The organism is Planktothrix paucivesiculata PCC 9631 (genome assembly GCF_900009265.2).
In the GTDB taxonomy this organism is placed as follows: Bacteria; Cyanobacteriota; Cyanobacteriia; order Cyanobacteriales; family Microcoleaceae; genus Planktothrix; species Planktothrix paucivesiculata.
This window is the reverse complement of record NZ_LR735018.1, coordinates 302,225-359,895: the sequence shown is the minus strand read 5'-3', so window position 1 is coordinate 359,895 and position 57,671 is coordinate 302,225. Positions and strand designations below refer to the sequence as shown.

General features: G+C 39.2%; 51 protein-coding genes, 2 tRNA genes and 1 pseudogene (1 of these 54 cut by a window edge). 23 read left to right on the top strand and 31 right to left on the bottom strand.

All coding sequences use genetic code 11. The features are described 5' to 3' along the window. From PL9631_RS15775 to PL9631_RS15765, 3 genes are all read right to left on the bottom strand, one after another. Positions 1 to 919: the start of a helicase domain-containing protein gene (locus PL9631_RS15775; protein WP_083621738.1), read on the bottom strand. The gene continues 3,392 nt to the left of window position 1, outside the view; 919 of the gene's 4,311 nt are visible here — the first part of the coding sequence; the start codon lies at positions 917 to 919; its stop codon lies beyond the left edge, outside the window. 74 nt (positions 920 to 993) lie between these two features. Next, a complete protein-coding gene (locus tag PL9631_RS15770) occupies positions 994 to 3,270 on the bottom strand; it encodes a WD40/YVTN/BNR-like repeat-containing protein (protein WP_083621736.1) in 2,277 nt (758 codons plus the stop codon). A gap of 240 nt (positions 3,271 to 3,510) precedes the next feature. After that, positions 3,511 to 4,584, bottom strand: a complete 1,074-nt coding sequence (locus tag PL9631_RS15765; protein WP_083621734.1) for a glycosyltransferase family 2 protein — start codon at positions 4,582 to 4,584, stop codon at positions 3,511 to 3,513. 567 nt (positions 4,585 to 5,151) lie between these two features. Between PL9631_RS15765 and PL9631_RS15760 the strand changes: the two genes are divergently transcribed. The 3 genes from PL9631_RS15760 (at position 5,152) to PL9631_RS15750 (ending at position 8,371) form a co-directional block, all read left to right on the top strand. Beyond that, positions 5,152 to 6,300: a DegT/DnrJ/EryC1/StrS family aminotransferase gene (locus PL9631_RS15760; protein WP_083621732.1), complete on the top strand. Its 1,149-nt coding sequence runs from the start codon at positions 5,152 to 5,154 to the stop codon at positions 6,298 to 6,300. A gap of 165 nt (positions 6,301 to 6,465) precedes the next feature. Continuing rightward, positions 6,466 to 7,434, top strand: a complete 969-nt coding sequence (locus PL9631_RS15755; RefSeq protein ID WP_083621731.1) for a glycosyltransferase family 2 protein — start codon at positions 6,466 to 6,468, stop codon at positions 7,432 to 7,434. A 220-nt stretch (positions 7,435 to 7,654) separates the two neighbouring features. After that, entirely contained in the window at positions 7,655 to 8,371 is a 717-nt protein-coding gene (locus PL9631_RS15750; protein WP_083621729.1) for a hypothetical protein, read from the top strand. A gap of 31 nt (positions 8,372 to 8,402) precedes the next feature. On the opposite strand, the gene PL9631_RS15745 is transcribed toward PL9631_RS15750, so the two are convergent. The 11 genes from PL9631_RS15745 to crtD form a co-directional block, all read right to left on the bottom strand. Then, a complete protein-coding gene (locus PL9631_RS15745; protein WP_083621728.1) occupies positions 8,403 to 8,996 on the bottom strand; it encodes a serine O-acetyltransferase in 594 nt (197 codons plus the stop codon). A gap of 30 nt (positions 8,997 to 9,026) precedes the next feature. Next, entirely contained in the window at positions 9,027 to 9,809 is a 783-nt protein-coding gene (locus tag PL9631_RS15740; protein WP_083621726.1) for a glycosyltransferase family A protein, read from the bottom strand. 26 nt (positions 9,810 to 9,835) lie between these two features. Then, positions 9,836 to 10,633 (bottom strand): glycosyltransferase family A protein, encoded by a 798-nt coding sequence (locus tag PL9631_RS15735; RefSeq protein WP_083621725.1) that lies wholly within the window; start codon positions 10,631 to 10,633, stop codon positions 9,836 to 9,838. 145 nt (positions 10,634 to 10,778) lie between these two features. Then, complete coding sequence (locus tag PL9631_RS15730) at positions 10,779 to 11,873, bottom strand: glycosyltransferase (protein WP_083621723.1); 1,095 nt, start codon at positions 11,871 to 11,873, stop codon at positions 10,779 to 10,781. Positions 11,874 to 11,970: 97 nt separating this feature from the next. Next, positions 11,971 to 13,266, bottom strand: a complete 1,296-nt coding sequence (locus tag PL9631_RS15725; RefSeq protein ID WP_083622130.1) for an O-antigen ligase family protein — start codon at positions 13,264 to 13,266, stop codon at positions 11,971 to 11,973. A 294-nt stretch (positions 13,267 to 13,560) separates the two neighbouring features. Beyond that, entirely contained in the window at positions 13,561 to 14,856 is a 1,296-nt protein-coding gene (locus PL9631_RS15720) for an O-antigen ligase family protein (RefSeq protein ID WP_083621721.1), read from the bottom strand. Further along, positions 14,853 to 15,758, bottom strand: a complete 906-nt coding sequence (locus tag PL9631_RS15715; protein ID WP_083621720.1) for a glycosyltransferase family 2 protein — start codon at positions 15,756 to 15,758, stop codon at positions 14,853 to 14,855. Before PL9631_RS15715 ends, PL9631_RS15720 begins: the two co-directional genes overlap by 4 nt. Positions 15,759 to 15,884: 126 nt before the next feature. Further along, the gene (locus tag PL9631_RS15710; RefSeq protein ID WP_083621718.1) at positions 15,885 to 17,210 is read right to left on the bottom strand and encodes a flippase; all 1,326 of its coding nucleotides are present in this window, start codon (positions 17,208 to 17,210) and stop codon (positions 15,885 to 15,887) included. 7 nt (positions 17,211 to 17,217) lie between these two features. Continuing rightward, a complete protein-coding gene (locus tag PL9631_RS15705) occupies positions 17,218 to 19,440 on the bottom strand; it encodes a GumC family protein (RefSeq protein ID WP_083621716.1) in 2,223 nt (740 codons plus the stop codon). 167 nt (positions 19,441 to 19,607) lie between these two features. Beyond that, complete coding sequence (locus PL9631_RS15700; RefSeq protein WP_083621714.1) at positions 19,608 to 20,756, bottom strand: glycosyltransferase family 4 protein; 1,149 nt, start codon at positions 20,754 to 20,756, stop codon at positions 19,608 to 19,610. Between the two features lie 223 nt (positions 20,757 to 20,979). Continuing rightward, positions 20,980 to 22,503, bottom strand: coding sequence for a C-3',4' desaturase CrtD (crtD, locus tag PL9631_RS15695; RefSeq protein ID WP_083621712.1), 1,524 nt, complete (start codon positions 22,501 to 22,503; stop codon positions 20,980 to 20,982). A 117-nt stretch (positions 22,504 to 22,620) separates the two neighbouring features. Between crtD and PL9631_RS15690 the strand changes: the two genes are divergently transcribed. Further along, on the top strand, positions 22,621 to 22,986 hold the full coding sequence (locus PL9631_RS15690; protein ID WP_083621710.1) for a Uma2 family endonuclease: 366 nt from the start codon (positions 22,621 to 22,623) through the stop codon (positions 22,984 to 22,986). Positions 22,987 to 22,995: 9 nt separating this feature from the next. Here PL9631_RS15690 and PL9631_RS15685 read toward each other — a convergent pair whose 3' ends face one another. Beyond that, positions 22,996 to 24,498 (bottom strand): CPBP family glutamic-type intramembrane protease, encoded by a 1,503-nt coding sequence (locus tag PL9631_RS15685; RefSeq protein WP_083621708.1) that lies wholly within the window; start codon positions 24,496 to 24,498, stop codon positions 22,996 to 22,998. Between the two features lie 146 nt (positions 24,499 to 24,644). Here PL9631_RS15685 and PL9631_RS15680 point away from each other — a divergent pair, with 146 nt between their 5' ends. The 10 genes from PL9631_RS15680 to PL9631_RS15635 all read left to right on the top strand — a co-directional run bounded on the left by PL9631_RS15680 (position 24,645) and on the right by PL9631_RS15635 (position 35,007). Continuing rightward, a complete protein-coding gene (locus PL9631_RS15680; RefSeq protein ID WP_083621706.1) occupies positions 24,645 to 26,003 on the top strand; it encodes a histidine phosphatase family protein in 1,359 nt (452 codons plus the stop codon). Between the two features lie 80 nt (positions 26,004 to 26,083). Next, positions 26,084 to 27,430 (top strand): dihydroorotase, encoded by a 1,347-nt coding sequence (locus PL9631_RS15675; protein ID WP_083621704.1) that lies wholly within the window; start codon positions 26,084 to 26,086, stop codon positions 27,428 to 27,430. A 67-nt stretch (positions 27,431 to 27,497) separates the two neighbouring features. After that, positions 27,498 to 28,796, top strand: coding sequence for a DNA cytosine methyltransferase (locus tag PL9631_RS15670; protein ID WP_083621702.1), 1,299 nt, complete (start codon positions 27,498 to 27,500; stop codon positions 28,794 to 28,796). A gap of 178 nt (positions 28,797 to 28,974) precedes the next feature. Beyond that, the gene (gene deoC, locus PL9631_RS15665) at positions 28,975 to 29,655 is read left to right on the top strand and encodes a deoxyribose-phosphate aldolase (protein ID WP_083621700.1); all 681 of its coding nucleotides are present in this window, start codon (positions 28,975 to 28,977) and stop codon (positions 29,653 to 29,655) included. A 13-nt stretch (positions 29,656 to 29,668) separates the two neighbouring features. Next, the gene (gene recO, locus PL9631_RS15660; RefSeq protein WP_083621698.1) at positions 29,669 to 30,601 is read left to right on the top strand and encodes a DNA repair protein RecO; all 933 of its coding nucleotides are present in this window, start codon (positions 29,669 to 29,671) and stop codon (positions 30,599 to 30,601) included. Positions 30,602 to 30,706: 105 nt separating this feature from the next. Beyond that, on the top strand, positions 30,707 to 32,176 hold the full coding sequence (locus tag PL9631_RS15655; RefSeq protein ID WP_083621696.1) for an MFS transporter: 1,470 nt from the start codon (positions 30,707 to 30,709) through the stop codon (positions 32,174 to 32,176). 58 nt (positions 32,177 to 32,234) lie between these two features. Next, the gene (locus PL9631_RS15650; protein WP_083621694.1) at positions 32,235 to 32,849 is read left to right on the top strand and encodes a hypothetical protein; all 615 of its coding nucleotides are present in this window, start codon (positions 32,235 to 32,237) and stop codon (positions 32,847 to 32,849) included. A gap of 89 nt (positions 32,850 to 32,938) precedes the next feature. Continuing rightward, positions 32,939 to 34,174, top strand: coding sequence for an LL-diaminopimelate aminotransferase (locus PL9631_RS15645; protein WP_083621693.1), 1,236 nt, complete (start codon positions 32,939 to 32,941; stop codon positions 34,172 to 34,174). A gap of 148 nt (positions 34,175 to 34,322) precedes the next feature. Next, entirely contained in the window at positions 34,323 to 34,601 is a 279-nt protein-coding gene (locus PL9631_RS15640) for a ribbon-helix-helix domain-containing protein (RefSeq protein WP_197046384.1), read from the top strand. Further along, complete coding sequence (locus tag PL9631_RS15635) at positions 34,588 to 35,007, top strand: type II toxin-antitoxin system VapC family toxin (RefSeq protein ID WP_027249567.1); 420 nt, start codon at positions 34,588 to 34,590, stop codon at positions 35,005 to 35,007. Before PL9631_RS15640 ends, PL9631_RS15635 begins: the two co-directional genes overlap by 14 nt. 178 nt (positions 35,008 to 35,185) lie before the next feature. Here PL9631_RS15635 and PL9631_RS15630 read toward each other — a convergent pair whose 3' ends face one another. Together PL9631_RS15630 and PL9631_RS15625 are read right to left on the bottom strand one after the other, a co-directional pair. Further along, positions 35,186 to 36,424, bottom strand: coding sequence for a restriction endonuclease (locus PL9631_RS15630; RefSeq protein ID WP_083621691.1), 1,239 nt, complete (start codon positions 36,422 to 36,424; stop codon positions 35,186 to 35,188). A 210-nt stretch (positions 36,425 to 36,634) separates the two neighbouring features. Then, the gene (locus tag PL9631_RS15625; RefSeq protein ID WP_156090586.1) at positions 36,635 to 36,871 is read right to left on the bottom strand and encodes a hypothetical protein; all 237 of its coding nucleotides are present in this window, start codon (positions 36,869 to 36,871) and stop codon (positions 36,635 to 36,637) included. A 102-nt stretch (positions 36,872 to 36,973) separates the two neighbouring features. Between PL9631_RS15625 and PL9631_RS15620 the strand changes: the two genes are divergently transcribed. Continuing rightward, positions 36,974 to 37,183, top strand: coding sequence for a hypothetical protein (locus PL9631_RS15620; RefSeq protein WP_083621690.1), 210 nt, complete (start codon positions 36,974 to 36,976; stop codon positions 37,181 to 37,183). A 229-nt stretch (positions 37,184 to 37,412) separates the two neighbouring features. On the opposite strand, the gene PL9631_RS15615 is transcribed toward PL9631_RS15620, so the two are convergent. Further along, positions 37,413 to 39,533 carry a PAS domain S-box protein gene (locus tag PL9631_RS15615; protein WP_231516750.1) on the bottom strand — a complete coding sequence of 707 codons (2,121 nt, stop codon included), beginning with the start codon at positions 39,531 to 39,533 and terminating at the stop codon, positions 37,413 to 37,415. A 301-nt stretch (positions 39,534 to 39,834) separates the two neighbouring features. After that, complete coding sequence (locus PL9631_RS15610) at positions 39,835 to 41,676, bottom strand: ShlB/FhaC/HecB family hemolysin secretion/activation protein (RefSeq protein ID WP_083621688.1); 1,842 nt, start codon at positions 41,674 to 41,676, stop codon at positions 39,835 to 39,837. A 176-nt stretch (positions 41,677 to 41,852) separates the two neighbouring features. On the opposite strand from PL9631_RS15610, the gene PL9631_RS15605 reads away from it, so the two are divergent. Further along, a complete protein-coding gene (locus PL9631_RS15605; RefSeq protein ID WP_407947587.1) occupies positions 41,853 to 42,188 on the top strand; it encodes a 2Fe-2S iron-sulfur cluster-binding protein in 336 nt (111 codons plus the stop codon). A gap of 53 nt (positions 42,189 to 42,241) precedes the next feature. Beyond that, complete coding sequence (locus PL9631_RS15600) at positions 42,242 to 42,676, top strand: hypothetical protein (RefSeq protein WP_083621687.1); 435 nt, start codon at positions 42,242 to 42,244, stop codon at positions 42,674 to 42,676. Between the two features lie 25 nt (positions 42,677 to 42,701). Here PL9631_RS15600 and PL9631_RS15595 read toward each other — a convergent pair whose 3' ends face one another. The 7 genes from PL9631_RS15595 to PL9631_RS27055 form a co-directional block, all read right to left on the bottom strand. Continuing rightward, the gene (locus tag PL9631_RS15595) at positions 42,702 to 43,244 is read right to left on the bottom strand and encodes a Uma2 family endonuclease (protein WP_083621685.1); all 543 of its coding nucleotides are present in this window, start codon (positions 43,242 to 43,244) and stop codon (positions 42,702 to 42,704) included. A 68-nt stretch (positions 43,245 to 43,312) separates the two neighbouring features. Beyond that, positions 43,313 to 43,384, bottom strand: a tRNA-Thr gene (locus PL9631_RS15590). Between the two features lie 65 nt (positions 43,385 to 43,449). Continuing rightward, positions 43,450 to 43,531, bottom strand: a tRNA-Tyr gene (locus tag PL9631_RS15585). Between the two features lie 74 nt (positions 43,532 to 43,605). Then, positions 43,606 to 44,769 carry a hemolysin family protein gene (locus tag PL9631_RS15580; RefSeq protein WP_083622123.1) on the bottom strand — a complete coding sequence of 388 codons (1,164 nt, stop codon included), beginning with the start codon at positions 44,767 to 44,769 and terminating at the stop codon, positions 43,606 to 43,608. 179 nt (positions 44,770 to 44,948) lie between these two features. After that, complete coding sequence (locus PL9631_RS15575; RefSeq protein ID WP_083621684.1) at positions 44,949 to 46,238, bottom strand: glucose-1-phosphate adenylyltransferase; 1,290 nt, start codon at positions 46,236 to 46,238, stop codon at positions 44,949 to 44,951. 209 nt (positions 46,239 to 46,447) lie between these two features. Then, a complete protein-coding gene (locus PL9631_RS15570; protein WP_156090585.1) occupies positions 46,448 to 46,900 on the bottom strand; it encodes a hypothetical protein in 453 nt (150 codons plus the stop codon). 81 nt (positions 46,901 to 46,981) lie between these two features. Beyond that, positions 46,982 to 50,563 (bottom strand): nSTAND1 domain-containing NTPase, encoded by a 3,582-nt coding sequence (locus PL9631_RS27055; RefSeq protein WP_083621681.1) that lies wholly within the window; start codon positions 50,561 to 50,563, stop codon positions 46,982 to 46,984. A 145-nt stretch (positions 50,564 to 50,708) separates the two neighbouring features. Between PL9631_RS27055 and PL9631_RS15560 the strand changes: the two genes are divergently transcribed. The 5 genes from PL9631_RS15560 to PL9631_RS15540 all read left to right on the top strand — a co-directional run bounded on the left by PL9631_RS15560 (position 50,709) and on the right by PL9631_RS15540 (position 54,637). Beyond that, positions 50,709 to 51,059: a CU044_2847 family protein gene (locus PL9631_RS15560; protein ID WP_083621679.1), complete on the top strand. Its 351-nt coding sequence runs from the start codon at positions 50,709 to 50,711 to the stop codon at positions 51,057 to 51,059. 8 nt (positions 51,060 to 51,067) lie between these two features. After that, on the top strand, positions 51,068 to 52,531 hold the full coding sequence (locus PL9631_RS15555; RefSeq protein ID WP_083621678.1) for a glycoside hydrolase family 13 protein: 1,464 nt from the start codon (positions 51,068 to 51,070) through the stop codon (positions 52,529 to 52,531). A 139-nt stretch (positions 52,532 to 52,670) separates the two neighbouring features. Beyond that, a complete protein-coding gene (locus tag PL9631_RS15550) occupies positions 52,671 to 53,867 on the top strand; it encodes a M20 family metallopeptidase (protein WP_083621676.1) in 1,197 nt (398 codons plus the stop codon). 75 nt (positions 53,868 to 53,942) lie between these two features. Beyond that, positions 53,943 to 54,227: a hypothetical protein gene (locus PL9631_RS15545; protein ID WP_083621675.1), complete on the top strand. Its 285-nt coding sequence runs from the start codon at positions 53,943 to 53,945 to the stop codon at positions 54,225 to 54,227. After that, positions 54,224 to 54,637, top strand: a complete 414-nt coding sequence (locus tag PL9631_RS15540; RefSeq protein ID WP_083621673.1) for a putative toxin-antitoxin system toxin component, PIN family — start codon at positions 54,224 to 54,226, stop codon at positions 54,635 to 54,637. The genes PL9631_RS15545 and PL9631_RS15540 overlap by 4 nt, the downstream gene beginning before the upstream one ends. Before the next feature lie 52 nt (positions 54,638 to 54,689). Here PL9631_RS15540 and PL9631_RS15535 read toward each other — a convergent pair. The 5 genes and pseudogenes from PL9631_RS15535 to PL9631_RS15515 form a co-directional block, all read right to left on the bottom strand. Then, positions 54,690 to 55,388, bottom strand: a pseudogene (locus PL9631_RS15535) (transposase); the annotation flags it as partial. Between the two features lie 7 nt (positions 55,389 to 55,395). Next, positions 55,396 to 56,013, bottom strand: coding sequence for a type ISP restriction/modification enzyme (locus tag PL9631_RS15530; RefSeq protein ID WP_083621671.1), 618 nt, complete (start codon positions 56,011 to 56,013; stop codon positions 55,396 to 55,398). An 8-nt stretch (positions 56,014 to 56,021) separates the two neighbouring features. Continuing rightward, the gene (locus PL9631_RS15525) at positions 56,022 to 56,246 is read right to left on the bottom strand and encodes a type II toxin-antitoxin system HicA family toxin (protein ID WP_083621670.1); all 225 of its coding nucleotides are present in this window, start codon (positions 56,244 to 56,246) and stop codon (positions 56,022 to 56,024) included. Continuing rightward, complete coding sequence (locus PL9631_RS15520) at positions 56,243 to 56,446, bottom strand: type II toxin-antitoxin system HicB family antitoxin (RefSeq protein WP_083621668.1); 204 nt, start codon at positions 56,444 to 56,446, stop codon at positions 56,243 to 56,245. Before PL9631_RS15520 ends, PL9631_RS15525 begins: the two co-directional genes overlap by 4 nt. Next, the gene (locus PL9631_RS15515; protein ID WP_231516749.1) at positions 56,443 to 56,616 is read right to left on the bottom strand and encodes a hypothetical protein; all 174 of its coding nucleotides are present in this window, start codon (positions 56,614 to 56,616) and stop codon (positions 56,443 to 56,445) included. The genes PL9631_RS15520 and PL9631_RS15515 overlap by 4 nt, the downstream gene beginning before the upstream one ends. Positions 56,617 to 56,737: 121 nt before the next feature. On the opposite strand from PL9631_RS15515, the gene PL9631_RS15510 reads away from it, so the two are divergent. Next, entirely contained in the window at positions 56,738 to 57,517 is a 780-nt protein-coding gene (locus tag PL9631_RS15510) for a transposase family protein (protein WP_331281244.1), read from the top strand. The last annotated feature ends 154 nt before the right edge of the window (positions 57,518 to 57,671 follow it).

Here is a 57,671-nt window from a genome sequence, read left to right as displayed (position 1 = left end):
CAAATTCCTGCTCAATTTCTAACCAAATTTCCGAATCCCCTAATAAATAATCGGGATAGGAGCGTCGGGTATAGCGGGCTAAATCTTCTAAGGTTAATTCCTGGGCTAAAATATTACTTTGACTAGGGTTTTCTGAGGATTCTTCCCCTTCGGTTTCTCCAGAGGCGGAATTAAACAGACGAGTGATTTGACCCACTTCCAGAATATCCTGGGAATTAGGATAATGATCAAAGGTAGAAAGTAAAAATAAAACGCTGCGGTTAGGAGTGTCGGAGGTAAGAATCCAACTATAAATAATATAGCGATTATGCTCCGGTTGTCCGGCAATTTCAATTCCTAAAAAGTCAGTGGGTGTAATTTCAATTCCTGACTTTTTCTCCACCAAACTATCCACAATATCATAATAAGTTCGCCATTGTAGTTGAGTGTCGGGTTGTTTAAATTGTGTAACCCAAATTTCACTTTCACAAATCACCGCATCGGTGGTATTCTTAATCCAATCGGGCCCTTTTAACCAAATTTGACGTAAATCTTCAGGCAAACTGGGGCGACGGCGAAAGGATTTTTGTTCTTCCCGTTGAGCATTAATACTATTTTCTAATTCTTTGGGATCAATTAACGAATCCAGATGATTGATTCCATATTCATCGGGATTTCTCAGAAATGCCTCATACTCGTTCCCTCCCCGGGGAAAAACCGCCAATAAACATAAAATCGGGTCATTATTCACCCAGAGAATTTTTCCTAGCAAACGCAAATTCCGCACGGGTCGCTTTAAGTAGGGATAGTTCCACTCAAACAGCGCCTGCACAGCCACTGTCCCTTGAGTCTTGAGGGTGACGAGTAATTCCGCCACTTGACTCTGGATGCCTTGCTGTTTCGCTTGTGCGTCGAATGTCGGGGTCGTGTAGATTAGCATGACTTCGATTTTGACACAATTTAATCGGTGTCACCATAAAGTCATTGTGCGTTATTCAAGGCAGAAATATCAAATTAGGGTGATTGTTGGCCATAAATAAATCCATTTCCCGAAGTTCCCACAAACACCCGGCCAAAAGTATTCATATCCCCAACAATCACCATCGGGTCAGCAAAAGAACCCATGGGATATTCGGCAATTCTGACCCAATTTTGACCCAAATCAATGGAGCGGAAAATACCGCCTTCACCGTTGATGCGTCCATGAATAAACACGGTCGGATAGTTCGCGCCGGGGGCGGCTTTACCAAAGGTTAATACCCGGGCTTCCTCAACCGTAGCCAGGGAACTAAAATTTTGCCCAAAGTCACTGGAGCGATAGAGTCCTTTTTCGTTGAGACTCACCCACACTTCCCCCGCGATTCCGGGAGCGGTTTTGAGGTTAGCTCCATTCCAGATACCACCAGGTAAGTTTTGATTGACAATTTCCCAGGTTTCTCCCCCATTTTGGCTGCGGAGAAAATACCCCTGACGGTGATGATACAGATAGAATGTATCTGCTTGTACGGAGTCCGCAGCTAATATTTGTTGTCGGTTCCATAAATGGGTATGAGCACCCCCTCCGATGGTTTCTTGTGCAAAAAAATCAATTTTATTCCAGGTTTTTCCTCGATCTTTTGTGTAGTAAGGAGGCTGATCATTGGTGGGTTGCCAAACAATATGATCGGGATTTGTGGCAGAAACAGCTACATTGCCAAAGACTAATTCAGCCGGATGGGTTTTATTTTTAATTGAGTCAAATTGCTGCCAAGTTTTTCCATAGTCTTGAGAAAATCCAGCCCTGATTTTGTCGGGTTCGTGATGATTTGCCCCTACGGAAACCACAAAATTAGGATGGTTAAAACTATAGGCTAATTGGGTGGTGGTATTGAATACTCCTTGACTATGGGAGGTTTTGGGAATCTCACAAAAAGACTCATGGCGAAATCCATCAAAATCCGCGATCGCTGTAATTACAGCATGATCTCCTGGAAGACTCACCGCATCAAAAGCGACGGTTTCCTCTAATCCATTGACCATTCCTGACCAAGTAATTTGATCTTTTGATCCGTCTTCTGTTTTCCAAATTCCGATGCCATTGGTTAACCAAACTTGATCGGAATTTTGCGGAGAAATGGCGATCGCCCCAATTAAATTATAAAAACTCCAATCAGGCCACCAAGAAATTTTATTTAACTTATTTTTTAAGGTTGTCCACTGTTTTCCCCCATCAGTTGAACGATAGATGGTATCGGGGGTCATGGGATAACTACTGACAAAAATAGTATCGGGTTTTTGGGGATCGACCGCTACGGGAGCATAGTTTATTTCTGCTTCTGGAGTAATATCTTCCCAGGTATTATTCGTATATTTAAGTACCTTGCCCTGGGGTTGTTTTTGACTATGGTAGAAAGTGACAATAAGTTCCCCTTGACTATTGACCACGCCCTGTTGAGGGACTAATTTAACATCAAAATTATGCTTTAATAATTCCCAGGTTTGACCGGAATTTTGGCTGCAATAAATTCCTTTTCCTGAGACTCCCACATAAATCGTTTGAGTTTTTCCCCCGAGGGTTTCAGATGTTGGGTCAAAAGTCACAAAACTCACCCCAGCTTTTTGATTGGTTTCCGGGTGTGATTCACCCAGGGGAACTTGTTTAGGGTTAATTTGATTCCAAGATTCTCCCCCATTTTGACTCAACCACAGTCCATTTAAACGGGAGCCAAAATAAACAATATTACTGTTATTCGGATCAACTGCTAAACGTTCTCCCGTCCAGCGCCAAAATTCATTCCCTCCCATGGGTAAAGCTAGGTTAAGAATCTTCCAAGATTGTCCTTGATTTTCGGATTTTAAAAGCATACCCGGTTTGGGTTTTTGTTCAGATTGGGTATAGGCTCCTATAGCGGTATAAATAATATTAGGATTTTGAGGATCAATGGCAACACTTTCAATATTTAAGGGTACTTTTTTCGGTACAGTATCAGATTGAATCAGTTGTAGCCAAGTTTGTTTTTCCGGTTGCCAACGATATAAACCCCCAACATCAGTTCTCGCATAAATTAAATTAGAATGGGTCGGGTGAATCACGATTCCGGTCACAAACCCGCCTCCCCCCATTCTCAGGTTAGTCCATTGATAATTTTCCCCTGTAGATGTTTTAAAGGTTGAGAAATTAGGCGCGGGTGAACATTGTTGCTGTTCTCCAGAAAAGGTTAAAATATTTTGGATAAAAATAATACTCAAAAAAGTAATAACGCCTAAAATTAATTGTTTATATTTGGGTCGCCAATTTTTAATAATATTCATCAATATAGCAATCCTATTTGATTTGTGTTCAAAATTGTTGATCAACAGGGAACAGGGAACAGGGAACAGAAATAATACTTCTGGCTCTTTCATGTCAGTTTTGAAATATTACAACCTATTTAGGATTGCTATATATAGCCAGTCTAAATCATTTTTATAAATTGTTGGAAGGTCGGGGTAAGGTTTCCTCACCCCCCTCGGAGAATGTTATTGAAGATTGATAAAATTTCCCATTCCCTACTATGTACTTTTCTTCCAATGACCCAAGGCATCTCCGTTGTGAAGTGCCGAATTTACTTGAAATGCGACCCATAAATCAACCGCAAAAGCAACACAAGCTAGGGGAAAAAATAATAGTGCCTTGAGAAAAGATTTATGGGTTAAACTTTCAAACCGTCGCAGGAGGATCACATTAGGAATTAACCACCACCCTTTATCAGCAATCATCGTTTGCACCATTTCATCAAGCCACAAAGGATTTTCTGCATTTTTATTTTTAATCATTATTCCAATATCCTCTTGATCTGCATGATTTAAGAAGAACTTAGAAACCAATTGACCGACGATTTGTCCGATCATTAACCATTTTTGATGGCGGAGTAAACTGGGAATACTGGTATAGGCTTCAAAGATATGGGAAGCTGATGGGGCTTGAATTACCCGCTCTGGATTTTCTGCTTCTTGAAAGCCATTTGTGACAATCATACTATATAAAAAACTATCTTGAGTGGGCAGGGTTGTGGGTAGCCAAATCCGACGGAGAATATGAGCCCGGGCTAGGTAAAGTTGACCACACAACCAGGAAGGTTTACCTTCACTTGCTTTATTTCCAGATAGACTAGATACCTTTTCTGAAAGAAATTCTAATGGATTTTTATTGGTTTTTAAGCTAACATCTTTGATGGGTTGATCCATGGCTATCCAGGTTTCTGAAGTGGTTTCTAAGAGTTGAATCATGGATGTCAAGGTTTGGGGATTGAGAATAATAATATCAGCATCCATCATAAATAAATAGTCCGCATTGGGATTAGAAACATCATGGACAAATTTATTCCAAGCATTAGATTTTCCAGGGCGTTCTATTTCATAAATATGCCATTGGATATGGGTGTGAAGATCGGGCTTAACTAGATTTTTTAAGGTTGTGGCAGTAATACTAGCTGTTTGATCAGTACAGGCATTCGGAATAACACAAATTTCAATATTCAGATCCGGATGGGGCTGAGTGAATAAACTTTGCTCAAATAAAGAATTGAGCATTTTAGGAATAGCATCAGCTTCATTATAAGCTAAGATCCCAATATTGATATTCATATTTTTACTTCCTATAGAAATGGGTTTCAAGTTAAAAAAGTAGATGCAACTGTTAAGATAGGCGATCGGTTAATGGAATAATTTCATTTGCATCATCATCCTTAATGTTCCCTATTTACCCCTAATTATTTCGCCTTATTGTAAAATTTACACCCTTAATACCAATTTTTTCATGGAAAACAGTATATCGTAATCCTAATTAGATTGATACTAAGAATTTTCTCATAATAGGGAATAGGTAACAGGGATAATATTTTGGGTTGTTTCATATCCCGGTTAAAGAATGACCACCCATGGGGGGTTGCCATTGTATCATTTTCTAAACAGCAATTGACAAGCTCAGGAAAATGTACTATGTTTGAACAGATGAATTTAACTTTTTCTTAACCTATCAATATTAAAATCAACCAAGTCATAATAGCCATTTTCAAGAATTGCTATCTGGACTACGATTAAAACCAAAAGTTGCGGTGCTAGATTTCAGGGTGTTCATAGCTAACTTAGGTTCTTCGTTAAGAAAAACAAGCCTTCGCTATTTTTGATAATGTACTACTAAACTGAAAAAAAATGAGAGAAACATTTTTAGTTTTTGCCTCTCCTCAAATCCATCAAGCTGAAATTGATGAAGTTGTCGATAGTTTGAAGTCCGGTTGGCTAGGAACAGGCCCTAAAGTTAAGCGATTTCAGGAGAATTTTGCGGCGTATAAGGGAGTTCCCTATGCTGCGGCTCTTAATTCCTGTACGGCGGGATTACATCTTTCCTGTGTTGCCTTAAAGTTACAACCTGGGGATGAAATCATCACCACATCCATGACATTTTGTGCCACGGTTAATGCCATTATTCATAGTGGGGCAACTCCGGTAATTGTCGATATTAACCCCGATACTTTTAATCTTGATCCGGAAGCCATAGAATCAAAAATTACTCCCCGGACTAAGGCGATTTTACCTGTTCATTTTGCCGGTCGCGCCTGTAATATGGAGGCAATTATGGACATTGCCCATCGGCATAATTTAGCCGTAATTGAAGACTGCGCCCATGCCATTGAAACCGAATATAAAGGGAAAAAAGCGGGAACCTTTGGAGACTTTGGAGTGTTCAGTTTTTATGTCACTAAAAATGTGATTACTGGGGAAGGAGGAATGGTAATTTCTTCTGATAAAGATCGCATTGAACGCATTGAAGTCTTAGGGTTACATGGGATGACTCGCCATGCTTGGCAACGCTTTTCTGATGCGGGATTTAAGCATTATTTCGTGGATGAGTGCGGGTTTAAATATAACATGACAGATGTTCAAGCTGCTATCGGTATTCATCAATTAGCCCGAGTAGAAGAAAGTTGGTTACGTCGCCAAGAAATCTGGCAGAAATATAATGAAGCGTTTGCCAATTTACCGTTAAAATTACCCGCAGATATTGAACCGGAAACTCGTCACGCCTATCACTTATATACAATTATGATTGATCAGGAAAAAACCGGGATTAAACGGGATGAATTTTTGGATGCGATGACGGCTGAAAAAATTGGGGTTGGAGTACATTATCTAAGCATTGCTGAACATCCCTACTATCAACGTACCTTTGGTTGGAAACCCGAAGATTATCCTAGTGCGATGAAAGTAGGACGGGAGACTGTGAGTTTACCCATTTCTCCTAAATTAACAGATCAAGATGTTGCGGATGTGATTGAGGCGGTTTACAAAATTATTAAATAACCCTGAAAATTTTCGAGAAATTAGAGGAGAATTAGCCATTTTGTTCTCCTCTTTAATAGATTTTGAGCTAAGTTGATAAGGCAGTTAGGACATAAACTGATACTAAAACTTAGACGTTAAAATCTTTTCCCCATTCCCTGTTCCCTGTTCCCCCTATATAAATTTATGCCGAAAGTTTCTGTAATTATTCCAGCTTATAATGCGGAAAATACCATTGTAGAAACCCTCGAATCGATTCAGAAACAAACACTTTCAGACTTTGAAGTGCTAGTGATTGATGATGGTTCAAAAGACAAAACCGTAGAGCTAGTTAAACAAATGACTGACCCACGAGTACAGGTATTTGCCTATCCTAATGGTGGGGTTTCTGTAGCTCGAAATCGCGGTATTGAACAGGCAAAGGGTGAATTTATTGCCTTTATTGATAACGATGATTTATGGACAGAAGATAAATTAGAGTTACAAATTGCTGCATTAGAAAAAAATCCCCAAGCCAGTGCCGTCTATAGTTGGACGGTGAATATGATGGATGATGGAGCATCTATTTCATTTGTCCAGGGCACTGAATCAACGGTAGAGGGAAATATTTATCCCGATTTATTATTAGGTAATTTTATTGGCAGTGGTTCTAATATTTTGGTGCGTCGGGAAGTGATTGATGTCGTCGGGGGATATGAACCGAATCTTGTATTTTCCGACTGGGATTTTTGTTTGCGAGTAGCGGCTAAATTTCAGTTTGCCGTTGTTCCTAAACCTCAAATTTTGTATCGAAAAGTGGCGGGTTCCATGAGTTCTAAAGTAGACTCCATGGAAAAAGAAGGGTTACGGGCATTGGAACGAGCCTATCAGGTGGCCCCCCCAGAATTACAACCACTTAAAAATCGTAGTTTGGCTTTTCTGTACCGATACCTAGCGGATTTATGTTTAGCCTATGATACGGATGCCAAGGGACTTGATTATGCTCAGGCAAAATTATGGCAGGCTGTCACACTCTATCCGGCAATTCTTAGGGAAAGTTATGTTCAAAAGTTAATCATTAAATTGCTCATCAAACGAGTATTGCCCACAGAGCTTTCCAATTCAGTGATTCAAAGCTTGAAAAAGAAATTAGCCCGTCGTGACCCGCGAGTTTAACTGAACAATTATTGAGGGTTTGAAAAAAAAATATTAAGATATTTCCCTTAAAAGTTAACTTTATATTAAGGGTTCTTAACCTGGGCTTAAAGTTGGGTTAAAATAAGTCCGATTACTGACCTCGAGAACAATAAGTAGAAACAGTTTGATTTTAAGGTGGGTGCAGATATTACGGAGGTAGGAATTCAGTAATTGGCAAAATCAAGAGGAGGATTTGACCATGGAACTTAATTTAGCGAACTTCGTTTTGAACCTGCGTCAGCAGGCAAAATCCGCATGGCCAAGTATGGTCAAGATTTATATTGTTGCTACTTTTGTGATCATTCTTGCCGAAATTATCGGTAAGATGGCGGGTCTTACCTCTTATATCTTGGTTTCCGACGCCACTGAAGTTGCCCATTTATCGCCCTATACCGGATTAATTTCTAATTTATGTGTTTTAGGTTGGGCTGCTAGTGCAGGGATTTGCTTTTTTACCGCCTTTGTGGCTCGATTAAACGAAAGTTTCTATCAGCGATGGTTCCAATTTTTTGTGATTTCCGGTATTTTTAGTACCTGGTTAGGTTTAGATGATTTATTGCAAATCCATGAGTCTATCGGTGAATTTATGGAGGGGTTGGTCGTTTCTGCTCATCACCCCACACTATCTAACCTCTTAGAAGGTGTTGTTTTTATCATCTATTTTGGCTTATTTGTTGTTTATACACTCTACTTAAGAAAGCATATTCAACGAACAGAGTATCTGTTTCTAGTTTTGGCATTTGGCTTGTTTGCCAGTTCTATTGTTATTGATACGCTGATCTCGGATACCGCATTTTCAGGAAAATATCTCCTGGAAAAAATCCCTAAGTTTCTAGGAATTGTCAGTTGGTTAGTCTATTTTTCCCGAACCGGGATATCAACCATTCAACATTATCTGTTTACTCCCAATAATTAGGAATTGTAGGGTTTTATCTGAACAGATTTGTCTAAACCTCTGGGCCGTCGGCTATATTGACAGCATCTCTGTAGAGAATAAACTCTTTTGAGCCTTGATAACTGGCAATTCTAGCAGGGATTCCCACGGCTACAGCATTATCAGGTAAATCTTTGGTGACGACGGCGTTAGCTCCTATTGCCACATCATTCCCAATCTTAATTTTACCAAAAATTTTAGCTCCAGGCCCAATAAAAACGCGATCGCCAATCACAGGACAACCAGACTTTTCTCCTCGACCTCCAACCCCAATTGTTACCCCCTGACTAATATTACAGTTCTCCCCAATTTTCACATCCTGGTTAATAATAATCCCACCAAAATGACCAATATAAAACCCTTTGCCAATTTGGGTTTTATATGGAATATCAATCCCCGCTATAATCTCAATAATTTTGTGCCAAATAAAGCCCAAAGTTTTGAGAATTTGTTTAATAATAGGAATCTGAACTTCTGTTTTCACCCAATGACTAAAGCGATATTCCGCTAAAGCCCATAATCCTTGTTTCGTCAATACAAGATAGATCCAAGATCCACCTTGAGTAATCACATATCGATCAATATCTGCTTTGTAATCTTCTAACATTATTTCTAGGATTGAATCATCTTGATGACTTTAATACAAGTAAAACTCCTGTTGAATCTCGGGAGTTAAAGGACGAGTAATCAATTTTTGATACAGTTTTTTCAGATAGGATTGTACCTGATTTTTTAAGTCAAACCCTTTTTGAGATTCGGAAATTTGAGCTTGACTCCACCACATATTTTCCCCATTATCCGTAATATAAACCATCCCGGGAAAGGGTAATTCTGCCAGGGGAGTGCCACGACGTTTTAAGATATCCGCCGTATCTCGATGGTACAAAATAAAATTATCCCGTCTAACTTCCTCTAAAGGAATAGTTAAATCCGGTTTGAGTAAATCCATTCTAATAATATGGCTAGTATTGGTTCTCAAATGTAAATCTTTTTTTCTATATTTAAGTTGGCGAATATCTTCTCGATATTCATACCCTTTGCCAATAAACCAACCATTTTGATCAATATTTTGATCGACAAATTCAACTAAACGGTTACTCACACAATCATCCGCATCTACAAACATAAGATGGGAAGGATTTCTCTTGGCTGCTTCAATCATTCCCAGCAGCATTTTACACATTTTATCTTTTTCTTTACTAATATAATCATCCCCCGGAAGGGGTAAATCCACACTTAAACAACTAATTCTTGGGTCAGAAAAAGATAATTCCGGTTTTTCATTACAAACAATAATCACTTCAAAATTAGATGAAGTTTGATTACAAACCGATTTGAGAGTTCGTTCTAGTAACTGACAAACCCGTTCCCAAGAACTAGAAAGTTTTGAACTTTTTAAAGGAATGATAAACACTAACATGATGGATTCCTAAAATAAATCAAAGGTTAACGATTCAAAGTATATAATCCAAATTCTTCTCGAATACTATCAGTTAAAACCTGTTCATTAAAAGGTGCCATCAGTCTTTTTTTCACCCCTCTTAATGTTTCCTTGGGGTTGCGTTTCCACTTCTCCAAAAAGGATTCCTGCATCGATACACTTTCCCCGGCTTGATCTCGGACAAACACAACCCCAGGAAAAGGCAAGGCTTCCAGAGGAGTTCCCCTGTCTGCCAAATCTCCCTTCGCTAAAGGATGTCCCCCCAAAAATCGATCATACCCGGTTAATTGCTCATATTGCATCATTTCTGGAGGCAATGTAAACAAACGATAATTAACAATATTACAAGTCCCACAAATGCGATAAAACCCTTCTTTTTTAACCGCTATTTTAGAACTACCTTCATCATATTCATAGCCCTGGTCAACATACCAACCATTTTTTTCGGGATTTTTATTGACAAATTCAGCAATACTTTTACTAATACAATCATCCGCATCCACAGACATTACATGGGAGGGTTGGAGGTGTTTAACTGCAAATAGTCCGGCCACAACTCTTTTGGCTCGGTCATCAACTTTTACGCCATATCCTTCCCCTGGGGGCGGAAAATCCACGCACAAATATTCAACGTTGGGATGCTCAAAAGAAGTGGTGGGTTTTTCATTACAAACCACAATTACTTTAAAATCCGGTGAAGTTTGGTTACAAACCGCACGCAAAGACCGATCAAACAGTTTACACAAATCGGGCCAAGAGGTAGCAACTTTTCTACTCTTGACAGGAATAATGAACACGATCATCTTAAATTGTCCTAACAGAACTGGAGTGCAATTTTAGCGAAGCCGATGAACCCATTTTAAGTTCATCTGTTGTGGATACACCTAGAGGATTTAATATTAACAATATATTATCATGGTTTCCACAGATGTTAAATCATTTAAAAACTTAATCCATCCGTAAAATCCGCAGGTATTGGTTAACAGAATTTTCCAGAGAAAACTCCATCGCCCGTTGTTTTAGGGATTCAGGATTTGCAGGTTCTGTGAGGGTGGCAAGAATAGCCTCAGCCATCGCCTGACTATCGCCAACCGGAACTAACTTACCATATTGTCCCTGGGCTAAAATCTCCGCCGGGCCACTTTCACAATCCGTAGACACCACGGGAGTCCCGGCTGCCATGGATTCCACTAAAACATTCCCAAACCCTTCCCAAGCGGAGGACAAGACCAGCACCCCAGCACGCGCCATATAGGAATAGGGATTATCGACAAACCCGGGAAAGGCAACATCTTCTGTTAAGTTGAAGTCTTGGACTAAACCTTTTAAATAATCCAGTTTAGTCCCTTCTCCTAAAACCATGAGTCGGGCTTGATGGTGTTTTCGGACTTCAGAAAAAGCTCGAATTAAAGTGGCAAAATCCTTTTGAGGAGTCAGCCTTCCTACTCCTAAAATAACAGGCGGTTGACCAGGAGCAAACCAAGGATGGTTAACGGGTTCTTGGAGTTTTTCTAATAATTCTGCACTCACAATTGGGTTATAAATGGAGTGGGTTTTTTCTGGGGTAGATCCCAAGGTAATTAAGTTATCGGTCACTCCATTTGAAACTCCAATCACATAGTCCGCCGATGGATAAAACCAACCCACAAAAGTCGGAGTTAAACGTCGTTTGAGTTGGGGGGCATTTAGGGATTCCCGGGAAAGATTATTATGTACTGTTACCGCTACTTTTGTTGAATTTCCTGCAATTTTTCCGGCTAAAATAGCGATAAAATTAGTATCATCTAAGGCGGAAAGTAAAAATTTAGGTTGCTTTTCTTTGAGATACTTAACTAACTTAGGAAGGCTGGAAAGTAATCGAGGACTGTTTAGGGTAATGACGTTAATTCCGGCAGGAAGTTGGGAAAGATAAGGGCCTTTGGCTTGCACTAAAACTAGATCAACACTAAGTTGGTGTTCAACAAAACCCTGGGCTAAGTTGATCATCACTCGTTCAGCGCCACCGCCTCCTAAATCCATTAAAAAAATTGCAATATCTGTCATGGCTGAGAATAAGTTATTTTGATTGATTTGTTCATATTGATTCTGGGGAATATTGCCTATTGCCCACTGTCTATAAATACCAAAAATCCCAGACCCATTATTCCGAATTTTGTTTAACTTTTGTATCTGAGTATAAATCCGGTGCTATGGGTAAATTCCTGGTGGGTTTAACTCGTTTCATGGATAGGGAAATTGAGACTAATAAAGCCCAGAATATCGAGTTATGCTCAATAATTGTACTTTCAGTATGATTGTACATGAAGAAGAAGGTAACATACAAAATCGGCCAAAGTTCGGCGGATGTTTTTCCAGCCCGTAACCAAATGATGCCACGACCATAGGTAACAATCAGAATGATCAGAAATAGGATTAAACCCAAAACCCCAAAATCAAGAGCCATATTCACAAAGCCATTATGGGCATGGGGCGGTTTATAACCTTCATGTCTCCAGATGATTTCAGCGCCCCCCCCTTCGAGCCAAAACGCTTGATATCCATAGCCTAACCAGTAGCGTTGTGTAATTTTTTCGATCGCTATTTCCCACAAGGTGGTGCGACCACTCAAGGTGGGATCTCGACCGAGGGAGGCTAAAATATTTAACCAATTCTCTGTAATAAAAATCAAAGAACTCCCACCAATTAAAATCACCGAAACTAGGACTGGAATCAGGATTGTATCTTTTTTTCGTAAGAGTTTATACAGAGGCACCAGCATCAGGATCGTTAAGAGTAATAATAGGGCCGTTTTTGATCCTGTTAATAAAATCATCAGGACAGAATTACCAAACAATCCCCAGGCTAGTTTAGGATATTTGGGATTATCTAGGGCGATTAAAATAAAAATAATGGTGGCTAAAACCATCAGTCGAGCTAACAGGTTTTTCTGGGTAAATGGGCCCCGCCAAGACCCGGCATTCGCACCGGATTCAACCGCCACACCCCGAAAAGCCAAGGAGAATAAAAATGAAAAAACCGTAATCATCCCAAAAGCCCAACACAACATTTGTAACTGTTGTTTTAGGGTAAAACGGGAGGCAATATAAAGTCCAAAATAGCTGGTTTGGAAAGTTGTAATTCCCCTTCTTCTGGAAATAGCGGGATAGTCTGACCAGAGAAAAGAAAACATGGACATTAAGATTAATAGCCAGAGCCAAGGATCTCGAATTGCAGCCCGAACTGAACTTTTAGGTCGGGCAAGTAGTAAAAAGAATGAGGTTAAATAAACAAATTGTTGAAATAATGAGGAGAGTTTATCAAAGGGATTATAACTAGGGACTGCATCATTGGTGGCATCGGGACTGGTAAAAAAACTGGCTAGTCGAAATACACCCGTCAAAAACATGAAGGAAAAAATAGCAAATCGCTTTTCAAAAAAATTTAAGTAGGGATTCATTGTTTGATCCGGTAATAGGTCGATCGGAGATAGATTTCTATTAATGAAAAAATTGAGGTTGCTCCAATATAATTCTGCTTGAGTTGACAATTTTTTTCAGTGATGCTGCCCTCATTTCAATCTAAACCCATTCCTAAAGCTAACATATTGTTTAATAAATTTAGGTAAGATAGAAAATCTTTAATCAATTACTCATAATAGAAAACTAGAATGATAATTTATATGATTAGAACACCCGAAAAATAAATTACCACTACCAATTCCCCATCAAAAATCCCGAAAACCTAAAGAATATTATCCTGAGTTTTTATGAACTTTTGTATCTAAGTATAAATCCGGTAGTATGGGTAGATTTCTCACGGGTTTAACTTGTTTCATTGACAGGGAAACGGATACGAATAAAGCCCAAAATAGGGAGTTATGTTCGATTATCGTATTCTCGGTGTGATTATACATAAAGAAGAAGGTGACATAGAAAATCGGCCAGAGTTCTATTGTTGTTTTTCCGCGACGTAACCAGATAATCCCGCGAACATAAGTCACCAACAGCATCAGGACAAATATAATTAAACCCAAGACACCAAAATCAAGACCCATATTCACAAACCCATTATGGGCATGGGGAGGTTTATAGCCTTCATGTTTCCAAATAACTTCGCAGGCTCCTCCTGGTAGCCAAAAAGCTTGATATCCATAGCCTAACCAATATCGTTGTCTAATTTTTTCGATCGCAATTTCCCATAATGTGGTTCGACCACTTAGGGTCGGATCTCGACCTAGGGCGGCTAAAAGATCTACCCAATTCTCAGTAATAAAAATCAGGGAACTTCCACCTACTAAGATAATGATAACTAGCATAGGAATAATAACTGTATCTCTTTCGCGTATGAGTTTATAGAGAGGGAGAAGAATCAGGATAGTTAAGAGTAATAATAGGGCTGTTTTCGATCCAGTTAACAGAATCATCAGGATGGAGTGAGCAAACAAACCCCAAGAAACTTTAGGATATTTGGGATGATCTAGTGCTAATAAAATGAAAACAATAGCCGATAAAACCATCAGCCGAGCCAACAAATTTTTCTGGGTAAATGGCCCCCGCCAAGCCCCAGCATTTGCACCCGATTCGATGGCAACACTGGAAAATGCCAGGGTAAAGAAAAATGAAAAAATGGCAATAATCCCCAAAGCCCAAGACAGCATTTCTAATTGTTGTTTGAGGGTAAAACGGGAAGCAATATAAAGACCAAAATAGCTGGTTTGGATGGTTGTAATCCCTTTGCGTAAAGAAATATCGGGATAATCTGACCAGAGAAAAGAGAAAATGGACATGAAGGTTAACATCCAAACCCAAGGATCTCGAATTACAGCACGGACTGAACCTTTAGTCCGAGAAACCAATAAAAATAGCGAGGTTAAATAAACAAATTGTTGAAATAATGAAGAAACTTTATCAAAAGGATTATAGGTAGGTAGTAAATCCGCTTTGGCATCGGGACTGGTAAAAAAACTAGCTAACCGAAACAGTCCCGTCAAAAACATGAAGGAAAAAATCGCAAATCGCTTTTCAAAAAAATTTAAGTATGGATTCATGGTTTGATCCGGTAATAGGTCGCTCGAAGATAGATTTCTATTAAGGAAAAAATTGAAGTTGATGCGATATAATCCTGGATGAGTTGACTATTTTCTTGAGTTCTGCTACCGTAGCGCCAATCTAAACCTATGGCTAAAGCTAACATATTATTGGAGAATTTTTTAAACTGGGGAAAATTTGTTTTTATCCAGTAAGCCGTCAAACAAAAAATTTTAATTCTCAAGTCGATTTTCTCCGGTTTAAACGTGTAAGCATTATTGCCATGAATTCGCTGAATAGCTAGTTTTTTAAACAGGATAAATCCTGGAGTTAGGCCTAAAGCTAAATATTTAATATAATCATCACTGGTAATTCTAATAGCTTCGGGCATGGGGAGAAGTTTTTCCAGAAGCTCTCGTTTAAAACAAATGGCAGAAGTTGCGGTTCCAAAGGGAAGTTTACCCTTGAGTTTTCCCTGTTGAATCGCATCGCGCAAATCATAGATTCCCTCTGTACCGATAGCCGTCTCTAAGGTTTGACTATCAATTTTATCTCCGACATAGGTTAAGGGATGAAAACACCAACTCACTTGAGAATAATTTTGAAAAATTTGCACAATTTCTGCGATTTTTTGGGGTTCAAATAAATCATCAGAATCTAAAAAACAGATAATCTCTCCTCGACTGGCTGCAAACCCCATATTAAAAGCGGTTGCTTGACCGCCATTTTCTTTTAAAATCGGAATAATTTTTTGCTGATAACGTTCAATAATAGACCGAGAATTATCAGTTGAACCATCATCAACCACAATTACTTCAATATTAGAGTAGGTCTGATTTAAGGCACTATCAATGGATTCAGCAAGAAAATGACCATAGTTATAGTTATTAATCAGAATGCTGACTAAGGGGGTATGGGACACAAAACTTTCCTCAATTGTTATAGGTTAGATAGATGGTCACGGCTGATGGCGTTCCTATTATAGCTGAAATAAATTTTTCAGTCTCATGCCGATTGAATTAATTATTATCCCAGATGTCCAGAATGATTAAGGGCGATATTTGATCAGATTTAGGGTCATAGCTTGAGTCATAATCCAACCAAACTTCCGAGCGGGTTTATAGAAAAAACAGGCAAGATAATCCGCGCATCCATAGGAAACTACCGTGGCGATCGCAGCCCCCATAGCTTGGTATTTGGGAATCAATAAGAAGTTTAAAATTACATTGGTTACGGCTCCTACGACACTGAAGAAAAAGGCAAATACGGTTAATTCTTCGGTGGTAATCCAAATTTCTTTCACATAGCCTAAAAACAGAAACATGGAAGACCAAATATGAATCGCCAGCACCCCACCCGCCGCCGCATATTCTTTACCAAATACTAAAATTACAAACGGGGTGGATAAAAATGTCATGGGGATGGCAATACAATACACTAATAAAGCCTGGGAAGTTGCCAACCGTTGTAATTTTTTATAGTAGAGTTCTTCACTCTCATTTTTAGCTGCGATAATTGAAGGAGCAATGGATTTAATAATCGCGGTTGAAGCAAAAGGCCAGACTTCAGAAAGGCGGACGGCGGCGGAATAAAGCCCTACTTGTTCAGCATCCGCTAACTGCCCTAACATGACTTGATCAATGCGTAAATAAATGGTAATCGCTAAACTCGATAAAATCAGAGGCCAACTGACTTTCATTAACTTTTTAGCTCGCTTCCAATTGCCTCGCCAGGCTAAAATATTTTTTCCTGTTAGCCGATAAATCACAATAAATCCGATGGCATTGGCAGCATTTTCAATCACAACCAGCCAAGCAAAAGCCATGAGCGAGGCTTGATTTTGTAATAAGAAAATTCTAATTAAGGTAACGAGAGCAAAAACAATATTTCTTGACCAGATTGTATACTTTAATTCAACCTGGGATTGAAACCAGGCTTCAATAATTGATATGCCTCCGAATAGGGAGGGAATCGAGATAATAATAACTAAATTAATGGTTAAGGGTTCATTCGGTTGTAAGAAAATAATTGATACCGATGCTAGGATAAAAACGATAATTCCCAGCACCAATTTGAGGAGAAAACCAGTCCCGAGAATGTTTTCTTTGAGATTGGGGGTTCTGACTAAATCTCTAAAAATAATTTGATCGGAAGCCAGTTGAAACAGAGGAAGAAAGATTGCCCCAAATGCGATCGCATAATTTAATTCTCCAAACTGATTAGCACCCAGATAACGAGCCGTCCAAGCCAAGAGGAAAAACCCCATGATCATGCGGAATACTCTTTCACTGAGTAACCAACCAATATTAATGAGAACCTTAAGCTGTTCGGGTTTAATTCTCTTTTGAATAGCTTTAGTAATTTTATTTAGCATTGAGTATCTACTTCATGGCTTTTAATCTTTTATTCTTTAAAGCTAGACGTTTTTGGCTGCTTTTATCCTGACTAGAGTATACCTTGGCATGATGGAAATAACTATCAGGTTCATTGTTACTTTCCAGATCATTAACGACAATCCCGAGAACGGTTTGACTGGATTTGACTAACTGTTCCCGGGCGGCGGTGGCACTGACCGTATCAATGGTTCCAGGTCGAATCACTAATAAAATCCCATCGGTGAATTTGCTCAAGGTTAACGCATCGGCAACCAACAATAAAGAAGGGGTATCGCAAATCACAAAATCATAGTTTTTCCGAAACTCCTCGATTAAAAAATTCATCCGTTTGGAACCTAAAAGGGCTAGGGAGTTGGGGGGAATTGCCCCGGAGGGTAAAACGTCCAAATTGGGCATCACCGTCCGCACAGCCCATTCCCATTCGGCTTGATTGACAATCACATCACTTAATCCTTTGGGATTTAACTCATAGGTTAAGTCCCAAATATGGTGCTGTCGAGGCTGACGTAAATCCGCATCAATCACTAACACCCGTTTGCCCAATTGAGAGATCGCCAAAGCCAAATTCGCCGATACCTTAGATTTCCCTTCCTTCGCTCCAATACTGGTGACAACAATTACTTTTAATTCCTGATCGGGACTAATAAAATTCAAGTTAGCTTGCAACATCCGGTAGGATTCACTAATTAGGGAATGGGGTTCATCTTTCACCGGAAGATAGGAGGTAATCCGTTCAAACTTCATCCCCGACCAGCGCATTTTTTTCTTGGCCGCAGGAATGATACCTAGTAGGGTATATCGACTAAATAATGTTCTAATTTCCTTAATTGTCTTAATCGATGGATCCATCAATTCTAGGAGGAATGAGATAATCACATAAAGCATTCCACCTACAACAACCCCCCCAATCACAACTGTTTTCTTACTTCCAGAAACCGGGTCTTTCCCTATAACTGCCTGACTGATAATTTGAGCATTTCCTACATTTTGATTTTCAGCAATTCTGACTTGTTGTAATCGAGTAGACAGGATTTCATAGGTGGTTTGAGAGGAGGTAACCTGTCGGGTCAGTTTCCGTTGAGTTTGTTCTAACTGAGGTAAAAGTAAAGCCCGTTCGGTTTGTTTTTTGCGAGCCGCTTCTAAAGACTTTAACTGACTAATTAAGCCCTGTTTTTCCGTCTCGTAAGTAATTAATTGTTGTACCAATGTTTGTTCTAAAGAGCCATTCTGTAACCCTCCGGGGGGTAATTCCTGAGTCCCTAGGGTTTTTCCCACCCGTTCATCTAAAATTACTTTTAGGGCTGCTTTTTCATTTTCTAAAGCCATGACTTCAGGGCTAGTATCAAGAAAACGAGTTCTGAGAACCGCTAATTGATCTTCAATTGCCTCCAGTTTTGCTAACACCTGTTGTACCCCGGATGAGGCCATTAAGCTGCTACGAGCGAGCGCTTCCTCCGAGGTGGTGTTCATTTTTTGGCGCATTTCCAAAACTTGACCATTAACCTTTTCCAACGCGGCTTGAATTTCTTCGATTTTATTATCTAAGGCTTCAATAGTACCGACTACCGATAGAAGTTCTTCTTCTAAATTAACAATATTGTATTTTTCCTTAAACTCTCTTAATTCAGCTTCGGCGGCTTGAAGTTCTTGTTCTTGTTTGGGTAGCTGTGAACTAATAAATTTGCGGGCTGCCGCGGCTTCAGAACGATTCACTAAAATATTATTTTCAATGTAAAGCTCCATGACTTTATTAACAACAGCTTCAGCTTCTTTGGGGTCGGGACTTTCATAGGAAATCCCTAAAATATCCGTCCCTCGAATTAGGGAAACCCCCAAACTTTTGAGAAGATCTTCATAGCCAATCATTTCACCGTCTTTGTCTTTCAAGTTTAATTCCTTAATCACTCTCTCAATAATTGGAGCCGAACGAATCACTTCAGCTTCCGTATCAATGGGAGTATTTTTGGCATCTAAACTATCCAGGGTACTAATTTTCTCCCCGGCATCCGTGACCAATGCCGACGTGGTGCTGAGTTTTTTTAACCGCAATTTTCCAAAAGCGCCATAGGTTTTTTCACTGTTGACTGCCGTAAAAAAGGCAAATCCTATGGCAAGACAGGCAACCCCGGCTGCTGGCAACCAATGACGCTTCAGAATCAGCCAGTATTTTATAAAGTCAATATCTTCTGGATACTCTTGAGGTTCCATAACTACTTAATCATTCACCTGTTTTGTTACACCATGCTCAAAGTCCAAAGACTATTGAATTCTAGTGGGCAGTTATCGCCTTGATCGAACTCAAACTTTAAGCATGACTGTGTTTAACACCATTGTAGGAGCTTAATTTAACGATTGCGTGATCTGAATCTATCTTCCTACAAGGTCTGTTTGTATACTCCTGATGATTTCATGTCTTCTTCAAGGTGCGGGTGATTCTGCTGACATTGGAGAATCCGACGATACAGGTTTAATAAAGCATCGGTGTAATGCTCAATGGATAAAGGTTCGACCCGTTGACGCGCACCTGTCCCTAAGGATAATCTCAAAGCTGGATTTTCAATTAAAGACTCCATGGCCGTGGTCAGTTCCAGAATATGACCCGGGGTGACTAATAATCCGCTTTTGCCATTTTCGATGACTTCGGGTATACCGCCGACGGGAGTAGTAATGATGGGAATTCCCCAACTCATGGCTTCTAAAATGGCCATCGGTAGCCCTTCATTATAGGAGGGGAGTAACATCACATCACTTTCAGCTAATAACTGATCTCGTTGCTCTTGGTTAACCCAACCTAGAAAAACAATTTGCTTTTCAATTCCTAATTCTGTTGCTAAATTTTCAACTTCTGCGATTTCTCCGGTTCCTGCTAACACCAATTCAACTTGATTTCTATACTCCGGTTCCAACTTTGCCAAAGCGATTAAGATATCAAATATGCCTTTCCGTTTGTTAATTTTTCCTAGAAAAACAAATTTGAGTTTTCCTACTTTTTCGGTCTTCTGCCATTTTTCAGGAAGGGCAACCGGGTTATTCAGAACGACCACCCGTTCAGGTTCAAGATGACAAGTCTCAATATAATAATTCCTCCAACTCTCCGACAAGGCAATCAAACAAGCGGAACGCCGGAATAGGGCTGTAATTAGTTGCTGTATCCCTGGGGGCAATTTGCCATAGAATTCATGAAATTCACAGCCATGGGTATGAAGAATAAACGGTTTCCCCATTGCCATACAGACTAAAGCAATTATGCTTTTGCGAATCACACTTCCCCGTTCTGAGATATGGAGGTGAACCAGATCTGCTTCCCTTCTTGATAACTTTAACAAAAATGCCAAAAATGCTTTGATAAAGACGATGGTAGTGGAGAGTTGGCGAAATCGACTTACTTGGCCATTCCAGGTCGTGATATGCCGAATCGTAAAGTCCCGGGAAACTATGCTCAGAATCAATTTTGCAACGCTACCCATTCCCCCACGCTCGGACGGAGAAGGCCCGAGCATGATGACGATTTTCTGTTTATCCATTATTGACTTGATCTCTTGATAGATTATTAATCTGATATCCCTTGATGGGAGTGCTACCCTGATAATCCGTGGATTGCTCTACACGGCTTTGTTGGCTAAATGTGTCTTTTGGTAGATGTCTATTCCATTAATTTTGATTATAAACTTCCGGGGTAGTTTTGGCTATACCTAGAGGTAAATCTATGGGGGCTTTTTCCCTTCCTAAAAGTCAGAATATTCTGAATTAATTCTTAATCGCTTCAATTTGACGGACAACGGTTAAAGCCGAATAGGAAACCCCGGCGGTTCCCTCTCCGGGGTGGGTGGAATCTCCCACTAACCAAAGATGTTTGATCGGCGTACGATTCCCTAAACCAAAGGGGCCAAAGGTGGAAACCCGTTGACCAACTCCCCCCACAACTCCTTGATCCCGGGCGGTATAACGTTCAAAGGTGCGGGGTGTGGCGGCTTCTTGATGGAGGATGGTTTCTGGGGTTAACCGAAAGTACGAGCCTAAACGGGCGATCGCTGTGTCCGTATATTGTTGTTTGAAACCTTGATAATCTGTACAATCCCACCATTGTTGAGTTTCCGTAAAACTAGAAGCAATAATAGTGGCTTTTCCTGTGGGGGCGCGTCCGTCTCCCGGGTGACTCACGGAGACAAACAGAGAATTATTTTCACCAATTAGCCCTTGATCATAGAGGAATTGTAAATGCGGGGGACATTCGGGCGGTATGGCTTCTGTCTGTACTCCTAAATAGATAACAAATGCTCCTGATGCGGGGGGGAGTTGTGCAATTTTTCGTTGATATAGGGGGGATGAAATTGAGAAACGGAGATAAGTTTTGCTATTTTCATCTAATAATTTGATTAAGTTTTGTGGGGTCAGATTAGCCACAATTTGATCGGCGGTTTCCTGCATAATTTCCCCGGTTTTTTGATTCCTAATTTTGACGGTGGTGGCTTGACCCCTTTCGGTTTCAATCCCTTCAACGGTATGCTGCATTAACAGTTTTCCCCCATCTCGTTCTAGGGCTTGGACTAAGCGATCGCTTAATACCTGCATACTCCCTTGAAGATGGGACAGTCCTTGGGGTTCCTGGGATACGCCTAAAGCCGTAGCCGCATATAATAAAGCGGTTTCTTCGGTGTCCACTTGAGAATATAACTTCAGTTGCAGATCTAAAAAGGTTTTCAGACGCCGATCGCCATCCAAATTGTACAACCGTAGGGCATCAGCCACCGTCATCAGGGCAAAAGGCAAGGTGATCAAGGTATCGGGACGAACCGCTTGAATTAATTGCCACAGATCCCATAAATTCCCCGGTGGTAGCACTGGATCACGGGCTTGAAACCGCCAACTAGCCTGAAATAACGTCGCCATTAATTGCCAAAAGGGTTCACTCCCGGGAAACTGTCGTTGTCTTTCCCGTTGCCATTTTTGGGGATCTCGCCACACCTGAATGGGTTCGGTTTCTCCGGGTAAAAAAACGGCACAGGCGGGATCGCACGGAGTCGCGGGGGGTAATTCCATCCCCAATTCCGTGAAAATACGGTGATGAATCCCACCGGGTTCGAGTCCGGCCACCTGCGTCGCCCCGACATCAAAGGTAAACCCTCGACGTTGGAAGGTAGAAGCACACCCTCCGGGGACAATTCCTTGGTCTAGGATTAAAACCGAATATCCCCGATGGGCTAATAACGCCCCGGCCGTTAATCCCCCAATTCCGGCCCCAATTACAATTACTCGTTTTCTGTTCACCATGACTCATCCCAAGTCCATTAATATTTCTTAATATATTGTAATCTTCTTTTGTGGTTAAGGACGGATTGAATCCACCCACAAAAATAGGATACAGTGGAGCAAAGTTGAGGTAAAAATATGACACAAACCAGAGTAAAACTAACGTTTGAGGAGTATTTAACTCATAATGATGGCACGGATCAGCGATATGAATTTGTTCAGGGTGAATCAGCAATTCTTTATACACCACCTTTATTAGCGATTGAGGTGATTAGTCCTGACTATCGGGATGTAGATATTAAGGATAAATTAGTTGAATATCAATCCCTGGGAATTCCTGAATATTGGACAGTGGATTGGAATTGTTTGAACCCTAATGTGACAGTGCGAAATCTGAGTATAGAAGGGTTTTATACGGAAAAAGTATTCACCGGATTGGATAAAATTACCTCCCCGATGTTCCCCGAATTAGAATTGACAGTTGCGGATCTTCTTGATGCTTGATCTATTATTCTAACTTCCGCCACTGCCCAAAACATATAAACTCAATAAAGTGCCACTATTCCATAGTCCGTGCATGAACATGGGGGCTAATAAATTGCGCGATCGCGTATACACAAACCCCAGAACAATTCCTAATGTCATTAAGGGCAAAATTTCCGACACATTAAAATGCGCCACGGCAAAGAGAAATCCACTTAAAAGAATCGCACTTCCCAGGGGAAGATAACGGGTTAAAGACGGTAATAAAAATCCTCGAAACATCATTTCTTCAAAGATCGGTGCCGCGATGGATGCGGTGATAAAAAATATCCCTAAAGCCACACTATCTCGACTTTCTAAAGCAATTGGTAATAAAGGATTACTGCCTCCTTGTCCATCCCAAAATTTCTGATTAATTAAAGACACTAAAATCACCAACGGTAAGGCAACTAAATAGCCCCCCAAACCCCAAACAAACCAATTATCTTTGAGTTTGAAAGTAAACCAACCTTCGGGTAAAGGAAAATAGGGCTTAATCGAAAAATACAAAACCGAAAAGCCTCCCAGCATTAATAAAAGATAGGTGATTAAAATATAAACTGCCTGAGTCCTGACATCAAAACTACTGGGCTGAAGATTTAATCCTTGAAAAACGGCTCTTAAAGTTAGGGGAATAAACAATTGCCCCAATAAGGAAAAACCCACTACAAAAACCTGTAAAATAATTTCCCCATTCCAAGGAATTAACCAAGCCACATCCATATTAGTTGCCAAAACGGAATCCTTGCCTTTGAAGATTAATTGAATTCCTAAAACAATGGCTAATAATAATCCCATGACTAATCCCATCCCCGGAATAGCACTGACAACCATTAACTTAAAAATCGCTTGTTCAGAGCGTTGCTGTTGTTGTGTTTCTAAAGTAATTAAGGCTTCTGGACGCTGTTGTAACGTATAGAGTTTAACTAAGGCTTGATAACGAAACCAACCCTCTAAATAGTTTTGGACAATGGGTTCAGCATCGGGTAATAATCGGGCGGGAGTTTGCCATAATCCGATTAAAACCTCTGCGGTTTTTGCGGTTTCAACCCGACTCGCTGGTTCAGATTCAACTAAACTTTTCCAACTCTGTATAGCTTGCTCAGAAGATCCGATTTGAGTTTGTAAAATCCCGATTCTCAGTTTTAAATCTCGATTCAGTTGTTCTAATTCCTGTAAAGAACTTGCTGTTATTTGTTCTTGATTTTCTTGAAATTTAGTTAAATTTTTGGTGACAGATTCTTCTACCTGTTGATATTGTTTCAGGGCTTCCTGTACCGGAGTTTTACCAATTAAATTATCGCGTAATGTGATTAAACTATCGGCTTGTTGTTCCCTTCCTTGCCATTGGGACGCTTGAAGCAGTAAATTGGTTTGATACAATTCTAAACGGCTTTGAATTTGAGGTTGAGTCCAACTATTGAGTAACGATAAACCCAAAAAGCTAATGGCTAATAAGGTTAAAATTGCTAAAATCCAGCGTTTGGGTGTCATGATTTCAAAACGTGAGAATAAAATATTGCCGAGTTTGAGCCAGAAACACAACATTCTAACTGATACTGTTCCAAACAAGGTACAATGACATCTGGCTTAAATTCGGTTCAGTCCAGAGTCCAAAATTCCCACTCCTCAATTTAACAATGACGACCCGTGTAATTCTTGTCCGTCATGGTCAAAGTACCTATAATGCCCAAAGTCGAATTCAAGGTCGCTTGGATGCCTCTGTTTTGACAGAGAAAGGTTCTGTGGCCGCTCAGAAAGTCGGTGATGCCTTGAATGGTTTAAAGTTTGATGCTCTCTATTGCAGTCCTTTGCAACGGGCGAAACAAACGGCCCAAATCATCATAACGCACCTGTCTGACCCCCCAAAGGTTCAGCCGAGCGACCTGTTAATGGAAATTGATCTCCCCCTGTGGGCGGGGATGGAGCGTCAAGCGGTGATAGAACAGTTTCCCCAAGAGTATCAGACGTGGCACGACTCGCCCCATGAGTTCTCAATGCAGGTTCCCACACCGGAAGGGGAAAAACAACATTTTCCGGTATTAGCATTATTTGAACAGGCGAAACAATTCTGGCGGGAAATTTTAGCCCGTCATCAAAATCAAACGATTTTATTAGTAGCTCATAATGGAATTAATCGTTGTTTAATTGCGACGGCTTTAGGACTTCAACCCAAATTTTATCAAAGCGTACAACAGTCTAACTGTGGGATTAGTATTTTAAATTTTACTAATATTATCCCCGGAGAATTACCGAAACCTGCGGATGTGCAGTTGGAGTCAATGAACTTAACAACTCACGTTGGTCATAAAGTTCCTTCTGTGCGCCCCGGTCATCAAGGGCCGCGATTATTATTAGTTAGACATGGGGAAACGGAATGGAACCGCATGGGTCAATTCCAGGGACAAATTGATGTTCCGTTGAATGATAATGGTCGAGAACAAGCTCGGAAAGCGGCGGAATTTCTCAAAGAAATTAAAATTGATTTTGCGGTGACAAGTCCCATGGCACGTCCCAAGGAAACCGCAGAAATTATATTACAAAATCATCCGGGGATAGAATTACAATTAGAACCGGAATTTTGTGAAATTAGTCATGGTTTATGGGAAGGTAAATTTGAGGCGGAAATCGAACAATCTTACCCTGGATTATTAGGGGAATGGAAGACAGCACCCCAAACGGTTCAAATGCCTGAAGGTGAGAATTTACAACAGGTTTGGCAACGTTCTTTAATTGCCTGGAAGAAGATTGTTGAAACCTATAATCACCAAAATGTAACTATATTAGTGGTTGCCCATGATGCGATTAATAAGGCGCTTTTGTGTCAATTATTTAATCTGCCTCCAGATCATTTTTGGAACTTTAAACAGGGTAATGGTGCGGTGACTGTGATTGATTATCCCCAAGGAATTGAGGGTTTACCTGTGTTACAAGCGGATAATATTACCAGTCATTTATCGGGTAGTATTCTCGATAAAACGGCGGCTGGAGCGTTATAGTTGACGGTTGACTGTGTGGAGAGAGACGCGCTGTGGCACGTCTCTACTGCACCCTAAAACCAACACCTGATATAGCGAATATGAATTGTCAACTTTTAAAGCAAGTTCGTGTGATTGATCCGGTTTCTAAACGAGATCAAATTGCTGATATTTTGGTTATTGATGGTTATATTAAAACCATTGAATCTGAAATTACTGATTATCCTGAAAATACCCTAATTATTAATAGGGAAGGGTTGATTTTAGGGCCGGGATTAGTTGATTTATATAGTCACAGTGGGGAGCCGGGATTTGAGGAAAGGGAAAACTTAAATTCTTTATTAAATGCTGCTGCTGCTGGAGGATTTACCCGGTTAGCAGTTTTACCTAATACTATTCCAGCTATTGATAACCCATCAACGGTCACATTATTACAACAACGATCTGAAAAAGTTGCTATGCTCAATTCTGAGTTTCAGCGTCCAAAATTATATGTTTGGGGTGCATTAACTCAAGATGTTGCGGGTCAACAAATGACGGAATTGAGTGAATTAGCAGATGCGGGTGTTGTGGGTTTTGCGGAGGGTAAACCTCTGGAAAATTTAGCCTTATTAAGAAGAATATTAGAATATTTAAAACCTTTAAATAAACCCTTGGCTTTATATGCTTGCGATCGCCAATTAGCAGTTAATGGAGTCATGCGAGAGGGGCATGATTCTATATTATGTGGTTTGCCCGGAATCCCTCAATTTGCTGAAACCGCAGCCTTAGCCGCCATATTAGAATTAGTAGAAGTAACGGGAACTCCTATTCATATTATGCGGGTTTCTACAGCCCGAAGTGTAGAATTAATTGCCCAAGCTAAGGCTCGTAATTTACCGATTACCGCCAGTATAAGTTGGATACATTTATTATTAAATACAGCATCTATTAATCGCATTTGGAATCGACCATTAGAAGATGACGACCCCACAATTCTTACTTCTATTCCTCTCCCATATAACCCTAATTTAAGAGTTGATCCCCCCCTGGGAAATCCATCGGATCAACAGGCTTTAATTCAAGGACTGGAAACGGGAATTATTGATGCGATCGCGATTGATCATACCCCCTATGGTTATGAAGAAAAAACCGTTGCCTTTGCCGACGCACCCCCGGGTGTGATTGGGTTAGAATTAGCATTACCTCTATTATGGGAAACTTTTGTTGAGTCGGGGCGATGGTCAGCCTTAGATTTATGGGGATTTTTAAGCAGTAACCCGGCTATTTGTTTACAACAAACTCCCTATTCTATTCAAGCGGATCAACCCGCAGAAATGATATTATTTGATCCTAAAACTTCTTGGGTTGTTAACGCCAATACCCTAAAATCTCGCTCTATTAATACTTCCTGGTTGGGGCAAGAAATTACCGGGCGGGTGATCCAAACTTGGTCGCCTGTATGTTAGTATATATTAGCCGTTGATCACAATAACTTAGACTCTAATTTGATATTTTAAGTAAAAATAATTAACTGTGAAGACTCAAAAACGACCGATTGCTGTAGATTTGTTTGCGGGTGCGGGAGGCATGACCCTGGGTTTTGAACAGGCTGGATTTGATGTTTTAGCCGCCGTGGAAATTGACCCGATTCATTGTGCAACCCATGAATATAATTTTCCCTTTTGGAAGGTGTTTTGTCAAAGTATTGAAACCCTCAAGGGATTAGAAATTAGACAGAATTCTGAGATTGGCGATCGCGAGATTGATGTGGTGTTTGGGGGGCCACCTTGTCAGGGTTTTTCGTTAATGGGAAAACGGGCTTTTGATGATCCGAGAAATAGTTTAATGTTTCATTTTATTCGGTTAGTTGATGAATTACAACCGAAATATTTTGTTTTAGAAAATGTTCCAGGTTTAACAGTGGGAAAACATCGACAATTTATTACTGAGATTATTGATAAGCTGCAAAGTCAGGGTTATCAAGTCCTAGAAAACTATCAAGTTTTAAATGCTTCCTATTATGGTGTCCCTCAAGATCGATCGCGTTTATTTATTTTAGGATCTCGGCAAGATTTACCCTTACCTGGTTATCCTCAACCGATCACAAAATCGCCAAAAGTTAATCCTAAAATTGATAATAAATTGAATAACTTTTCTCCCTGTCCGACGGTTTGGGATGCCATTGGAGATTTACCAACTATTGAACAATATCCTGAATTATTCTTAAAAGATTATACCTTAGCAGAATATCAAAAACCAAGTAGTTATGCTCAATTATTGCGGGGATTACTTTCGGTTAAAGATAATTTTTCCTATCCGAGAATTTTTGATCAAAATCTGTTAACCTGTAGCTTGCGATCGCGCCATTCTCCCACATCTACCGCCCGATTTGAAGCCACGGAATGGGGAAAAACCGAAAAAATTAGTAGATTTCATAAACTCCATCCCCAAGGTTTATGTAATACTTTAAGAGCCGGAACACCTAGCAACCGAGGCGCCTTTACTTCCCCCCGTCCGATTCATCCCTATACCCCCCGTTGTATTACAGTCAGAGAAGCCGCCCGCTTACATTCCTATCCCGACTGGTTTAGATTTCAAGGGACAAAATGGCACGGTTTTCGACAGGTGGGAAATTCTGTTCCGCCCTTATTAGCTAAAGCAGTGGCGGGGGAAATTATCAAGATTTTGGGGATAATTCCCAGTCAACCAACGGAAAAGAAAAAATTAGGTGATGATGCGTTATTATATTTGAATCTATCCCAAGCGGCAAAACTCTATAATGTTGATCCCCATGTAATTGAGCCTAGAAAAAGAAAGAATCAGAGTAAATAATTTATATCGCAATCCCCAATAGTTTATAATAACTTACAACTGACAGGAAACAGCCAGAAATATTATTTCTATTCCCTATTCCATTGTTACTGAGCGAAGTCGAAGTATTCCCTTGTGTTCAATAATTTAAAATTGCTCTATAATAGAATTAATCTCTCACTGAATTACTATAAATTTTATGGCTAAATCTATTAATCCTAATGGATTAGATATTACTCCCTATATTGACCATACTTTACTGAATCAAACGGCAACACCGGAACAAATTCAACAGTATTGTTATGAAGCAGAAAGATATAAATTTGCCAGTGTTTGTGTGTTTCCCAGTTATGTTAAATTCGTGAAAGAATTACTGCAAGGAAAATCACCCCAGGTCTGTACTGTGATCGGATTTCCCACCGGAGCTACAACTTCCAAAGTTAAACTTTATGAAGCTCAAGAAGCGGTTGAAAATGGCGCGACGGAATTAGATGTGGTGATTAATTTAAGTTGGCTGAAAACAGGAAAAACCGAGGAATTGCATCGAGAAATTGCAGAAATTTGTGAAGAAACCGGACAAACGGTAAAGGCAATTATTGAAACCAGTGTACTGACAGATGAGGAAAAATGTTTAGCAGTTGAGGTGTTAATGGATACAGGAATTGCCTATATTAAAACCAGTACGGGATGGTATGGTGGGGCGACCGTGGCCGATATTGAACTAATTAAATCTGTCACCAAAGGACGCATCGGAATTAAAGCCTCCGGTGGCATTAGTACCTACCAACAAGCGGTTGATTTAATTGTAGCAGGAGCCACTCGTTTAGGCACTTCTCGCGCCGTTGATATTTTAAAAACCGAAACCAAAAAAGAGAGTTAATAGACAAGATTCAATGAGTAAAACCTATAGTGCTACGGGGATTAATTTAAAAGCCCAACCCTTTGGAGAATCCGATCGACTCTTAACCATTTTAACCCGGGAATTTGGATTAATTAAAGCCATTGCCCCCGGAGCCCGAAAAGCCAAATCTCCGTTAGGAGGACGGAGTGAATTATTTGTTGTCAATCAATTATTAATTGCCAAAGGGCGATCGCTTGATAGAATAACTCAAGCAGAAACCGTCACCACCTATGGAGGCTTAAGTAAAAATTTAGGTAAATTAGCCGCCAGTCAATATTTAGCAGAATTAGTCCTAAGTCAAGCCCTGGGCGACCATCAGCAAGAGGATTTATTTATCCTACTCAATGAACATTTAAACCGTTTACAAACTCTTTCTAATTCCCATTTAGTTGCTAATTCCACTCATATTATTGCCTGTTTAACCCAAGGAATTTTCCATCTTCTCGCCCTAGGTGGAACCGCACCTCAAGTACAATTATGTTGTTTAAGTCAACGACGACTTCAGCCTAATTTTACCGATGAACATTGGCGGGTTGGGTTTAGTATTGAGACCGGGGGAATTATTAATTTATCGGAGTGGAGTCCATCCCCTCTCAAACCGAAAAAACCGATTACCGTTGCCTCCAAACCCCCTACAGTTAAGGAGTCTGGGAACCTTTACACCATAGAAACTGTGCCTCAACCTCAACTTAAAATTAATACAAAACTTACCGCCGGACAGTTGGCAATTCTGCAACACTTAGCCCAACCCGAACTCCTTAACCCAGAGGTGTCATCCCGATCTGAACTGATTCTAGCTTGGGACTGGATGACCGTAGAACGAACATTACGACAATATACAGAATATCATTTAGGGTGTTGTATCCGTTCCGCGTCGCTGATTGATACCTTTACCCACCAATTTATTATTGATCCCCCATTTTGATATCAGTCATGCCACTGATCCAATTAATCAATAAAATGTTAGGGAGGGAGTGTCAATTTTCGCTCAAGCCTGACTGATCTTGGAATAGCAATTTAAGATTATAAGATGCGATCGCCAGATTTAGAACAAAACTTTAAATTCCATCCACCCTTGGCCATTATGAAAGATTGGGAGACTGACTCCTTGATAGAAATTACCCCGTCTAGTTCCGCAGAATTGGACAATGGAAAAAATAATTACGATCACAATAGCCCTGTTCCTGAACCCCCAGGGGAACAAGAAAGGGGATTTTTACCCGTCCTGAGAAACAAAAATTTCCTCGCCCTTTGGAGTGGACAACTGTTTTCTCAACTGGCGGATAAAGTTTATTTAGTATTAATGATTGCCATTATTTCTACTCGATTTCAACAGGCTGATCAAACCATTAGTGGTTGGGTATCAGCAATTATGATGGCGTTTACCATTCCTGCAATTTTGTTTGGGGCAGGTGCGGGAGTATTTGTAGATCGATGGTCAAAAAAAGCGGTTTTAGTGATTACCAATCTATTACGCGGGGGGTTAGTTATGTCTTTACCCCTAGTTTTATGGCTGTTTCAAGATCAATATTTCGGCCAGTTACCCGTAGGATTTTATATTTTATTAATCACTACTTTTTTAGTCTCTACCCTGACTCAATTTTTTGCCCCGGCAGAACAATCAGCAATTCCTTTAGTCGTGGAAAAACGTCATTTATTATCCGCTAATTCTCTATATACCACAACCATGATGGCTTCGGTGATTGTAGGGTTTGCGGTGGGAGAACCCCTATTAGCCCTGGCGGATTTAATTGCTAATCAAATCGGTTTACAATCCATCGGAAAAGAAGTGATTGTCGGGGGAGAATATGTAATTGCCGGGTTGATTTTAATGCTTTTAAATACCCAAGAAAAAAATAATAATTCTGATCATGAACAACCCCATATTTTAGAAGATTTACGGGATGGAATTCGTTATTTAAGCAATCATACTTTGATTAGAAATGCTTTACTCCAATTAATTATTCTGTTTTCAATTTTTGCCGCCCTAGCGGTTTTAGCCGTGCGTTTGGCGGAAATTATTCCCGAGATTAGTTCCTCCCAGTTTGGCTTTCTCTTAGCCGCTGGAGGGGCGGGAATGGGTCTTGGAGCAACGCTTCTGGGGCATCTGGGGCATCGATTTACCCATTTTCAATTGGCGTTAATGGGTTCTTTTGGAGTCGCCGGATCATTAGGGGGATTATCCCTCTTTAATGAACGATTATGGCCGACTTTGATCTTGATTTTCGGCTTAGGAGTTTTTGGGGCAATTGTGGCAATTCCCATGCAAACCACGATTCAAGCGGAAACCCCGGAAGAAATGCGAGGAAAAGTCTTTGGTCTTCAGAATAATGCGATTAATATTGCCTTGAGTTTACCCTTAGCCTTGGCGGGATTTGCGGAAACTTTAATCGGGTTATCTAATGTGTTTTTGAGTTTAGCCGGATTAGCGATCGCCGGGGGTTTTATCACTTGGTTAATCTCTCGAAATGCACCCCATATTACGGAAGAAAAATTCTAGGATGTGTAAGCGTTCTTTGCACGCACCAACAGCCAACCATCAACAACCCTAAAATCCTATGGAAAATGATCTTCTGCTGTTAGAAAAAGTAGCTAAATTTGTGTTAACAGGGCATGGAGAAAAGCCCAATTCTTCTATTATCGCTGAAACCTTAATTCGATGTGAAAATCAAGCCAAAAAAACTAAAGAAAAGCATAGCTTTGAATCCTTGATCGGAAACTGGCGACTCTGTTGGGTCAGTGGAACCCAGAAAATCCGTAAACAAGCCGGATTTGTTAAAAGCGGCGGACTTTATATTCCTAGTTTTTTGAATTTACAAATCATCTATTCTCGATATCCCCATCCCCTATTAAAAATAGAAACACCCCCAGAAATAGACGCAGGAATTATTCAAAACTGTGTTAAATTAAATCAGTTTAATTTAACTTTAACTGGCCCCGCAAAATTTTTAGAAAAAAAGAATATTCTCGCTTTCGATTTTACCTATGTTACCTCCAAACTTTTTGGCTTAAATCTTTATGACGGTAAAATGCCCGGAACCTCCAGTAATTCTGAAAAATTTTATCAAGATTCTATCAAAAAACAAGCCTTTTTTGCCTTTTTTGTGATTACTCCCAATCTAATTGCAGCTAGGGGTCGAGGCGGTGGTCTTGCCCTCTGGGCAAAAGTTTGAAAAAGCGATCCCAAACCCTTGTATGATAGAAGGTTCAGTTATTTTTGAACACTGAAATTACACCCTAAATTTTGCATTTGCAATCAACTATGGCAACCCTGAACGATAACTATCTCAAACTCAAAGCCGGATATCTATTTCCCGAAATTGCCCGCCGGGTGAATGCGTTTGCAGAAGCCAACCCCGACGCCAAAATCATCCGTTTAGGCATTGGGGACGTCACCGAACCCTTGCCCCAAGCCTGCCGCCAAGCCATGCTTCAGGCCGTCGAAGACATGGGCAACCGTGACACCTTCAAAGGTTATGGCCCGGAACAGGGCTATGGTTGGTTACGCGAAAAAATTGCAGCCCACGATTTCCAAGCTAGAGGTTGTGATATTTCCGCCGATGAAATCTTCATTTCCGACGGTTCAAAATGCGATACAGGCAATATTTTAGATATTTTTGGAGATGATAATATTATCGCCGTTACTGACCCGGTTTATCCCGTTTATGTCGATACAAATGTGATGGCAGGACACACCGGAGATGCTAATGAAAATGGGGAATATGGGGGATTAGTTTATATTCCAATTACGGCGGAAAATAATTTTACTGCTGCTATTCCCACCCAAAAAGTGGATTTAATTTATCTGTGTTTTCCTAATAATCCCACGGGGGCAACGGCAACCAAAGAACACTTAACCGCCTGGGTAGAATACGCTAAAGCCAACGGTTCTATTATTCTCTACGATGCCGCCTATGAAGCATTTATTTCTAACCCTAATTTACCCCGTTCTATCTATGAAATTGAGGGGGCAAAAGAGTGCGCCATTGAGTTTCGTTCCTTCTCTAAAACCGCCGGATTTACCGGAACCCGTTGCGCTTTTACGGTGATGCCTAAAGGGTTAAAAGCTAAGGCTAAAGATGGTTCCGATGTGGAATTATGGAAGTTATGGAATCGTCGGCAAGCCACTAAATTTAACGGCGTTTCTTATATTATTCAACGGGCGGCGGAAGCGGTTTATTCGGAAGCAGGAAAAGCCCAAGTTAAGGCGTTAATTCAATTTTATATGGAAAACGCCCAAATTATTCGGGAGCAATTAACGGCAGCCGGATTAAGTGTTTACGGCGGAGAAAATGCCCCCTATGTTTGGGTGAAAACACCCCAAGGTTTATCGAGTTGGGATTTCTTTGATAAGCTATTACAAACCTGTAATGTTGTCGGGACTCCGGGTTCTGGTTTCGGTGCGGCGGGTGAAGGATATTTCCGTATTTCTGCTTTCAATAGTCGGGAAAATGTAGAAGAAGCAATGCGAAGAATTACCGAGAAATTTAAGGTTTAAATTGTTGGGTGGGCAATGCCCACCTAATAATGCGATCGCCGAAAACTCACGACTCACGGTAATAGCGATCTCAATACTCTGAATATAATTCGGACTATCGTGTAAGAGTCTTTGAATTTTTTGAGCTATAGTATTGTCATACAGAGTTATGACAAGCAAAAATATGAGAGTTAATGCAAGGCTCGATAGCGATCGCGCTAATAAGTTTAATTACATTCGCCAGCGTACCAATCAAGGTGCGTCCGACATCATGAAAGCGGCGATCGATCTTTACTATGAAAAATTATATCAAGAATCCTCTGTAAAGCCTTTGCAACTTCTTAGGGAATCAGGGTTGATTGGTTGTGCTGAAGGGGACTCTGATTTGTCGGTTAATTACAAGCAATATCTCACTGAAAGTCTTAACGAAAAATATGGTCATCGTTGATTCTGGCTTTTGGATAGCATTAATCAATCGCCGTGATGATTATCATGTTCTCGCTCAAGAAGTTTTAGATACGATTGATGAGCCTCTGGTTACAACATGGTGTGTGATTACGGAAGCTTGTCATATTCTCTTGAAACGTACAGGCACAAATGCTCAACAGACGTTTATTCATAGCTTAGAAATTGGTGCTTTTGAGGTTTTTGATCTCAAGGTTCAAGATGGGAAAAGAATCAGTGAATTGATGAATCAATATAGTTCTCTGCCAATGGATTTAGCGGACGCTTCATTGATTATTCTTGCCGAACATTTGGGGCATGGGCGGATTCTATCTGTTGATTTTCGGGACTTTAATACTTACCGATGGAAAAATCGTCATCCTTTCGAGAATTTGATGTCTATTAACTGAAGCGATCGCCTAAAAATCCCGCCTCACAATAATAGCGATCTCGCTACTAAAACAAACGCTATTTTTTATTAAACCAGAGTTTTTATATATCTCGTAATTTCTTATTGTTTGTAAGCATTGTTGATTAAAAAAACATAAAATGGCTTTTATTTCGATAAATTATATTAAATAAGGCGGCTTAATTATGGTTAACAATACAATATTTATTCATTCCAAAAGTTTTATCAAGCTGTTGTTGTAGTTTGACTTTATCGAGTAATATAATGTGACCATTTTGATCGGCTAATTCTTCAGCGTCTTGAGCAAAAGAGGATGTTGTAATAAAGTACCCTTCCGTTGCACCATGATTTTGCATAGCATTCAATAATTCTTGAATTTCTTTTCTTGTTATTTTATTTTTTGTATATCTTTTACATTGTGCAACAACACATTGTTTTTTATTTTCCATAAGACCGAATCCTTTTTTATAAGCAATAATATCTATTCCATCATCCTTATTATTACGGGTTTGTTCCACATCATCATAATTTAAGCTTTGAAATAATTTTTTGGTTAAATATTCAAAATTCTCAGGACGAATATAAAGAATATTAATCGGCTTACTCATTAACGTTTTAATCATTGTGTTTAGAGAGTCTTGAACTGATTTTTCGGAAAAATTAAGAGTAGAAATACAATACAATCTTTCGATTATATCGATTTCGCAAAATAAGCCTAACAATTCTATTGCTTTACACTTAAGTTTTATGTTGGGTGAAGATAGAAATTTTTCTAATTCTTTCTGTACTTTTACAACAGGAGCTTTATGATGATGGCATTCCAAAATATCCATAGCTTTTAAATTTATTTCTTCGTCATTTTCTTGAAAAATATTTAAGAATATTTGCATATCATTATTGGTTAAGTTCGCATAACGTAAAGACTTTAAAACCGATAATTTAATTTCTCTAGATTCCTCTTTATCATTTAATATTTGAACTAAAAGAATTGAGCTTTTCTGAGGTCTTAATTTAGCAATATTTTTAATAGCAGATAAACGAATAAGTTTATATTTTTTATTAACTAAGTATATTTCAATCACATCGATTGAATTTTCATCTTTCTTGATGAAATCATGGGCGAATACAAAATCTAAAAGCTCATTGATTAAAGGAATATTATGTTGTTTATAATCTAATGCTTCGATAATTTCATTGATTATCCACTCAATGCCAAATTGGTTTAAATAGTCACCTATTATCAGTTGCAATTCAAAAAACTCTCCAATCTCTGAAAGATTTTTTACTTTATCGCTAAGTCTTCTTTCCTGTTTATTGGTATTCATTGTTTTATGATTTTGAGGGCAAGGCTTTCCTGAGATTATATCAAGAAGTGCGATCACCGATCTAGTACAGGTTGGCGTAAATAACATAACCATTAAAAGCTCCGAAAATTTGATTGATTACAAGGCTTGAAAATGGTTCGTTCACTTACGCCGCAGTGTACTAGCCTCTTAGTTCGATCTCCGCTCTTGTAGGTTATCTTAAGGAACGCAACCGAGCTATGGGAAATGATAACCTGATTGTGGGTTATTGCGATCACTTTCTTTGATGAAGTGAGATCGTCTCTCAATTTTAAAAGCGATCGCCTAAAAATTACGACTCACAGTAATAGCGATCGCATACCGCAAACCCTTTAGCAGATAGATAATTGAAGTGATCGCCGCTTCGTAGGCTGGGTTGACAACAGGAAACCCAGAATTGCTTTTCTCTGGTAGCACTAACCAGAAGCCAGATTGCACTTTAAGCTGTAACTGTGGATGCGATCGCAAAGCTAAAATGAGACAGCGATCAGTGTATCGGTTTTGAGTTAGAGGCGATCGCAAAGCTAAAATGAGGGAGCGATCAGGGTATAGGTTTTGAGTTAGAGGCGATCGCTGATAAACTATCTATAGAAACAAAAATATAAAATTTTTAAGGAGATAAATATGACCTTTAGTGAAGTCGTAGAAGCTATTAAAACCCTATCATTGGGCGAAACAAAAGAGATACAATCTCTTTTGGAACAGTTTTTAAGAGAAGAGCAACGTGACGAAATTTATCAAAACTATTTATTAGCCAAACAGAACGAGAAAGAAGGAAAACTAAAATTTTCCTCGGATATTGATCAACTAATGCAGTTTTTAGAAGAATATTGATACCGATGTTTTAATCGACTTTTTACGAGGGCGATCGCAAGCTTTTACTTACTTGGAAAATTTAATAGAAGAATCTATATAATAATATTTCTCATGAACAATTAATAGCAGAACTTGGATTATGCGAACCCTTAAAGAATTAGTTACAATTTGCTTTTGTTATTCCTTGGGGTGAGTAGTGCCAGTATCCTGGTCGGTTGGGGATTCATAAATTAACGATTACTAAAGTCTAATTCTTTAAAGGAATTTCAATTAAAAAGTTAGTTCCGGTTCCTAATGCCGAGAAACAGGTGAGTTCCCCGTGGTGTTTGTCCGTGACTAAATGATAAGCAATTGATAATCCTAAACTGGTGCCTTTTCCCTGTAATTGTGGGGGAATAAAGGGATCAAAAATACTTTTTCGTTCTATTTCCGACATCCCAATTCCATTATCGGCGATCGAAATAGCCACGGTATTTTCGTTCTCTAAATAGGTGCGAATGATAATCTTAGGTTGATCCCCTAAATCATCCTTAAAACTGGTGGCTTCTAAACGATCAATGGTGTAGGTAAGTAAATTCATAAACACTTGATTTAGTTGTCCTGCATAGCAACCCACCTTGGGTAACGCACTATATTCCTTAACTAAAGTAATGCCCGATCTTCCGGCTTTGGCTTGTAGACGATTTTGTAAGATTAAAATGGTACTATCTAGCCCTTCATGAATATCAACAAACTTTATTTGAGATTCATCTAAACGGGTGAAATGACGTAGCGATCGCACCACATCTCGAATCCGTTCTGCCCCGACTTTCATCGATTCTAACATTCGGGGTAAATCCTGCTTTAAAAAGCTCAAATTAACTTCTTCTATCTCATCGGCAATTTCAGGAATCAGTTCAGGATAATGCTTTTGATATAAAGTCACTAAATTCATTAAATCTTCAATATAATTTTTAGCATGAACAATATTTCCCGAAATAAAACTGACTGGATTATTAATTTCATGGGCAATTCCCGCCACCAACTGCCCCAAAGATGACATTTTTTCGGTTTGAATAAGTTGGGTTTGGGTGCGTTGAAGCTGAGTTAAAATGGTTTCTAATTCGGCTCGTCGTTTAGCTTCTTGTTCTTCACTTTGGCGTAATGCCTGTTCCATTTGTTGGCGATCGGTAATATCTAATCCGACAAAAACCGCCGCCGAACCTCGGTGATATTTTTGGGCGACAATTAAATAGGTGCAAGGAAGTCCTCGGACATTGGCTGTCAATTCCCGTGAACTTTTCCAATGATCTTGAGCGAAAAATTCATAGACAAATTGATTAAATTCTGGGCTAGTTTGGAGAAATCCCACCTCTTTCCCGATGAAGGTTTCCGCCGGAACATTATAGGAATTTGCTAAATGGCGATTCACCCCTAAATATTTTAAATCGGAACTAATCCAAGAAACTAATCCGGGGACGGCATTTAATACCGCTTCTAATTGATCCTTGGAGGCTAAAATTGCAGAGGATGTGGTTTTTTGTTCAGAAATATCATAGGCAAAACCACAAATTAAGGGTAAACCCGGCACCGACACTGCTCCGAATTGGGTTTCAACGGTTAAATGGGGAGCAGAGGACTCTAATTCTAAATAATTAATTTTAAAATTAACCGGAAAAATAGAACCGGATTTTCTTTGATAACTGGATTCAAAGGTTAATGATCCTTTTTGTTTTAATTCTTGACAGTATTCTTGCCAAACCACGGCGGTTAAATCGGGATCAATATTATGAATATTCAGTTGCAGTAATTCACTTTCCGTATACCCCAACATCCGACAGACCGATTGATTGACATAGCAAAAATTCCCTTCTAAACTCATCCAGAAAATAGCTGTTCCCGCCTGATCAAAAGCTTTTTGAGTCAGTTTTATTTTTTCTTGTAATTGTTTTTGAGGGGTAATCACTTCCAAATATAAAATTAACCCCCCAATGGTTCCTGATGCAGTTTTCCAAGGTTGAACTACCCATTTATTCCACTCCATAGAACCTTGATCTATAGGGTGATAAGTTTCGAGTTCCCAACGGGGCAATTTCCCCTCTAAAGATTGTTCGGCATTCTGATACCAAATTTCGGGTAAATGGGGAAACCATTGTTGATGAGAAGAACCGATTAAATTAAGATTTCCTTCGCCATAGTCTTGTTGCCATTGACGGGATACGGCTAAATATCGCAGTTGCGGGTCAACCATAGCCATTGCTGTCGGTAGATATTCTACGAAGTGGCGGAAATAATCTGGATCAGAGTGGACAGAATCTGGGACGGGAACACATTCCCCCGGGGGCTGATCAGGGTTGGAAACATTAGTGGGTTGAACTTGTTTATCCACGATTTGACACTCCCTCAGTCAAAATTTGGTTAGGAAAACTCCATTTGTTAATACAAGATGGAAGAAAATCAAATTGAACGTTACCCTGATAGGTGTTACCCTCCATTGTATAATTAGTTGCTGGAATTTGTCTATAAATTGAGCCTTTTCCCTTAGAATTTCCACGGTGACAAGGGAATCTAAACCGGAAATTATGATTTTTTCCTGAAGTTAATTGTCATTTTTGATACTGAAATTCAATTTATTCAGGGAACTGATCTTTGATTTGGGGTAAGAAAACCCTAAAGGGCTGACTACGGCGTTAGAAGGGTTTCCAATTTAATAGGAAATAAATCCCTTGTTCCTGTAAGTTGCGATCGCTAGAATTCACTTTAATTAAGGGAATACCCCAGTCAATTTGTGCGGTTATGCGATCGCTATATTGCCATCTTAATCCTAACCCAATGGATAATAATGTGCGATCGGGTAATACTAATTCTCCTGGAACATTCCAAGCCTGACCAAAATCCATAAAGGGTGTGATTTGTAAGACTCCTTCACCATTTTTTGTTCTCAAAATTGGATAACGTAATTCGGCGGAAGCAAACACCACATTATCTCGTAACAAAACATCTTGACGATACCCTCGCACACTCTCCAAACCTCCGAGTCCCATTTGTTCTAAAGCCAGTAATTCTTGATTGGTAAGTTGAATATCAGAACGGAGTAAAAAAATCGTTTCCGGCGCTAATAAACGTACCCACTGGGCTTGACCTCGCCAGGAAAAATATTGACTATCGGGTTGATCAGAACTGAGGGTGGCATCGAATAATCCGACTCCAAAACTGAGTTGAGATCGCGCTGCTAAGACCTGTTTCGGCCCTTGATTGGTATATTCTTGAGAAAACCGCAAAACAGAAAGTCTGGTTTTTCCGTCTTCTTCTGAGCCCCTGGATAGGGGAAAACCGACGCCTAAAATACTCGTATCACTTTCGCGACGGGCAAAGGTTAATCCTAATGCTAATTCCTGCGTTGGGGTTCTAATAATAGGTTGGCGAAATCGCAATTCATACGTCCGACTATTCGCCTTAATATCTAAATCGTCAAAAGGCGGTTCAATAATTTGGCTATTAGTCGAGTTGAAATAAAATCCTAATGTGGCATTTCGGCGTGTAATTGGAAAGGTATAAAAAACATCCCCAATACTACTTCCCTGAGTATTACTATAGGACAATTCCAAGCGATCGCCCTGTCCTAATAAATTCCCTTCTTTGACTTCAATTCCCCGTTGCCAAGATCCTACAGCCGGAGATCGATTATTATTGGTAAATAAATTCATAGCAAAAGTTTTTGCTGTTTGAAACTCAATATTTAGAATACTTTCCCCCGGTTCAATTCCCGTTGCCAATTCCGCCGAAATTGTTTTCACCACCGGATCAAGTTGTAGCAATTGTAAGGCTTGTAACAGATGGTTTTGATTAAAGGGTTTCTGAGTCACTAATTCCAACCGACTTTTAATATAGTTGGGGTTTAAACGTCCTTTTCCTTTAATATTAATCTCTGTCACTTTCCCTTCTAAAATTGAAATGGTAACAGTTCCATTTGTCAATGGTTGAGCCGAAATCAATGCCCCGGAGGTAATATAACCCCGATTAATATATAAATCTGTCACCGCAGAACGGGCTTGCAATAATTCCATAAAAGTAATCGGACGACCGACCCAATTTTTTGTAATTTCAGCTAATTCTTGCTCGGAAAAAACCGTATTTCCTGAAAAATTAAATTGTTCAATTATAATAGTATCAGGACTATCTGGAATATTTTCTGGCGGTGTTAGTATAGGAACCGATGGAGAAAATAATGGTTCTGTTTGGGGTAAGGGTTCAGGAAGTTGGGGTTCTGGGAGTGCAGGTTCAGGATAAATTGGAATAATAGAACCCTCGGAAGGTAGAGACTCGGGAATTTGAGCTAAAACCGGACGACTTACCGCAGTTAAAGCCCCATTAATTTGTACTGCTAGAATTAAACTAGCAAATAATTGAGAATAGACTTGAATATAGCGAAGGCGAGAAAATTGCCACAGCCCGATCAATAATTTCAGATTGGGTTTAAACTGTTCTACGGGTAAACAATTAATTGAGTTAAGATGTTTAAAATGGATCATAAAAAAAGGTTTAAATTAGGTTTTACTAAAAAAATATCAAGAATGTACTGAAATTATAATCATGATTAACCTTTGGGCTATTTTTAGGGGGACTGATGCTTTAAATGATCTCCTGCTTCTTTTATAATTAAAATTAAGCTGATTTTGAAACATAATTGAGTCAAATCTTTACGATCATGATTTATCAAGTCCACCTAATTAACGAAGTCGAAGGTTTAGATTACACAATTACGGTTCCTGATGACCAATATATTCTCGATATTGCAGAAGACAACGGGATTCGTCTACCATCAGGATGTAAACAAGGAGATTGTTCAGCTTGCGTGGCTAAACTCCTCCAGGGTCAAGTGGATCAAAGTGAACAAAAATTTCTCCGTCCAGGGGAGATTGCCATGGGATATACTGTAACCTGTGTCGCCTATCCCCGTTCAGACTGTACCCTGATCACCCATCAAGAAAAGGTTTTATATCAATCTTCTCTGTATCAACAGTCTAGTACCGATCCCTGTTAATGCCTTGATTTGTCTCTAAGCCGATCGTTAATCTCCAACCCTTTATTATTAATATGGATCGCTTTTTATATGAAAAATCTATTTCTTATCAGGGGTATTTAATTATTCCCTTTGTGCGGGTGACGGTGAGTGATAAAAAGATTTATTCTTATATTTTATTATCCCAATTAGGGCATAAAGGCAAATTTCATAAATCCGAGAATCCCGCCGATCTCTATTGTAGTCAACTGGAAAAAATTATTGAAATTGCCCAGGATCATTTAGATAAATATTCTGATATTATTCCTAAAGGAGATTATTTTCAATGTCGATACACCTATCAAAATGATTTGATTTTAATTTATAAAGAAGACGGAAAATACTATTATGATCACTACAAATCCTACAGTTTAAATAATATCGCAGCCCCTAAACTTTTTACTTCGGAACAGGATTGTATTAATTGGGTCAAGGCTGGGTTAGATCGTTCAGGTACTATCAGCGAGTAAAATACGGCAGTATGGCGATCACTTTTTAACTCACGAGTCTTTCAACAGATATTTCAATATCAGGAAAAGCTAAAGGGTTAATATTGCCTTGATCAATAATTTGTTGACTCAAATAGATGTTATTTTCAGGTTTTCTAAATACTATTAATTGTTTTTGGGATAAATCTAAAACCCAATATTCCTCAATTCTAGCTTGAGCATAAATTGATAATTTTAATTCTAAATCTTTTTTTAAACTGCTTTTAGCTACTTCAATAATCCAAAAAATATCCTCAGCATAGGGATGATGATCTTTATAAATTGACTTAGGTAGTCGGACAATCGCAATATCGGGTTCAGGTTCAGAGTCGGAAAGGGTAATCGGCCCATTAAAACGAACATGAGCTTTACTGGCTAACAAGGTTTGTAAGTATTGTGTACCTTCCTCAACCGTATAATAATGAGAGGGACTTTCTGGACTCATTTCAATAATTTCACCTGCTAAAAGTTCGACGTTGCGATCGCACAAAATTCCAGCATCAATCATGTTATGATAATCTTCCACAGACCATTTTAATAATGTCTTCATTATCAAATTATCTCCTAATCTTGGGGAGTTGAGCAGCCTCTATCCTATAGTATAATCAAAAAAAATAAAGCCCGTGACGAGGATTGAACTCGTGACCTCTTCCTTACCAAGGAAGTGCTCTACCACTGAGCTACACGGGCAAAGAAATTAAGAACAAAAAACTAAGATTTTATAGCTTCTAATTTCTTATGTTGAGTTTTAGAGGTGGGCCGAGCTGGATTTGAACCAGCGTAGGCGTAGCCAGCGGATTTACAGTCCGCCCCCATTAACCGCTCGGGCATCGACCCATTTATTTCAACAGTTTTATATAGTAGCACAATCTCAGAAAATGTCTAGGGGTTTGGCAATTTTTTTTTTAAACCTAGGGTGACGGAGGTTGATAACCCTTGCGTTTAATGGGTTTGCGGGATTGTTCCGTTGTGCGGTTGGAACCAAAGGAACTGACACGAGGACGTTGGGTGCGGCTAGGAAAATCACTTTCATCGTAAATTTCACCGACCAACTCCTCCAAAATATCCTCCAGGGTAACCAACCCAACGGTTCCCCCATATTCATCCACCACAATAGCCAGGTGTAAGCGTTGTTGTAGCATCTCCTTGAGTAAATCCCCGACTCGTTTGGTTTCGGGCACGTAAACAGGGGGACTCATGGCTTCAGTGACAGAAATGCTGTCCTGTTCCTCAGCGTGAGCATGGGCTAATTGTAACGCCCGTTTCAAATGGACAATCCCGACAATTTCATCCTTCGATTCTCCCTGCACCGGAATCCGAGAATATCCGGTTTCCAGGCAGAAATCAATCACTTCAGGTAAGGTAGCCTGGTGGGAGATAGTTCGCATCTCAATTCGGGGTTTAACCACCTCTCGGGCGATTAGATAATCCATCATCAACGCTTTATTCAAAAGTTGATGTTTTTGCCAATCTAACTGACCCCGACCGCCTAAAATTTCAATCATCAGTCGCAAATCCTGTACCGATAATCCCTGCTGGACTCCCCCCGGACTAAACATCCGAATAATCCCTTGGGTAATACTTTCCAATAGGACAATTACCGGAGACAGAACAATCGATAGGAGGTAAATCGGTCGAACCGTGGCCTTAAAAATGGGTAAAATGTTGTTAATGGCAAAGGATTTCGGGGTAATTTCCCCAAAAATTAGTACCAGAAAAGTCACAACACCCGTAGCCACCCCAATCCCCGCATTCCCTAACCAAATCGCAAATAAATTACTGGTGAGAATTGCAGAGAAATTATTCACAAGGTTGTTTCCCACTAACAACGTCGTGATAAATCGGGCCCGCTTTTCCAAAACCATGGTATACATCCGGTTGGGGTCGCCCTGTTCCTTGATTAAAGCTCGTAATTTTAAGTTATCGAGGGCGGTAATTGCGGTTTCGGAACCGGAGAACAAGGCTGATAGAATCAGCATGAATATCAGCACTAGAATATCTAGCCCAATATTTCCCAATAAGGGTACGCTTCCAGCAACAGCAAATACAAATTCCGATGGAAAAGTTCCGAACATTAACGGGATAAAGTCATCTAAAAAACTGTTTTGATTGTAGCCGATGGGTTGAATATAGCAGCCAACACCGCCACAGGAAATAGGCAACACCAAGGAATGTGCCCCATAGATAGAGGACTTCCTACTCCTAGGAAGTCCTCTAATCTAAAAATAGGTTGGGTTTTGGTGTCAGACCCAGATTAAATAACGGTATAGTCAGAAATCACTGCATTCTTCAGGATTACAATAATCCCACTGCGGATATAAAATCCTAAGTCTTCCCGTTCTGCTTCTTGGATATCCTCTTTGTTAATAATTTTGACATTGCGGCCAATGCGAGCATTTTTATCAACAATTGCCTTACGAATCACGGTATTAGAACCAATTCCCAAGGGAATTTCACCTTCTTGGAAACCTGAAGAACGTTCTGAGAAGGGTTGATAGAAGTCTGAACCCATGAGCAGGGTATCTTCAATCACACAGCCCGCTTCCACCCGGGAACGCAACCCTAAAACCGAATGGTCAATCCGACATTCCTTGAGGATACAACCTTCAGCAATAATGGATTCGGTAATCCGACAATCTAGGATTTTTGTAGGCGGTAAGTGACGAGAGCGACTATAAATCGGGGCCTTTTCGTCATAGAAGCTAAAGCTGGGGTGGGGTTGTTGGGTTAAACCCAAATTGGCATGATAAAACGCTTCAATGGTTCCAATATCTTCCCAATAGTCTTTAAATAAATAGGCTTGAACGTTTAAATCTCCCGATGCGTTGGGAATGACTTCTTTGCCGAAATCCGTTTCCTGGGGCTTTTCATCTAATAGCTTAATCAAGGTGTCTTTATTAAAGACATAAATCCCCATGGACGCGATATAAGGATTTTCTTGGGCTTGTTCGGGAGATAAACCCAACTTGGAGGTATCCACCTGCATTTGTTTGAGGGCTTCCCCTTTGGGTTTTTCACTGAAACTAATCACCCGTCCAGAGTCATCAAGTTTCATTAACCCAAAATCAGAGGCGCGTTTTTCGTCAATGGGCAATACGGAAAGGGTAATATCCGCTTTGGTGTCTAAATGACGTTGGACAAATTGTCGATAGTCCATGCGGTAGAGATGGTCACCGGATAAAATCAGAAATTGGTCAACGTCCCATTCCTTCAGCAGCCACAAATACTGACGCACCGCATCCGCCGTACCCTGGAACCAATTGGGGTTTTGGGTGGTCTGTTGGGCGGCTAGGACTTCTGCAAAGCTATCATCAAAGCCAGAGAAGTTGTAGGCGCGAGCAATATGACGATTTAAGGATGCTGAGTTAAATTGGGTTAAAACGTAGATTTTGAGAATTTCGGAGTTAATACAGTTACTAATGGGGATATCGATTAACCGATATTTCCCTGCGATGGGAACCGCAGGTTTGGCCCGCATTTTGGTTAAAGGATACAGGCGGCTACCCGCACCGCCACCGAGAATGATTGCTAAAACTCGTTTCACAAAAAATTACCTCTCAACTGCCAATAGTCTTCCCAAGTCCAGTGTCCGACTGTACGGTACTCTTGACAAGGGGGGAGAGGCAAAACCGACATTAAGTTTGGGTTAGGGTGGGGTTAGGTTAACAGAAAGGTTGTTAAGATGGCCAATATTAAGGGTAGAGTTCATATTGGTCTTCTTAACTTGTCTTGGTCTGTTACTAACGTCAGATTTTATTCTTGCGGTTGCTCAGGTAAGTAAAACAATATTTTCAACAAGCTACCAATTTGTGTTTCAATTTGATTTTCGAGTTCCATTACTCTTTCTGTGTTAGTTTGTCCTTGTTTAAAATATTCTTCTAATAATTCAAGGGTATGTAAAATATTATGAGAGTTTAATATGATCTTATTAACTCTCTCTAAATTGATTTGATGGTCTAAGTCCGTAATTAAAATTCTTCTGGTAACTTGGCTTAATTCAAGTATGAGTTCATCTATTGTATTTTCTCTTTTTTCATCAAGAAGAAGGTTTTCTATAAATATAAATGTTTTTGTATTGGCAAGAAATAATTCCCTGTTAAAACTCGCATAAGTTCCAGGATTAATACTATCCTCACTATCCTCACTATCCTCACTATCCTCATTATATCTATCCTCATCATATCCCAATGTCATCACAATTTTCATTATTAATCTGATGATATTGGATAGTCTACACTTGGCTGGGTTACGTGATCCTGGGGGCATAATTTCGATCCTCAAAATAAATCATGACTGATTCTTACAGAAAGTAAAATATATTTTACTTTTTTCATTTTTTGTATTATTCATGTAGGGTATCACAAAATTACAACTCTCGTCAAGTAAATTTTTGATAGTTTTCATGTTTTTTATATCATCACCTTCTTTTTGCTCCAATTCCCATATTGTTACATTTTTACCATCTCCCGCAGAAACCAAGAAATTATTTTTAGCCTTATTGGGATTGAAACTTAATTCATAAATTGATCCTTTATTTTCATGAATCTCAACAAATTCATCAATTTGATTAACTATTTTATTATTATTGTTATTCGGATTATTTTTATTTATAATATTACCGATTTTCGCAACTAAAATTCTTCCATCTTCTGTTGTTGCAGCAACATACTGGTTATTAGAGCTAAAGTCAGCATAAACAAATCTAGCATCTTTTTTTATAAATTCTCCTATTCTTTCTCCATTATTTTTCCATATTGTTATAGTTCCCTCATTACCACAAGATACAATCATTGTACCATCTTTGCTAAATCTAACTGACATGGGATATCGTTGATTATGAGCAATTTTTTTAAGAGAGTTATTTTTTAAATTCCAAATAAAATAACTGTCAGAATTTGCATAAACAAGCCAAGATTGTTCTTTAGGACTAAAATCTAAGCCGTAAATTTCCTGTTTTTTATTTTTTATCAAGGGTTGACTTTTTTGAAGAGTTGTTATGAGTTGATGATTGATAACATCCCAGATTATAATATCCCCACCCTTGGTAGCAGCAGCTATTTGTTGGCGATTTGTGCTAAAACTTACATCATATATAATATCTTGAGAATCTTTAAAGGTATAAAATGGATCACCAGAGGAACTCCATAACTTCACAGTTTTATCATTACCTCCAGATGCAAAGAATTTCCCGTCAGGACTAAACCTTACACTCCATATCGGCCCCTGATGTGCCAAAATAGGTTGTCCAATCATTCCTGTTTTGGGATTCCACAAAATAATTTTACCATCATCTCCGGCTGAAACAATCATTTTACCATCAGGACTATACGCAACACTATATACACTTGTTTCATGACCTTCTAATCGGTTTCTTTCCTGAACATTATCAATCACAGACTGAATTCTTTTTAACTCATTCTGATTTTCTCGATTCAGTTTTTTCATTTCTCCTAAAGCTTCTATACTAGCGATCGCTGCTTTTAACTGATTATGATTTTCTAACAATATCTCCGCTTTAGCAATATAAGCACTAATACGGCTGGCTTCACTTTCTCGTTTTTGTCCTTCTATTGTTGTTGCAATTAACCCTAAACCCAAGGTAAACACAACGAGAACACTGGATAACATAATCAGTTTAGTTCTTTGTTTTTCGACTTTCACTTTAGCTTCAGCTTCTTTTGTTCGTGCGACTTCAACCTCGGCTTTTTCTTCTGCAATCATCGCTTTTTCCATTTCTGCGATCGCTTTTTCAGATTCCGCTTTTGCTTTTGCTTCTGCGGCTTCTCGGAGTTGACGTTCTTGTTCAACTTCTGCTTGTTGTTCTCGTAAATACTGTTCTAAACTGTTTTGAAAGAACGCTCGTTCATCGGGTGTTAATTTAGGTTGTATTTTTTCTATCCATTCCTGAACTTCTAATAATCTCGCTCCCATTAACAAAGCTTCATCGGATTTTTTAAACGATTCTTGCCATTCTTGAAATGCAGTTTCAAATCGATGATTAACTCTCATAATTTCTCGATCTTCTTCAATCCAATTTTTTAACAATTTCCACTCCGAAAGTAAGGCTTCATGGGCAACTTCAACCGTTTTTTCATCGGTAATAATTAACCGTTGTTGAGACCCGGCTAAAATTTCAATCACTCGTTGTAATTGTTCAGGGGAATTAGAAATTGCTCTTAATCTTTCCCAAGGGATTCTTTGTCGTGTAACTTCTTCTCCTTCTCCTGGTTTAACTAATTTCATAAATAGTTCACGGACTAAAAGTTGATCCGCAGGAGAAAAATTTTCATAAATTAAGTTAGCTCGATTATTTAATGCGCCTTTAACGCCTCCAATTTGTTCATATCCTTGCTTCGTTAATATTGCTTCAGGAGATTCGATTTCTTCGATACAAACCCGCCATAATTCTTGTAACGCATATTGCAATAAAGGTAATGCTCCCCGTTGTCCCATCAGATCTGAAGCAACTTGTGAGACTAACCCTCGTTCAAATTTCACCCCATGTAATTGAGCGGGTTGTTCAATAACTTCTCCTAATTCTTCCAGAGACATGGGTTGTACAACATACATCACGGGAGGAACTTGATTGATTAAATTAACAATATCTGGATAGTTGCTACAGCGTTCTAAAAAGTCACCCCGAATAGCTAAAATTACCTTACTTTTTTTATCAGGAGATTTAATTTCTTCGGCAATAAGTTGGAAAAATTTTAACCGTTCATCTTCACTTTCACAGAGGGTAAATACTTCTTCAAATTGGTCAATAAAGATTAAATAGGTTTCATTATTAGAATATTTACTGATAGCATTAACCAGTTTTCCAAACGGATGTTGACCTGGGGTAAAGGTTTCCCGCTTCCATTGACTACTTTCAGGAATGCGATCGCTTTCTAATTCTGCAAATAAACCCGCCTTAACTAAAGATGATTTTCCACTGCCTGAATAACCGATAATAGGTAAAAAACGGCTATTGGATAAATGGGTAATTAAAGTTTTAATGACTGGGTAGCGTCCAAAGAAATACTGTTTTTGTTCTAATTCAAATGAAGCTAATCCTTGATAGGGATTTTTTTGATTTAACATAACTAACTCTATGGTTGTTTTAATTTCAGGGTAACTTACTAAAGTAATTGCTTTTCCCCAACCCATGCGGATTGGTTCTTGTACCGATCCTCTTAATTCATTACTGATATAATCAAATAAGCGATCGCCACTAATTTTTCCATTTTTGGCGGCATTATCTAGTGATAATCCTTTCAACAAAGCCCCGGTAAAAATTGAGTGCGATTCACCTTTAAAAACCTTTGCCGTCTCAAAACTACGACATCCGGTAATCAAATAGTAATCCCGTTGCGTTTTAAAAGTATTTAAGGTTTCTTGTAATAACTCGCTTTCTAAAAAAAAGCCACTATGACAACAATCTAAAACTAAAGTTAAGCTACTTAAATCAGATTTTTTAATTAAATTATTCAAACTGGAGAAAGCCATCCCATATTTATAATCAATAATTTGTTCTCCTTGTCTTTCCAGTTGACAATCTGAAGCTGCTAATGCCCCTTTTATTTCTCCTAAGTTATCGGTAAATGTCAAGCCATGACCCGCAAAATAAATTAAAACTTCTTTACCTTTTCCCCGTTCCAATAATAAGTTTTGTAACGCTTGACCCAACTTAATTGAATCCACTAACTGTTTCGGTGCAATTTCCAAACGCTGTGTAATAGAATTACGACGGTGTGGTAGTCGCGTTACTTCAAAATCACTATAAGTTTCCAATAGTTGTGCCACCGCTTCTGCATCCTCAGCCGCTTTTGGAAGGGGCGTTAAGTTCTGATATTCGGCAATCCCTATAATTATTGCGTAGCGAGTCATACAGTTAGGTTGGGTATAAAATACAAAGCTATCTAAGGATTACCTTGAGGCTTTAGTAGGTATTCTTCTTGATTCTAACTCTACGATCAGGAAAAGTGCCAAGAAATTGACGTAAAATAAATATAAATATTAATAGGGGTGAGTGATGTCTGAAATAGAACAGTTTGCCTATAAAGCGGATGGCCAAATTTATCACGTCCAACTTAATTCTAATGTCAATTCTGAAACTGATGATGATCTTTATGAAGAAGAAAGAGGTGTTCAAACTCAAGTCATTAATCAATTGCAACAGGCTCGTAATTTAATTCGAGTTTATTCAAAAATGGCTGTTAGTGCTTTTAAAGATTTTGGAGCAGCAGAAATTGAAGAAGTCACCCTAAAATTCTCTATTAAAATGGGTGGAAAAGCTGGTATTCCTTACATTACTGAAGGATCGGCAGAAAGTAATTTAGAAGTTCAAGTCAAATGCAAATTTCCAGATTCTAAACAAGTTTAATGATTACTATGCAAATACAAACTCCAGATTGGGTTAAACACGCAGTATTTTATCAAATTTTTCCAGATCGCTTTGCTCAAGCCGCTATTCCGCGCAAAAAATTGTTAAAATCCGATCGCTGGGAACAATGGGATTTACCACCGAGTTTACAGGGATATAAAGGAGGCAATTTATGGGGGGTGATTGAACAATTAGATTATTTACAGGATTTAGGGATTAATGCGATTTATTTTACTCCTATTTTTCAGTCGGCTTCTAATCATCGTTACCATACCCACGATTATTATCAAATTGACCCCATACTGGGAGGAAATACGGCTTTTCAAGAGTTATTAGATGCAGCCCATCAACGCCAGATTAAAATTGTTTTAGATGGGGTATTTAACCATGCAAGTCGCGGCTTTTTCCAGTTTCATGATATTTTAGAAAACGGCTCCCATTCTCCTTGGTTAGATTGGTTTAAAATTGAAGATTGGCCCTTATCTGCTTATGATGGCAGTAAACCTGCTAATTATGTGGGTTGGGTTGGAAATCGGGCTTTACCTCAATTTAATCATGATAACCCTCAAGTCAGGGAATATATCATGGAAATTGCTGAATATTGGATTGATTTTGGGATTGATGGTTGGCGCTTAGATGTGCCTTTTGAAGTCAAAACTCCTGGTTTTTGGCAGGAATTTCGAGATAGAGTTAAGGCTATTAATCCAGAGGCTTATATTGTTGGGGAAGTGTGGGGAGATTCCCGAGAATGGTTAGATGGGACGCAATTTGATGGGGTGATGAATTATTTATTTACGGCTCCGACTATTGCTTTTACCGCAGGCGATCGCGTTAAAATGGAGTTAGTCGAAAGCCCTTCCTATTTTCCCTATCCGGCTCTATCTGCTAAAGAATATGGAGAAAAAGTACAAGATTTATTAGAGTTATATCCTTGGGAAATTCAACTAACTCAATTGAATTTACTCGATAGTCACGATACTGCCCGATTAATTAGTGTGGCGGGAGGAGATAAAGCGAGTGTTGAATTAGCAACCTTATTGTTATTTACTTTTCCAGGTGCGCCTAGTATTTATTATGGGGATGAAGTCGGTTTGGAAGGACACCTTGATCCTGACTCTCGCCGCAGTTTTCCGATGCAAGATTCTTGGCATCAAGATATTTTAGACTATCACAAAAAATTGATTGCTATTCGTCACCAATATCCAGCTTTAAGAACAGGTTCTTACAATATATTATATGCTGAGGATATGGTTTATGGATTTACTCGATGTTTGGAGAATGAGGAATTAATTATGATGGTGAATTCGGGAACAGAATCAGCCGTAATTAACCTGATAGTTACCGATTTAAAAACTCGTCCTAATCAGTTAATTTATGGAGAATGTAAGTTTAGTTGGAAACAAGAAAATCACACAACGGAATTAGAGGTCTATCTTCTTCCCCGTCAGGGAATAATTTTAGCCAATTCTTGATTTTCTAGGTAAATAGAAGTTTTACCCGAGGGTATGGCAAGGTCATACCCTACTGTTATAGAATTACTTTATAATAAAAAATCTACCTTAGTCTAATTATTAATAGTTTCATCAGATTATGACCCAGAAGTCGCCCTCTATGCTGGAAAAAATTAAAGATATTGCTACAACTTTATCACCTCGTTTAATTGAGATTCGTCGCCATATTCATGCCCATCCAGAACTCAGTGGTCAAGAATATCAAACCTCCGCCTATGTCGCCGGGGTGTTGTCCTCCTGTGGGATTAAGGTACAAGAAGGCGTGGGGACAACGGGAGTCGTGGGAGAATTCAAGGGAAACACCACCAACCCCCGTTGGTTTGCTATTCGCACCGATATGGATGCCCTGCCGATGACCGAATTAACCGGGTTAGAGTATGCTTCCCGACAGATGGGGGTCATGCACGCTTGCGGACACGACCTGCACACCACATTAGGGTTAGGCACAGCGATGCTGTTATCTCAGCTAGACCAGGAGTTTCCCGGGAAAGTGAGGTTTCTTTTCCAACCTGCGGAGGAAATTGCTAAGGGGGCAACCTGGATGGTGCATGATAACGTCATGGAGGACGTTGCAGCGATTTTGGGGGTTCATGTATTCCCCAGTATTCCCGCCGGATGCGTGGGACTGCGATCGGGTGCGTTAACGGCGGCGGCGGATGATTTGGAATTAACTATTATCGGAGAGTCGGGTCATGGGGCGCGACCTCATGAAGCGAAGGATGCGATTTGGATCGCGGCGCAGGTAATTACAATGTTACAACAGGCGATTAGTCGCACTCAAAACCCTTTAAGACCTGTGGTTTTATCCATTGGTCAAATTATGGGCGGACGGGCACCTAATATTATTGCGGATCAGGTTAAACTATTAGGAACTGTGCGATCGCTTCATCCTGAAACCTACGAAACTTTACCCGGTTGGATAGAACAAATTGTTGCTAATATCTGCCAAATGTATGGGGCAAATTATGAGTTAAATTATCGTCGGGGTGTTCCTTCGGTGCAGAATGATCCGATGTTAACTCAAATTGTCGAAGAAAGTGTTAGGGAGGCTTTTGGGTCTGGTGCGGTTGTAAATTTACCCGAACCCTCCTTAGGAGCAGAGGATTTTTCTGTCTATTTAGATTATGCACCCGGAATGATGTTTCGGTTGGGTGTCGGACACAAAAATAAACATAATTATCCCTTGCATCATCCTAAGTTTGAAATTGATGAATCGGCAATTATTACGGGAGTGGTAACTTTAGCCTATTCTGCCTATAAATTTTGTCAGAAACAATTAGCAACTGAGAAGAATTAATCAAGACCAAAAACACCCGTTACTCCAGTAAAAATTCAGCTAAACTAGAATTAGAAAAATTAGGAAGTCAGCAATATGGAAACAACTGTCACCCTAACTGTTACTGTCAACGCCGAGGGAAACTTAGACATTCCCCCAGAATTACAAACCCAACTGACACCAGGGGATCAATATAAAGTAGCAATTACGGAAGAAGGCTTACTTTTTAAAAAAGTTAAAAAACTATTTGATTGGGAAGAATTCAGACGGCGTAGAGATGAATCTGAACCTGATCCCAATCCAATGACAATGGAAGAAATTTGTGCAATCGTCAAAGAAGTGAGACATCAAATGAATTTAGAAGGAAAATCAGAATCATGAAAGTTGTATTAGATACCAATATTTTTATCTCCGGTTGGTTATGGGATGGCAGACCTGATGAAATTTTGAAATTAGGCGAGATTGGAGGGATTAATGTATGCGCTTCTGAAGAATTATTGACGGAGTTAGCAATAACATTAAGTCAAAATAAATTTAAACTTAAACTCCAATCTTGGGGGTTTGAAGTCCATAACTTAATGGATGGAATCAGAAATTCGGTAGAAATTTATTCTATTCCCAAACGCTCTTTTCCTGAATTAAGAGATCCGAATGATTGGATTATTTTAGCAACTGCGATCGCGTCTCAAGCAGATTATATTATTACAGGAGATCGGGATTTATTAACCTTAGAAAACCATGAAAATATCCCTATTTTAACAGCTAGAGATTTTTTAAATAGGGCTTGCTGAAAAAGTAACAGAAAAGGAAACGAATGATTAACTAGCTAATGAAGTCAGAAGGTCAGATAAGTTTTTTTCGAGGTAATGAGTTAAGAGATAACTTGTCATAATCAATGACTTGAAAAAAGTAATGGAATAAAAAAATTGACCCCAAAATCTGTCTAAGAATCACAGAGAGATTCATGACTAAAAAAGTAATAGCAATTGCCGTTTCGGAAGTATGAGCTAGTTTATTCATAATCCGATTCAGGCTAAATCTTCTTTTTCCTTGGCCAAATTTGCCTTCAATAGAATTCCGAATCTTTTCATCTTCTGACGCCTGCTTCTTAGTAGCTTTACTAATATTTACTGGAGGTCTACCTAACGGGGGGCCACTCATTCTAATCCCCTTTTCTTTACACCAAGCTCGGTTGTCTCTAGTTCGGTAAATTTTATCTACATGGACTGACTCAGGATAATGTCCCGTATATTCTTTAAAAGCCTCTATTTGTGCTTTTAAATCACATGATTCGTTAAAATTATCCCAACTAATCCGGTCAAGAAATACATATTCATCCATACAACTAGCAGACAATTTGGCTCCAAATTCTACTGACGTTCCGGCTTTTCCTCGGACAATTGGACGAATATGGGGTTGGCTTAAACTTACGATTCTGTCGGAAATACTTTGTTTGTTATGATCATACATCCATTGCTGTTGACGATAAACTTCTGATACCACTAATAAACTCTTATATTGTCTGTCATTCAATTCATCCAGCCTCCCTCTATTGGCGATTATTATTAGAAACATAACAATCATCAGTTAAATTATTAGTGACTAGAGAATGCTGCCATGAGTCACTTATAATCTGACGACAAGTATAAATTGCTATGTTATTTCCTGCTAAGAGATGACGCATTACTTCATTTCTAGGACGTTCCACTAGATTGTCATGATGATAATAATTTCTCCGGTCAAAGGGACGATAGAGACAATAAGTAAAGTATTTTTCCCATTCAGGATTATTTGCTAATGACTGTCTACTATTTTTAATTTTCCAAGCATGAGTATCATTGATTTCATATTTTTTAGCAATAACATCATCATTAATATTAAAATTTCTAAAATCTTCTATCCGTTTTCTTAAAATATCTGGATCAAAAGCTATAGCAAAATTATCTCTAGCAGTTACTATTCCTACAGAGTTAACAGGAAATATATCTGTAATTTTCCAAGATTTATTATATTCTGCTAATAAATCTTGGTTTTGAGGGATAAAAAGATAAAAAGGTGAAGTAGGAAAAATTTCTTTCCACTCAATTGTAGTAAAATCATTTTCGTTAAGATAACTATACTTATCTTCCCGTGAACCCCAAATATCAATATGATAAAACTTGGTCATAAATTATTCTACTCAGTTTTCCATTCTGTTTCTGGAATGTCAGCATTGATCATAATATTGCGTAACGTACCGAGAGGTAAATTACGCCCCTTGTGATAGGGTACAATCGTTTGAAGTTGACGATCTAAATTGCGCCACTTGCGATGACTACCCTTCTGTGAAACCAACTCAAAACCATAATTTTTTAAGATACTTTCAACTTCATCTACATTCATTCTGCGGATACGAGTCATATCACAGAAACCTCTCGCATGAGAGATCCTGCTTTTAATGTAATCGTATCAGGTTCGAGATAAAGTGCGATCGCTTCGCGAATATTTTCTAAAGCTTCTGCTTCCGTTTCGCCTGCTGAAACACAACCGGGTAACTCTGGACACCAAATAGCCCAATCTCCGGTTTCAGGGTCAGGTTCTAAAATAACACGCCATTTCATACTGTTTTCTCCTGGGGATATTTAATCATAAAACAAACTGCGACTCCCTGCTGAATATCAAATACATTTTTATCGGGTAAACCATTGGGAGTCACTTCTTTTTTCTTACTATTACCATGTAAATCTATTATATAGATTTCATCAAAGGTTTTCTCTAAACTTTGTCTCATCCCCCGAAATGTAGGATTATCAAGATAACCATGATTGGTAATAAATAGACATCTCCGAAATAAAAATGGGGAGGGATACTTGATGGTAAAATTAGATTTTACCCCAAGGAGAGATGACTAAATTAAGAGGCTATCTGGACAAGAATCCCCAGCAAACAAAAAGGCTATTGTCGATGAACAAATCTTACTAACTCTAATTTATCTGCATCAGATGCCCACATTTCAAATGTTAGGGTTACAGTTTGAAGTGAGTGAATCAACAGCGAATGATATTTTCCATAACTGGATAAAAATCTTCAGAGAATTACTGCCAGCCAGTTTAGTTGAGCAAGTAAAAAAAAACGAGAGTGATTGGGAGTGGGTAGAAGAAATTCTGCTGGAATTTGAGTTAATAGTAGATAGCTATGAACAGCCCATGCAAAGACCAATAGACAACGAAGAGCAGAAAAAATATTACTCAGGAAAGAAAAAAACACATACGTTTAAAAATCAAGTCATTGTCATGCCGAGCGGGAAAGAAATAGTGGATGTAGCTGTGGGTTATACCGGAGCAACAAGCGATCTGAAATTGTGGAGAGAAAGAAGGGAGGAATTGGGGAATCATCAAAAATACAGGGGGGATAAAGCTTATGTAGGGGAAACAGCAATTAATACACCACATAAGAAACCGAGGAATCAAGAAATATCCCTTGAACATCGAGAAGAAAATCGGTTAAAAGCCAAACAAAGGATTGTAGTCGAACATTTAATAAGACTGATAAAAATTTATCGAGTTGCTTCCGAAAGATTTCGGTTAAAGAGCCAAAATTATGAAGCAGTAATCTTGACAGTATGTGGACTAATAAGATGGCGAATAGGAGCGATTGTATTATCATCTAAGAATTGCCCAGAATACTTTTGAAAAATGATTGAATATCAGAAATAAAATTCATTAATTATTATTAATGTAACTGAAAAAGCCTATGAATCCGTTACTTTAGGAGAACCCGGCACAGGAGTGCTAGAGGCTCAAAAAGTAGCGATAGAGGGCGTTTGAGGATTTTCGGAGATGTCTA

Excerpts from the sequence above, each read along its gene's own strand:
- PL9631_RS15745 (WP_083621728.1), bottom strand. The coding sequence starts at position 8,996 with ATGTTAGAAGATTACAAAGCAGATATTGATCGATATGTGATTACTCAA.
- PL9631_RS15760 (WP_083621732.1), top strand. The coding sequence starts at position 5,152 with ATGAGAGAAACATTTTTAGTTTTTGCCTCTCCTCAAATCCATCAAGCT.
- PL9631_RS15720 (WP_083621721.1), bottom strand. The coding sequence starts at position 14,856 with ATGAATCCATACTTAAATTTTTTTGAAAAGCGATTTGCGATTTTTTCC.
- PL9631_RS15550 (WP_083621676.1), top strand. The coding sequence starts at position 52,671 with ATGCTGGAAAAAATTAAAGATATTGCTACAACTTTATCACCTCGTTTA.
- crtD (WP_083621712.1), bottom strand. The coding sequence starts at position 22,503 with ATGGTGAACAGAAAACGAGTAATTGTAATTGGGGCCGGAATTGGGGGA.
- PL9631_RS15770 (WP_083621736.1), bottom strand. The coding sequence starts at position 3,270 with ATGAATATTATTAAAAATTGGCGACCCAAATATAAACAATTAATTTTA.
- PL9631_RS15680 (WP_083621706.1), top strand. The coding sequence starts at position 24,645 with ATGACGACCCGTGTAATTCTTGTCCGTCATGGTCAAAGTACCTATAAT.
- PL9631_RS15740 (WP_083621726.1), bottom strand. The coding sequence starts at position 9,809 with ATGTTAGTGTTTATCATTCCTTTAAAAAGTTCAAAACTTTCTAGTTCT.
- PL9631_RS15655 (WP_083621696.1), top strand. The coding sequence starts at position 30,707 with ATGCGATCGCCAGATTTAGAACAAAACTTTAAATTCCATCCACCCTTG.
- PL9631_RS15515 (WP_231516749.1), bottom strand. The coding sequence starts at position 56,616 with ATGAGACAAAGTTTAGAGAAAACCTTTGATGAAATCTATATAATAGAT.
- deoC (WP_083621700.1), top strand. The coding sequence starts at position 28,975 with ATGGCTAAATCTATTAATCCTAATGGATTAGATATTACTCCCTATATT.
- PL9631_RS15700 (WP_083621714.1), bottom strand. The coding sequence starts at position 20,756 with ATGGATAAACAGAAAATCGTCATCATGCTCGGGCCTTCTCCGTCCGAG.
- PL9631_RS15620 (WP_083621690.1), top strand. The coding sequence starts at position 36,974 with ATGACCTTTAGTGAAGTCGTAGAAGCTATTAAAACCCTATCATTGGGC.
- PL9631_RS15645 (WP_083621693.1), top strand. The coding sequence starts at position 32,939 with ATGGCAACCCTGAACGATAACTATCTCAAACTCAAAGCCGGATATCTA.
- PL9631_RS15540 (WP_083621673.1), top strand. The coding sequence starts at position 54,224 with ATGAAAGTTGTATTAGATACCAATATTTTTATCTCCGGTTGGTTATGG.
- PL9631_RS15555 (WP_083621678.1), top strand. The coding sequence starts at position 51,068 with ATGCAAATACAAACTCCAGATTGGGTTAAACACGCAGTATTTTATCAA.
- PL9631_RS15755 (WP_083621731.1), top strand. The coding sequence starts at position 6,466 with ATGCCGAAAGTTTCTGTAATTATTCCAGCTTATAATGCGGAAAATACC.
- PL9631_RS15675 (WP_083621704.1), top strand. The coding sequence starts at position 26,084 with ATGAATTGTCAACTTTTAAAGCAAGTTCGTGTGATTGATCCGGTTTCT.
- PL9631_RS15525 (WP_083621670.1), bottom strand. The coding sequence starts at position 56,246 with ATGACTCGTATCCGCAGAATGAATGTAGATGAAGTTGAAAGTATCTTA.
- PL9631_RS15610 (WP_083621688.1), bottom strand. The coding sequence starts at position 41,676 with ATGATCCATTTTAAACATCTTAACTCAATTAATTGTTTACCCGTAGAA.
- recO (WP_083621698.1), top strand. The coding sequence starts at position 29,669 with ATGAGTAAAACCTATAGTGCTACGGGGATTAATTTAAAAGCCCAACCC.
- PL9631_RS15640 (WP_197046384.1), top strand. The coding sequence starts at position 34,323 with ATGACAAGCAAAAATATGAGAGTTAATGCAAGGCTCGATAGCGATCGC.
- PL9631_RS15545 (WP_083621675.1), top strand. The coding sequence starts at position 53,943 with ATGGAAACAACTGTCACCCTAACTGTTACTGTCAACGCCGAGGGAAAC.
- PL9631_RS15735 (WP_083621725.1), bottom strand. The coding sequence starts at position 10,633 with ATGATCGTGTTCATTATTCCTGTCAAGAGTAGAAAAGTTGCTACCTCT.
- PL9631_RS15650 (WP_083621694.1), top strand. The coding sequence starts at position 32,235 with ATGGAAAATGATCTTCTGCTGTTAGAAAAAGTAGCTAAATTTGTGTTA.
- PL9631_RS15765 (WP_083621734.1), bottom strand. The coding sequence starts at position 4,584 with ATGAATATCAATATTGGGATCTTAGCTTATAATGAAGCTGATGCTATT.
- PL9631_RS15730 (WP_083621723.1), bottom strand. The coding sequence starts at position 11,873 with ATGACAGATATTGCAATTTTTTTAATGGATTTAGGAGGCGGTGGCGCT.
- PL9631_RS15560 (WP_083621679.1), top strand. The coding sequence starts at position 50,709 with ATGTCTGAAATAGAACAGTTTGCCTATAAAGCGGATGGCCAAATTTAT.
- PL9631_RS15685 (WP_083621708.1), bottom strand. The coding sequence starts at position 24,498 with ATGACACCCAAACGCTGGATTTTAGCAATTTTAACCTTATTAGCCATT.
- PL9631_RS15570 (WP_156090585.1), bottom strand. The coding sequence starts at position 46,900 with ATGAAAATTGTGATGACATTGGGATATGATGAGGATAGATATAATGAG.
- PL9631_RS15595 (WP_083621685.1), bottom strand. The coding sequence starts at position 43,244 with ATGAAGACATTATTAAAATGGTCTGTGGAAGATTATCATAACATGATT.
- PL9631_RS15710 (WP_083621718.1), bottom strand. The coding sequence starts at position 17,210 with ATGCTAAATAAAATTACTAAAGCTATTCAAAAGAGAATTAAACCCGAA.
- PL9631_RS15630 (WP_083621691.1), bottom strand. The coding sequence starts at position 36,424 with ATGGTTATGTTATTTACGCCAACCTGTACTAGATCGGTGATCGCACTT.
- PL9631_RS15605 (WP_407947587.1), top strand. The coding sequence starts at position 41,853 with ATGATTTATCAAGTCCACCTAATTAACGAAGTCGAAGGTTTAGATTAC.
- PL9631_RS15530 (WP_083621671.1), bottom strand. The coding sequence starts at position 56,013 with ATGACCAAGTTTTATCATATTGATATTTGGGGTTCACGGGAAGATAAG.
- PL9631_RS15520 (WP_083621668.1), bottom strand. The coding sequence starts at position 56,446 with ATGAAATGGCGTGTTATTTTAGAACCTGACCCTGAAACCGGAGATTGG.
- PL9631_RS15705 (WP_083621716.1), bottom strand. The coding sequence starts at position 19,440 with ATGGAACCTCAAGAGTATCCAGAAGATATTGACTTTATAAAATACTGG.
- PL9631_RS15690 (WP_083621710.1), top strand. The coding sequence starts at position 22,621 with ATGACACAAACCAGAGTAAAACTAACGTTTGAGGAGTATTTAACTCAT.
- PL9631_RS15580 (WP_083622123.1), bottom strand. The coding sequence starts at position 44,769 with ATGTTCGGAACTTTTCCATCGGAATTTGTATTTGCTGTTGCTGGAAGC.
- PL9631_RS15750 (WP_083621729.1), top strand. The coding sequence starts at position 7,655 with ATGGAACTTAATTTAGCGAACTTCGTTTTGAACCTGCGTCAGCAGGCA.
- PL9631_RS15600 (WP_083621687.1), top strand. The coding sequence starts at position 42,242 with ATGGATCGCTTTTTATATGAAAAATCTATTTCTTATCAGGGGTATTTA.
- PL9631_RS15725 (WP_083622130.1), bottom strand. The coding sequence starts at position 13,266 with ATGAATCCCTACTTAAATTTTTTTGAAAAGCGATTTGCTATTTTTTCC.
- PL9631_RS15635 (WP_027249567.1), top strand. The coding sequence starts at position 34,588 with ATGGTCATCGTTGATTCTGGCTTTTGGATAGCATTAATCAATCGCCGT.
- PL9631_RS27055 (WP_083621681.1), bottom strand. The coding sequence starts at position 50,563 with ATGACTCGCTACGCAATAATTATAGGGATTGCCGAATATCAGAACTTA.